Origin of the sequence: Pseudomonas sp. DE0157 (assembly GCF_007678615.1) — a bacterium.
In the GTDB taxonomy this organism is placed as follows: domain Bacteria; phylum Pseudomonadota; class Gammaproteobacteria; order Pseudomonadales; family Pseudomonadaceae; genus Aquipseudomonas; species Aquipseudomonas parafulva_B.
This window is the reverse complement of sequence record NZ_VEJN01000007.1, coordinates 197443-238600: the sequence shown is the minus strand read 5'-3', so window position 1 is coordinate 238600 and position 41158 is coordinate 197443. Positions and strand designations below refer to the sequence as shown.

General features: G+C 63.3%; 36 protein-coding genes and 1 riboswitch (1 of these 37 cut by a window edge). Of the genes, 22 read left to right on the top strand and 14 right to left on the bottom strand.

The window, feature by feature from the left end:
• Nucleotides 1-594 precede the first annotated feature (594 nt).
• Entirely contained in the window at nt 595-906 is a 312-nt protein-coding gene (locus FS777_RS11840; protein ID WP_058605639.1) for a DUF485 domain-containing protein, read from the top strand.
• On the top strand, nt 903-2567 hold the full coding sequence (locus tag FS777_RS11835; RefSeq protein ID WP_058637553.1) for a cation acetate symporter: 1665 nt from the start codon (nt 903-905) through the stop codon (nt 2565-2567). The genes FS777_RS11840 and FS777_RS11835 overlap by 4 nt, the downstream gene beginning before the upstream one ends.
• Before the next feature lie 48 nt (nt 2568-2615).
• Here the strand turns inward: FS777_RS11835 and FS777_RS11830 are convergent, their stop codons facing one another.
• The gene (locus FS777_RS11830) at nt 2616-2768 is read right to left on the bottom strand and encodes a DUF3309 family protein (RefSeq protein ID WP_012271016.1); all 153 of its coding nucleotides are present in this window, start codon (nt 2766-2768) and stop codon (nt 2616-2618) included.
• A 224-nt stretch (nt 2769-2992) separates the two neighbouring features.
• On the opposite strand from FS777_RS11830, the gene FS777_RS11825 reads away from it, so the two are divergent.
• On the top strand, nt 2993-3802 hold the full coding sequence (locus FS777_RS11825) for an SDR family oxidoreductase (RefSeq protein ID WP_145255630.1): 810 nt from the start codon (nt 2993-2995) through the stop codon (nt 3800-3802).
• A 129-nt stretch (nt 3803-3931) separates the two neighbouring features.
• Nucleotides 3932-4132 (top strand): carbon storage regulator CsrA, encoded by a 201-nt coding sequence (gene csrA, locus FS777_RS11820; protein ID WP_058637555.1) that lies wholly within the window; start codon nt 3932-3934, stop codon nt 4130-4132.
• Nucleotides 4133-4161: 29 nt separating this feature from the next.
• On the opposite strand, the gene FS777_RS11815 is transcribed toward csrA, so the two are convergent.
• From FS777_RS11815 to FS777_RS11795, 5 genes are all read right to left on the bottom strand, one after another.
• On the bottom strand, nt 4162-4389 hold the full coding sequence (locus FS777_RS11815) for a YheU family protein (RefSeq protein WP_023533767.1): 228 nt from the start codon (nt 4387-4389) through the stop codon (nt 4162-4164).
• 85 nt (nt 4390-4474) lie between these two features.
• Entirely contained in the window at nt 4475-5659 is a 1185-nt protein-coding gene (locus tag FS777_RS11810; RefSeq protein WP_145255627.1) for an osmoprotectant NAGGN system M42 family peptidase, read from the bottom strand.
• Between the two features lie 111 nt (nt 5660-5770).
• A complete protein-coding gene (gene ngg, locus FS777_RS11805; RefSeq protein ID WP_058637556.1) occupies nt 5771-7516 on the bottom strand; it encodes an N-acetylglutaminylglutamine synthetase in 1746 nt (581 codons plus the stop codon).
• 4 nt (nt 7517-7520) lie between these two features.
• The gene (locus tag FS777_RS11800; RefSeq protein WP_145255624.1) at nt 7521-9308 is read right to left on the bottom strand and encodes an N-acetylglutaminylglutamine amidotransferase; all 1788 of its coding nucleotides are present in this window, start codon (nt 9306-9308) and stop codon (nt 7521-7523) included.
• A gap of 36 nt (nt 9309-9344) precedes the next feature.
• Complete coding sequence (locus tag FS777_RS11795) at nt 9345-9908, bottom strand: tyrosine-type recombinase/integrase (RefSeq protein WP_058637558.1); 564 nt, start codon at nt 9906-9908, stop codon at nt 9345-9347.
• A gap of 86 nt (nt 9909-9994) precedes the next feature.
• Nucleotides 9995-10203, top strand: a riboswitch (cobalamin riboswitch).
• A gap of 108 nt (nt 10204-10311) precedes the next feature.
• Between FS777_RS11795 and FS777_RS11790 the strand changes: the two genes are divergently transcribed.
• Genes FS777_RS11790 through FS777_RS11775 form a run of 4 tightly spaced genes read left to right on the top strand, consistent with a single transcriptional unit; the run spans nt 10312 to nt 15262 of the window.
• Nucleotides 10312-12450, top strand: a complete 2139-nt coding sequence (locus FS777_RS11790) for a TonB-dependent siderophore receptor (protein WP_058637559.1) — start codon at nt 10312-10314, stop codon at nt 12448-12450.
• Nucleotides 12451-12495: 45 nt separating this feature from the next.
• Nucleotides 12496-13281 carry an ABC transporter ATP-binding protein gene (locus FS777_RS11785; protein ID WP_058637560.1) on the top strand — a complete coding sequence of 262 codons (786 nt, stop codon included), beginning with the start codon at nt 12496-12498 and terminating at the stop codon, nt 13279-13281.
• Nucleotides 13278-14246 (top strand): ABC transporter substrate-binding protein, encoded by a 969-nt coding sequence (locus tag FS777_RS11780; RefSeq protein ID WP_081321275.1) that lies wholly within the window; start codon nt 13278-13280, stop codon nt 14244-14246. The genes FS777_RS11785 and FS777_RS11780 overlap by 4 nt, the downstream gene beginning before the upstream one ends.
• Nucleotides 14243-15262, top strand: coding sequence for an iron ABC transporter permease (locus FS777_RS11775; RefSeq protein ID WP_058637562.1), 1020 nt, complete (start codon nt 14243-14245; stop codon nt 15260-15262). Before FS777_RS11780 ends, FS777_RS11775 begins: the two co-directional genes overlap by 4 nt.
• Nucleotides 15263-15303: 41 nt before the next feature.
• Here FS777_RS11775 and FS777_RS11770 read toward each other — a convergent pair whose 3' ends face one another.
• From FS777_RS11770 to mnmC, 3 genes are all read right to left on the bottom strand, one after another.
• The gene (locus tag FS777_RS11770) at nt 15304-17355 is read right to left on the bottom strand and encodes a TonB-dependent receptor (protein ID WP_145255618.1); all 2052 of its coding nucleotides are present in this window, start codon (nt 17353-17355) and stop codon (nt 15304-15306) included.
• A gap of 76 nt (nt 17356-17431) precedes the next feature.
• Nucleotides 17432-17839: a DUF2946 family protein gene (locus FS777_RS11765; RefSeq protein WP_058637564.1), complete on the bottom strand. Its 408-nt coding sequence runs from the start codon at nt 17837-17839 to the stop codon at nt 17432-17434.
• Between the two features lie 108 nt (nt 17840-17947).
• A complete protein-coding gene (gene mnmC / locus FS777_RS11760) occupies nt 17948-19918 on the bottom strand; it encodes a bifunctional tRNA (5-methylaminomethyl-2-thiouridine)(34)-methyltransferase MnmD/FAD-dependent 5-carboxymethylaminomethyl-2-thiouridine(34) oxidoreductase MnmC (RefSeq protein WP_145255615.1) in 1971 nt (656 codons plus the stop codon).
• Between the two features lie 130 nt (nt 19919-20048).
• Between mnmC and pap the strand changes: the two genes are divergently transcribed.
• Both pap and FS777_RS11750 read left to right on the top strand, forming a co-directional pair.
• Entirely contained in the window at nt 20049-21542 is a 1494-nt protein-coding gene (gene pap, locus FS777_RS11755) for a polyphosphate:AMP phosphotransferase (RefSeq protein WP_145255612.1), read from the top strand.
• A gap of 182 nt (nt 21543-21724) precedes the next feature.
• A complete protein-coding gene (locus tag FS777_RS11750; protein WP_145255609.1) occupies nt 21725-22687 on the top strand; it encodes a DMT family transporter in 963 nt (320 codons plus the stop codon).
• Nucleotides 22688-22810: 123 nt separating this feature from the next.
• On the opposite strand, the gene FS777_RS11745 is transcribed toward FS777_RS11750, so the two are convergent.
• A complete protein-coding gene (locus tag FS777_RS11745; protein WP_058605623.1) occupies nt 22811-24205 on the bottom strand; it encodes a class II fumarate hydratase in 1395 nt (464 codons plus the stop codon).
• 154 nt (nt 24206-24359) lie between these two features.
• On the opposite strand from FS777_RS11745, the gene FS777_RS11740 reads away from it, so the two are divergent.
• The 5 genes from FS777_RS11740 (at nt 24360) to FS777_RS11720 (ending at nt 28800) form a co-directional block, all read left to right on the top strand.
• Complete coding sequence (locus FS777_RS11740; protein WP_145255606.1) at nt 24360-24884, top strand: DUF2059 domain-containing protein; 525 nt, start codon at nt 24360-24362, stop codon at nt 24882-24884.
• Nucleotides 24885-24892: 8 nt separating this feature from the next.
• Nucleotides 24893-25189, top strand: a complete 297-nt coding sequence (locus FS777_RS11735; protein WP_058637568.1) for a BolA family transcriptional regulator — start codon at nt 24893-24895, stop codon at nt 25187-25189.
• A gap of 217 nt (nt 25190-25406) precedes the next feature.
• On the top strand, nt 25407-26339 hold the full coding sequence (locus FS777_RS11730; protein ID WP_058637569.1) for a rhodanese-related sulfurtransferase: 933 nt from the start codon (nt 25407-25409) through the stop codon (nt 26337-26339).
• A 3-nt stretch (nt 26340-26342) separates the two neighbouring features.
• Nucleotides 26343-26975 carry a DsbA family protein gene (locus FS777_RS11725; protein ID WP_058637570.1) on the top strand — a complete coding sequence of 211 codons (633 nt, stop codon included), beginning with the start codon at nt 26343-26345 and terminating at the stop codon, nt 26973-26975.
• Nucleotides 26968-28800: an ABC transporter ATP-binding protein gene (locus tag FS777_RS11720; protein ID WP_058605618.1), complete on the top strand. Its 1833-nt coding sequence runs from the start codon at nt 26968-26970 to the stop codon at nt 28798-28800. Before FS777_RS11725 ends, FS777_RS11720 begins: the two co-directional genes overlap by 8 nt.
• Nucleotides 28801-29120: 320 nt before the next feature.
• Here the strand turns inward: FS777_RS11720 and FS777_RS11715 are convergent, their stop codons facing one another.
• On the bottom strand, nt 29121-29993 hold the full coding sequence (locus FS777_RS11715; RefSeq protein ID WP_058637571.1) for a LysR family transcriptional regulator: 873 nt from the start codon (nt 29991-29993) through the stop codon (nt 29121-29123).
• Nucleotides 29994-30122: 129 nt separating this feature from the next.
• On the opposite strand from FS777_RS11715, the gene FS777_RS11710 reads away from it, so the two are divergent.
• The 5 genes from FS777_RS11710 to FS777_RS11690 all read left to right on the top strand — a co-directional run bounded on the left by FS777_RS11710 (nt 30123) and on the right by FS777_RS11690 (nt 36680).
• Nucleotides 30123-31415 carry a CitMHS family transporter gene (locus tag FS777_RS11710; RefSeq protein ID WP_058637572.1) on the top strand — a complete coding sequence of 431 codons (1293 nt, stop codon included), beginning with the start codon at nt 30123-30125 and terminating at the stop codon, nt 31413-31415.
• Nucleotides 31416-32780, top strand: coding sequence for an acyclic terpene utilization AtuA family protein (locus FS777_RS11705; protein ID WP_058637573.1), 1365 nt, complete (start codon nt 31416-31418; stop codon nt 32778-32780).
• Nucleotides 32777-33097, top strand: coding sequence for a hypothetical protein (locus FS777_RS11700; RefSeq protein WP_058637574.1), 321 nt, complete (start codon nt 32777-32779; stop codon nt 33095-33097). Before FS777_RS11705 ends, FS777_RS11700 begins: the two co-directional genes overlap by 4 nt.
• 306 nt (nt 33098-33403) lie before the next feature.
• Nucleotides 33404-35860 carry an EAL domain-containing protein gene (locus tag FS777_RS11695; protein ID WP_058637575.1) on the top strand — a complete coding sequence of 819 codons (2457 nt, stop codon included), beginning with the start codon at nt 33404-33406 and terminating at the stop codon, nt 35858-35860.
• Between the two features lie 34 nt (nt 35861-35894).
• Entirely contained in the window at nt 35895-36680 is a 786-nt protein-coding gene (locus FS777_RS11690; protein WP_058637576.1) for a TenA family transcriptional regulator, read from the top strand.
• Between the two features lie 103 nt (nt 36681-36783).
• Here FS777_RS11690 and FS777_RS11685 read toward each other — a convergent pair whose 3' ends face one another.
• Genes FS777_RS11685 through ubiG form a run of 3 tightly spaced genes read right to left on the bottom strand, consistent with a single transcriptional unit; the run spans nt 36784 to nt 38923 of the window.
• A complete protein-coding gene (locus tag FS777_RS11685; protein WP_078478915.1) occupies nt 36784-37524 on the bottom strand; it encodes a YciK family oxidoreductase in 741 nt (246 codons plus the stop codon).
• A gap of 26 nt (nt 37525-37550) precedes the next feature.
• On the bottom strand, nt 37551-38222 hold the full coding sequence (mupP, locus tag FS777_RS11680; RefSeq protein ID WP_058637578.1) for an N-acetylmuramic acid 6-phosphate phosphatase MupP: 672 nt from the start codon (nt 38220-38222) through the stop codon (nt 37551-37553).
• A 2-nt stretch (nt 38223-38224) separates the two neighbouring features.
• Nucleotides 38225-38923 (bottom strand): bifunctional 2-polyprenyl-6-hydroxyphenol methylase/3-demethylubiquinol 3-O-methyltransferase UbiG, encoded by a 699-nt coding sequence (gene ubiG, locus FS777_RS11675; RefSeq protein WP_058605610.1) that lies wholly within the window; start codon nt 38921-38923, stop codon nt 38225-38227.
• A 357-nt stretch (nt 38924-39280) separates the two neighbouring features.
• Between ubiG and mtnA the strand changes: the two genes are divergently transcribed.
• Together mtnA and gyrA are read left to right on the top strand one after the other, a co-directional pair.
• Nucleotides 39281-40357 carry an S-methyl-5-thioribose-1-phosphate isomerase gene (mtnA, locus tag FS777_RS11670; RefSeq protein ID WP_145255603.1) on the top strand — a complete coding sequence of 359 codons (1077 nt, stop codon included), beginning with the start codon at nt 39281-39283 and terminating at the stop codon, nt 40355-40357.
• 389 nt (nt 40358-40746) lie between these two features.
• Nucleotides 40747-41158 carry the start of a DNA gyrase subunit A gene (gene gyrA, locus FS777_RS11665; RefSeq protein ID WP_023533831.1) on the top strand. 2354 nt of this gene lie beyond the right edge of the window, so 412 of the gene's 2766 nt are visible here — the first part of the coding sequence; its start codon is at nt 40747-40749; its stop codon lies beyond the right edge, outside the window.

The following is a 41158-nucleotide window of genomic DNA, read 5'->3' as shown; positions in this document are numbered from 1 at the left end:
AGCGCTTGACAGGCATCCATGCCTGTCACCTCCCTCCGCAAGCCCTGCGTTCGGCCTTCTGAAGTCGCGAAGATCAAGATCAAGATCAAGATCAAGATCAAGATCAACAGCAGGGGCATAGAGTGCCTTAACAAGATCTTCTGAGTTGCTAGATTGCTTATTTGCAGTTATGGAAAATTCAAGGTGGTTCGATTCAAACGATGGGCACACTATAAGCCACGTAGCAGATTACTAATAACCCACCGACCACCACACCCTCGCCGCCTACAACCTTGGAGCAGATGTAGTGCGAAGTCCGATTTATCGACATCTCTGTACGCTCTGTGCTGGGCAATGATCCGGGGGCTCTCTATACACGAGGTCAGGCACAGATCCTGCCTGCGGGGAGTTGGGACCCAACGCTTTAGTGACGCCCTACAAGCACCATGGCGCCCACTGGCAGACCCTGCCAAACCCACGTTGGTCGCCCGCGTTGTTACGCAATCGGTAAAACACCGTTGCATCTAAGACTAAGGTCGTCTGGTTGCCGTCCAACAGCCGCATAAAGTAAGGGTGTGGGTTACATTCCCTCTCTGTGCTGCTAGGACAAAAACAATGAACGACAGCATTTACCTCTCGATACAAAACAGCCCCCGTTTCAAGGAGCTGGTCAGCAAGCGCGAACGGTTCGCCTGGATACTCTCGGCGATCATGCTCGGGCTCTATTGCGCTTTCATCCTTCTGATCGCCTACGGCCCCCAGATACTGGGCGCCAAGATCAGCCCTGATTCATCGATCACCTGGGGCATTCCCCTGGGCGTCGGGCTGATCATCTCGGCATTTGTCCTGACCGCCATCTATGTGCGCCGTGCCAACGGCGAATTCGATGAGTTGAACAAGGCCATCCTGAAGGAGGCGCAACAATGATTCGTCCTGCCAAGACACTGGCCGTTCTGGCCTGCGGCGTCTTTGCACCCGCCGTGTGGGCTGCCGATGCCCTGACCGGCGAGGTGCAGAAACAACCGCTGAACGTTTCTGCCATCGCCATGTTCGTGGCCTTCGTGGCCTTCACCCTGGGCATCACCTACTGGGCTTCCAAGCGCAACAAGTCCGCCTCGGACTACTACGCTGCCGGTGGTCGCATCACCGGGTTCCAGAACGGCCTGGCCATTGCCGGCGACTACATGTCGGCAGCCTCGTTCCTGGGTATTTCCGCCTTGGTGTTCACCTCCGGCTACGATGGCTTGATCTACTCCATTGGCTTCCTGGTAGGTTGGCCGATCATCCTTTTCCTGATCGCCGAGCGCCTGCGTAACCTGGGCAAATACACCTTCGCCGACGTCGCCTCCTATCGCCTGGGGCAAAAGCAGATCCGCACCCTGTCCGCCTCAGGGTCGCTGGTGGTGGTGGCCTTCTACCTGATCGCACAGATGGTAGGTGCAGGCAAGTTGATCGAACTGCTGTTCGGCCTGGACTACCACGTGGCCGTGATTCTGGTCGGTATCCTGATGTGCCTGTACGTGCTGTTCGGCGGCATGCTGGCCACTACCTGGGTACAGATCATCAAGGCGGTGCTGTTGCTGTCGGGTGCAAGCTTCATGGCGCTGATGGTGATGAAGCACGTAGGCTTTGACTTCAACACCCTGTTCTCCGAAGCCATCAAGGTGCATGCCAAGGGCGAGGCCATCATGAGCCCCGGCGGTCTGGTCAAGGACCCCATCTCGGCCTTCTCGCTGGGCCTGGCCCTGATGTTCGGTACGGCTGGTCTGCCACACATCCTGATGCGCTTCTTCACCGTCAGCGATGCCAAGGAAGCCCGCAAGAGCGTGCTCTACGCCACCGGTTTCATCGGTTACTTCTACATCCTGACCTTCATCATCGGCTTCGGCGCGATCCTGTTGGTCAGCACCAACCCGGACTTCAAGGACGCAGCCGGCGCCTTGCTGGGCGGTAACAACATGGCCGCCGTGCACTTGGCCAATGCCGTGGGCGGAAGTGTGTTCCTGGGCTTCATCTCGGCCGTGGCCTTCGCCACCATCCTGGCGGTCGTGGCAGGCCTGACCCTGGCGGGCGCCTCGGCGGTGTCCCATGACCTGTACGCCAGCGTGTGGCGCAAGGGCAAGGCCAACGACAAGGACGAAATCCGCGTCTCGAAGATCACCACCGTTGCGCTGGGCGTCCTGGCCATCGGACTGGGCATCCTGTTCGAGAAGCAGAACATCGCCTTCATGGTGGGCCTGGCCTTCTCCATTGCGGCCAGCTGCAACTTCCCCGTACTGCTGCTCTCGATGTACTGGAAGAAACTGACCACCCGTGGCGCCATGATTGGCGGCTGGCTAGGCCTGATCAGTGCAGTGACGCTGATGGTGCTCGGCCCGACCATCTGGGTGCAGATCCTTGGCCACGAGAAAGCCATTTACCCTTACGAGTACCCAGCCTTGTTCTCGATGCTGATCGCCTTCGTGGGCATCTGGTTCTTCTCGATCACCGACAAGTCCACGGCTGCCGAAAACGAGCGGGCGCTGTTCTTCCCGCAGTTCGTGCGCTCGCAGACTGGCCTGGGCGCTTCAGGGGCGGTATCGCACTGATTCGCAGGCATGAAAAAACCGCGCCTCGGCGCGGTTTTTTTTGCTTCACTAGATCATGCCGAGCAACAACAACACCAGCAAGATCACCAGCACCACACCGACGATGCCGGACGGGCCATAACCCCAGCTGCGCGAGTGCGGGAACACCGGCAAGCCGCCAATCAACAGGAGGATCAGGATGATGATGAGAATCGTGGTCATGGAGGAGTCCTTGCGTGGTTGAGGGTCAAGGGCCCAGGTTGCCGGCCTCTTGTAATTAATGACCGACGCCGCTTGTGAAAGATTCCATCGGCGTGTTGGCCATCGCCCCGTCTTTGTGCGCAGCGGGCGGTTCATGGCCGCTCATTCACTTGCCTGATAAGCACCCGCCCTGGGCATCGGCTTGATTAGACTGGGGCCACACCCTCTGAAAAAAGGCAGTCGCCATGCATAAGCGCATCATGATCACTGGCGCAGGCTCCGGGCTGGGCCGCGAAATTGCCCTGCGTTGGGCGCGCGAAGGCTGGCGCCTGGCGTTGGCCGACATCAGCGAGGCTGGCCTACGCCAGACGCTTGAAATGGTGCGTGCCGCGGGCGGGGACGGGTTCGTGCAACGGTGCGATGTACGCGACTACAGCCAGCTCACCGCGCTGGCACAGGCGTGCGAGGAGCACTTCGACGGCATCGATGTGATCGTCAATAACGCCGGGGTGGCATCAGGCGGGTTCTTCGCCGAGTTGTCGCTCGAAGACTGGGACTGGCAGATCTCGGTAAACCTCATGGGCGTGGTCAAGGGCTGCAAGGCTTTTCTGCCGCTGCTTGAGCGCAGCAAAGGGCGCATCGTCAACATCGCCTCCATGGCAGCGCTCATGCAGGGCCCAGGCATGAGCAATTACAACGTCGCCAAGGCGGGAGTGCTGGCGCTCTCGGAAAGCCTGCTGGTGGAGCTGCGCCAACTTGGGGTGGGTGTGCACGTGGTCTGCCCGTCATTTTTCCAGACCAACCTGCTGGATTCGTTCCGTGGGCCGGACCCGGCCATGAAAGCGCAGGTTGGCAAGTTGCTGGAAGGCTCGCCCATCAGTGCCAGCGATATCGCCGAGTGCATCTACCAACAGGTGGCTGACGGGCAGTTTCTGATCCTGCCCCACGAAGCGGGGCGCCAGGCCTGGGCGTTGAAATGCCAGGCACCTGAACGGCTGTACGATGAAATGGCCGACATGGCAGTGAAGATGCGTGCGAAGGCCCGAACCCGTTAAGCAGTAGGGCGGCTCTGTAAGAAAGGTTTCCTAGCCGTGTCGGGTCTTTCTGAATGAGGGTGGAAGTATTGAGTAGCCAAATGGCGAAGCTGCACGCTCCGGTTTTCCCTTTCGCTGGAGAACCGGAACATGTTGGTAATAGGACGCGAAGTGGGTGAGGTCATCATGATCGGCGATGACATCCGAATCATGGTGGTAGAGACCCGGGACGGGGTGGTGCGCTTCGGTGTCGATGCACCCCGGGAGGTGCCGGTGCACCGCGCCGAAGTCTACAGGCGCATCAAGGAAACGCAATGTACCAGGGCGCGCCGGGCGCACAAGGCTTCATAAGGCCGCCTGGAAGTCGTCCCGCATGTGCCTTACTCCAGCAGTTCGCGAGGCACGTCGTGCTTGGCCAGCAGCTGGCACTGCTGGCTTTCAGGGTCGAACAGGATGAACGCCTGCCCCTTGGCCAGCGCCTGGCGGACCCTCAGTACACGGGTTTCCAACGGCGTGTCATCACCATTGTCGGTGCCGTCGCGGGTCACGAAGTCCTCGATCAGGCGGGTGAGGGTGTCGGCTTGCAGGTGTTCGTAGGGAATCAGCATGGGTAACGTGTCTGAATGAGTTGTAGGCATCCTACGCGATTTCGATGGCGCAGGGACCGCCCGCCAGGCGGTCCCGCACTTGCTGTCAGGTCTTCTGACCGACCAGGCTGTCCACCGCCGGCACGCGCGTGTCGCTCTCCATCTGCGCATCGTGTTCGAGCTGATGACTGAAGCGCTCAAGTGACGCATTGGCTGGCTGCGAGTCGCTGGCAAATACGGGCGGGCTCAACAGGTAGGCCGACAACAATTGGCTCAACGCGGCCAGGCTGTCGATGTGCGTGCGCTCATAGCCGTGGGTGGCATCGCAGCCGAAGGCGACCAGCGCCGTGCGGATGTCATGGCCCGCGGTCACCGCCGAATGGGCATCACTGAAGTAGTAGCGGAACAGGTCGCGGCGTACCGGCAATTCCTGTTCGCCTGCGAGCTTGAGCAGGTGTCGAGACAAGTGGTAGTCGTACGGCCCGGACGAATCCTGCATGGCCACGCTGACGGCGTGCTCACTGGAGGCCTGGCCGGGCGCGACCGGGGCGATGTCGATCCCGACGAACTCGCTGACATCCCAGGGCAGAGCGCCGGCGGCTCCCGAGCCGGTTTCTTCGGTGATGGTGAACAGCGGGTGGCAATCGATCAGCGGCTGGCGGCCACTTTCCACCACGGCTTTCAAGGCGGCCAACAAGGCAGCGACCCCGGCCTTGTCGTCCAGGTGGCGGGCGCTGATATGCCCGCTGTCGGTGAACTCGGGCAGCGGGTCGAAGGCCACGAAGTCGCCGATCCCTATGCCCAGCGCCTCGCAATCGGCACGGGTGGCACAGTAGGCATCCAGGCGCACTTCCACATGATCCCAACTGATGGGCATCTGGTCGATGGCGGTATTGAAGGCATGCCCGCTGGCCATCAGTGGCAGTACGCTGCCACGAAATACGCCTGCATCGGTGAACACGCTGACGCGGCTGCCTTCGGCGAAGCGGCTGGACCAGCAGCCCACCGGCGCCAGGGCCAGGCGACCGTTGTCCTGCACCTGGCGCACGCTGGCGCCGATGGTGTCCAGGTGCGCGGAGACGGCGCGGTCCGGGGAGCTTTGACGCCCTTTGACGGTGGCGCGAATGGTGCCGCGTCGGGTCAGTTCGTAGGGAATGCCCAGCTCGTCCAGGCGCTCGGCCACGTAGCGCACGATGGTGTCGGTGAAGCCTGTAGGGCTGGGGATGGCGAGCATTTCCAGCAAGACGCGCTTGAGGTACTCGAGATCGGGTTCGGGATGTCGTTCAGACATGTCCAGGCCTCCGGTCGGTTGAAAAAGCGTTGGGTGATGCGGTCGTCACGGTCGAGCGGGAGCGGTGCCGGCGCCGGCGCCGGGCTCCCGTCCGAGCGAAGCATGGGTGTATCAGGCCAGCGGCCTGCTATGGGGGAACAGCAGGTCGATGAAGCGTTCTGCCGTCGGTTGCGGCTCGTGGTTGGCCAGGCCTGCACGCTCGTTGGCCTCGATGATGACGTAGTCGGGTTCGCTGGCATCCTTGACCATGAAATCGAGGCCCACCACGGGTATCTCCAGTGCCCGCGCTGCACGGATGGCCGCATCGGCGAGGGTAGGGTGAAGGCGTGCCGTGACATCTTCGAGCGTGCCGCCGGTGTGCAGATTAGCGGTGCGCCGCACGGCCAGCTGGCGGCCCGCGGGCAACACATCCTCATACCCAAAGCCGGCCGCGGCCAACGTGCGCTCGGTCTCACCGTCTACTGGGATCTTGCTTTCGCCGCCAGTGGCCGCCTGGCGCCGCCGGCTTTGTGCATCGATCAGCGCGCGGATGCTGTGCGTACCATCGCCCATCACCTGCGCCGGATGGCGAATCGCGGCCGCGACCACTTCATAGCCGATGACCACGATGCGCAAGTCGTGCCCGGCATGGAAGCTTTCCAACAGCACGCGGCTGTCGAACTGTCGAGCGTGTTCGACCGCACGCGTGACGTCTTCGATGGTCGTGAGGTTGACCGCAACGCCTTGGCCCTGTTCGCCATCCACGGGTTTGACCACGACCGCGCCGTGGTCCTCGAGGAACGCCAGGTTGTCATCGGCGTTACCGGCCAGTTGCTGCGCCGGCACCAGCAGACCTGCATTGTGCAGGGCGTGTTGGGTCAGGCGCTTGTCCTGGCACAAGGTCATGGTCACGGCGCTGGTCAGGTCGCTGAGCGACTCCCGGCAGCGTACGCGGCGACCGCCCAGGCTCAGGGTAAACAGACCGGCAGCGGCGTCGCACACCTGCACCTCGATACCCCGGCGCAGGGCCTCATCGACGATGATGCGCGCATAGGGGTTGAGGTCAGCCTGTGGGCCAGGGCCCAGGAACAGGCGCTCGTTGATGACGTTCTTGCGCTTGACGGCGAACGTGGGCAGGTTGCGAAAGCCCAGTTTTTCGTACAAGCGCTTGGCCTGGCGGTTGTCGTGCAACACCGACAGGTCCAGGTAGGCCAGGCCGCGGCTCATGAAGTGCTCGATCAGGTGGCGCACCAGCACTTCACCCACCCCAGGACGGGTGCAGTGCGGGTCTACGGCCAGGCACCACAGGCTGCTGCCGTGTTCCGGGTCATCGAAGGCCTTGGCATGGTTCAAGCCCATGACACTGCCGATGATCGCGCCACTGTCTTCGTCTTCGGCCAGCCAGTACACCGGTCCGCCCAGGTGCCGCGGGGTGAGCAGCTCAGGGTCCACGGGCAGCATGCCGCGTGCCTGGTAGAGCGTGTTGATGGCTTGCCAGTCACTGGGGTTTTGCGCCCGACGCACGCGAAAGCCGCGAAATACCCGTTGTGCCGGGCGATAGTCGGTAAACCACAGGCGCAGGGTGTCCGAGGGGTCCAGGAACAGTTGCTGCGGCGCGTGGGCCAGCACCTGCTGGGGCGCCGCCACGTACAGGGCAATGTCGCGTTCGCCGCGGCATTCGCCCAACAGGTCTTCGGCCAGTTTGGCCGGGTCGGCATAGGTATGCCCGATCAGTAGCCGTCCCCAGCCACAGTGCAGGGCACGTGGCTGGTCGTGGGGCTCGCTGCCATCGCCCGCAAGGCGTGCCTGCAGGCGCTCGTAAGAGGGCGCCTGGCCGCGCAGCAGGCGCTGGCCATAGGCCGTTTCGTGGGCTTTCATGGGTTCAGAGTCCTTGTTCGGTCAGCCACAGGTTCAGCGCCGCCAACTGCCACAGTTTGGAACCGCGCAGGGGGGTAAGCTGGCCGTGCGGGTTGCTCAGCAGACGGTCGATCATGGCCGGATTGAACAGGCCGCGGTCCTGGCTCGGGTCGGTCAGCAGGTCGCGTACCCAACCCAGGGTGGCGCCTTCGAGGTGCTTGAGGCCAGGCACCGGGAAGTAACCCTTCTTGCGGTCGATGACTTCATGCGGAATCACCCGGCGCGCCGCCTCCTTGAGCACCTGCTTGCCGCCGTCGGGCAGCTTGAAGCGTGCCGGAATGCGAGCCGACAGTTCTGCCAGGCGGTAGTCCAGAAACGGCGTACGGGCCTCCAGGCCCCAGGCCATGGTCATGTTGTCCACACGCTTGACCGGGTCGTCCACCAGCATCACCGTGCTGTCCAGACGCAGAGCCTTGTCTACGGCCGCGTCAGCGCCAGGGCGGGCGAAGTGTTCACGGACGAAGTCGCCAGCAGCATCGTTCTCCAGCTGCCAGACCGGCTGCACGGTGTCACGGTATTCGGCATGGCTGCGGTCGAAGAACGCTTCGCGGTACGCCGCGAATGCATCGTTGGCGCCATCGACCTGCGGGTACCAGTGGTAGCCGGCAAACAGCTCGTCGGCGCCCTGGCCGCTCTGCACGCCCTTGCAGTGCTTGGCCACTTCGCGCGACAGCAGGTAGAAGGCGATGCAGTCATGGCTGACCATCGGCTCGCTCATGGCGCGAAACGCCGCAGGCAACTGATCGATGATCTCGTGCTCGGCAATGCGCAGTTGATGGTGGCGGGTACCGTAGTGCTTGGCGATCAGGTCCGAATACTGGAATTCATCGCCGCGCTCGCCGCCTGCGTCCTCGAAACCGATGGAGAAGGTCGACAGGTCATCCACGCCCACTTCGCGCAGCAGGCCGACCAGCAGGCTGGAATCGACACCGCCGGAGAGCAGCACGCCCACGTCGACCGCAGCGCGCTGGCGAATGGCAACCGCATCGCGGGTGGCGTCAAGGACCCGTGTGGTCCAATCCTCCAGGGTCAGGTCACGCTCATCCGGGTTAGGGCCGTACTGGAGTTGCCACCAAGTGCTGCGCTCGACTTCGCCGTGGCGGTCGATGCGCATCCAGGTGCCGGGTTCGAGCTTTTGCACGTTGGCCAGCAGCGTGCGCGGCGCCGGGACCACGGCATGGAAATTCAGGTAGTGGTTCAGCGCCACCGGGTCGAGCATCGGGTCGATGTCGCCCCCTTTGAGCAGCGCCGGCAAGGTCGATGCAAAGCGCAGGCGCTCGCCGTTGCGCGAGAGGTACAGGGGCTTTACGCCCAGGCGGTCACGGGCCAGGAACAGGCGCTGGCTGTCGCGCTCCCAGATAGCCAGGGCGAACATGCCGTTGAGCTTGGGCAGCAGGGCCTCGCCCCAGGCGTGGTACCCCTTGAGCAGCACCTCCGTGTCGCCGTCGGACCAGAAGCTATAGCCCAGGTCCAGCAGCTCCTGGCGCAATTCGGGGAAGTTGTAGATGGCGCCGTTGAAGGCCAGTGACAGGCCCAGGGTGCTGTCCTGCATGGGTTGGGCCGAGCCGTCGGACAGGTCCATGATTTTCAGGCGACGGTGGCCGAGGGCGATTGGCCCCTGGCTGTAAAAGCCCCACGCATCCGGGCCACGTGGCGCCAGGTGATGAGTGATTCGCTCAACGGCAGCCAGGTCGGCTGGGCGAGGGGCTTGACCGAGGGGGGTGAAAAGCAATTCTCCAGCTAGTCCGCACATGTAACGTAAACCCTTTGAGTTTCGGCACTCATGGCGTCACTGGCTTTTCGCGCGTACCGCATTTGTACTGCTTCCCGCATGCTTAGGCTGATCAAACTGCGCCCAGTCGTTGGGGCGTTGATCCACCTGGCGCATGGAGAGCAGCACCTGCACGCTGTGCCCGAGTTGCGCGGCGATGAATGCCGGGTTCATGCCGGCCACCAGGCACATGGTTGCGTACGTGTGGCGCGTGTCGTGCATCCTGCGGGGCCTGATACCAAGCATCCGCGAAGCTGCCAGCCAGTAACGTTTTTGACTCGCTTCGGGGCGTCTGAACAGCGCCGAGCGGTCGTCTGTCCCACTGGGCGCGAACACATCATCTGAACGCGCCTCGGTGAGCGGTCTGGGTTTTTCGAGGGCGTACAAGGCCCGATCGTTCAATAAAACTTTGCGTGTGCGCTTGGTTTTGGTGCGATTTTCGAGGATTTCCAGTAGCCCAAGCCCCCCGGCATCGGCCCTGTTCAGGGCACCGATCAATCGCTCTCCAACCCAGCGCTGCGCCCGCCTGAACACGCTTTCGCAGGCTCGGTTGAAGCCCGCCAAGCAGGCGGTATGAATCATCGAAATGCCGTTCGTCGATGCCTGGCGGCGGTTAATCACTGACGACCATTGGCACGAGATGTTGACCCGGAACGATTTTGATGGTCATCTGCGCGCCTGTTTCAGGTGCCCCCTGCCGCCGTGCATGGGGTGAAACGGGAAGCCGGTTCGTCACCCCAGGGTGATCAGTCCGGCGCTGCCCCCGCAACGGTATGCGAGCGATGCTTTCGACAGACCACTGTGCCACCGGCATGGGAAGGTGACGGCATCATGACCCTCGCGAGCCCGGAGACCGGCCTGAAGCCTTGTTTGGCAAACCCGCGGTGGGCGGGCGCAGGCCGGTTTCCGTGGGCGCGTGCGCCTGCGCGTTCCCCATGCGTTGTTCCCTCCGGGATTCTTTCATTCCTGCTGCAAGTGGAAAGATATGTCCCGCTATTGTGTTTTTCTTACCCCTCAAGGGGCGTTGCTAGGTGCGAGCCTGGTGCCCTGTGTGTGCATGGCCGTCCCGATTCAGGCAGCCGAAGATGTCCATGCGCTGGCATTGCCCGCCACAGCCATCACCGGCACTGCCGAGCAGAACCCTCCCGTGGACCTGCACACTCCTGGCACCAGCGGTTCGCGCCTGAACCTCACGCCCTTGGAAACGCCAGCCAGCGTCACCCGCATCGGCGCCGAGCAAATTCTCGGGCGCAACAACGCCACGGTGCAGGACGCGGTGACCCGCACCCTCGGCATCACTTTCGTCGGCACGCCTGGCAACGGCGGCACTGCGCTTTCGGCCCGTGGCTTCACCGGGCACAGTTCGACCATGCAGCTGTATGACGGCACCCGCCTGTACGTGGGCGCCGGCACTGTCACGTTTCCCGTGGACACCTGGTCAGTAGAACGCATCGACGTGCTGCGCGGCCCGGCTTCGGTGTTGTACGGGGAGGGCGCCACCGGTGCGGTGATCAACGTAGTGCCGAAAAAGCCCTTCGACGGCGAGGTTCGCAACCAGGTTCGCCTGGGCTACGGTTCCAATGATCGTCGGCAGTTGGCATTGGACAGCGGCGGTTCGCTGACCGATACCTTGAGTTATCGCCTGAACCTCAACAAGTTGCACAGCAATGGCTGGGTCGACCGTGGTGAGTCAGCCAGCGTTGCTGTCAGCGGTTCATTGCGCTGGCAGCCGAACGACGATTTCAGCGTCACCCTCAGCCATGACTACGGTGACCAGGACCCGCAACAGTATTTCGGTACGCCGCTGGTCAATGGGCATTACCGTGAATCGCTTCGTGACCACAACTACAACGTGGCCGACGCCGAGGTGCATTACAACGATCAGTCCACTCGATTGGTCACGGACTGGGTGATCACCGACAACCTCACCGCCAATAACCAGCTGTATTTCCTCAAGGCCCAGCGCCGGTGGCGAAATGCCGAAAGCTACACTTGGCTGCCGGGCGACCAGGTGCAGCGCAGCAATTTCATCAGCATCAAGCAGACCCAGGAACAGATTGGGGATCGCCAATCGTTCACCCTGCAGCACACCCTGTTCGGCCTGGACAGCCAGACCGTGGTTGGCGCGGACTACAACGCGATCCGCTTCGTGCGCAAGCATGATTTTGGCAACACCTACACAGATACCGTGCCGCTATGGGGCTCGGGCGGCGGCGATTACATCAGCACCGACCCCTACCGCTCGCGCGAAGCGAACCAGGCCCGGCAATTCTCCCTGTTCGCCGAAAACCGCACGCAACTGACCCAGCGCCTGTCGTTGATCACCGGTGTGCGGCATGATCAGGTGCACCTGAACCGTGACGATCTGGACACCGATACCCGCACCGATCGCAGTCTGAGTGGCGACAACTGGCGGGCGGGCCTGGTGTTCGCGCTGACCGAGGACCTCTCGCTCTATGGTCAGTACGCCACCAGCACCGAAGGCGTGAGCAACTTGCTGACGCTCAGTGCAGCGCAACAAAGCTGGGACCTGAGTACCGCCAAACAGACCGAAGTCGGTGTCAAGCAGATGCTGCCTGAAGGCCGTGGCGAGTGGACACTGGCAGCGTACCACATCGTCAAGAAGAAACTCCTGAGTACCGATCCACTCAACCCCACCGTCCAGCAACAGGTCGGCCAGCAATCTTCGGACGGCATCGAGGCCACCCTGGCGTTGCGCCTGCCCTACGGTGTGCAGCTTTCGGCCAACGCCGCCTGGGTCCGCGCCGAGTACGACGAATTTGCCAGTGGCAACAGCGACTACAGCGGCAACCGGCCGATCGATGTGCCACGGCGGTCGGCCAACCTGTGGTTGAGCAAAGACTTTGGTCGGTTGTTCAGTGCCGGGGCTGGAGCGCGGTATGTCGACAGCCGCTATGGGGACAATGCCAATACCGTGCAGGTACCGAGCTACACCGTGGTCGACGCCAACGTTGACTGGCACGTGAAGCCGGACCTGACCTTGGGCCTGCAGCTCAACAACCTGTTCGATCGTCAGTACGCCACCACCACCGAAAATAACGGCCGGCAGTGGTACCTGGGTGAACCACGGTCTTTCTTCGTCACGGCCGATTACCGTTTCTGATCCGTCCCACCGGCCTTCGGGCCGGTGCTTGCTGGAGTGAATCCGATGACTCGACTGAGTATCGAAGGCCTGCACTGGGCAGTGCCCGAGGCGGGGCGCAGGGTGCGCCAGATCCTGCAAGGCGTGGACCTGCATGTGGACGACGGTGAGTGCGTAGGGCTTGTCGGCCCCAACGGCAGTGGCAAGACCAGCCTGCTACGTTGCGCCTATCGCGCCACGCAACCCACTGCAGGCAGGGTCAGCGTGAGCGGTGTCGATATCTGGCAACGCAGCCCGCGCTGGTGTGCGCAGCGTATCGCGGTGGTGCTCCAGGAGTTTCCTGGCGAATTCGGATTGAGCGTTGCCGAGGTGGTGAGCATGGGGCGCACGCCGCACAAGGCCCTGTTTGATGGCGACACGCCCGAGGACCGGCAAAGGGTCGCTCATACGCTTGTGCTGGTTGGGCTGGCAGGTCATGCCGAGCGTACGTTCGCTTCGCTATCCGGAGGCGAGAAGCAGCGCGTGCTGTTGGCCCGGGCACTGGTGCAAGCCCCTGAGCTGCTGATTCTCGACGAGCCGACCAACCACCTCGACCCGCATTACCAACTTGGGCTTCTGCAGCACTTGCGCAGCCTGGGGCTGAGCACCCTGGCCAGCTTCCACGACCTCAACCTGGCTGCGGCATTCTGTGACCGGCTGTACGTCCTCGACGCTGGCCGAATCCTTGTCAGCGGCACGCCCCAGCAGGTGCTGACCCGCGAACTGATCCAGGAGGTGTTTGGTGTCCAGGCGCTGGTCGACCTTCATCCGCTGCACCCTTACCCACGCATTACCTGGATAACCCGACCATGAACGCTCGCTTTCTGATCGCCCTGATAACGCTGCTGCTGGCGCTGCCTGCCACGGCCAGCGAGTACCCGCTGAACGTGCGCAGTTGCGAGCGCCTGGTGACGTTCAGCAAGGCCCCCAAACGGGTGGTGGTGCACGATGTGAACATGACCGCCATGCTGCTGCACCTGGGGCTGCGAGACAGCATCATTGGCTACACAGGGTTCACCCGCAGTAAACACCGTGACCCATGGATCGACGCTGCGCTGGAGGGCGTGCCACAACTGGCAAGCCGTTATCCTTCCATTGAAACGCTGCTGGCGGTCGATGCCGACCTGTTCTTCGCCGGCTGGAACTATGGCATGCACGTGGGAGGGGCGGTGACCCCCGCGACGCTTGCGCCCTTTGGAGTGCCGGTCTACGAGTTGAGCGAGTCCTGCGCTTGGGTCATGTCCGGCCAACGTGCGAGCTTCGATGATGTCTATCGCGACCTGGATAACCTGGGGCGCATGTTCGATCACCAGCGCCAGGCCCAAGCGCTGATCGGGCAGATGCGCCAGCGGATCGCCGGGGTGCAAGCGCGGGCAGGGCAGGCGCAACACCGACCACGGGTCTTCTTGTACGACAGCGGCGAAGATCGCCCGCTGACATCGGGGCGCCTGGGCATGCCGCAGGCACTGATCGACGCAGCCGGTGGCGTGAACGTGATGGACGACGTGGCCGCCAGCTGGACCCAGGTGAATTGGGAAAGCGTGGTAGAGCGCGACCCTGACGTGATCCTGATCGTCGACTACGGACCCAGGACCTGGCAGCAGAAACGTGATTTTCTGTTGCACCAGCCCGCGTTGAAAGACGTACGGGCCATCCGCGAGCAGCGCTTCGTGCCACTGACCTACCTGCAGGTCACCCCCTCGGTTGAGAACGTCGAAGCCGTGGAGAAAATCGCCCGCGCCTTGCATCCCGAGCTGTTCGCAGCGGGGGCACCATGACCTTGGCGCGCAGCCCAGCGTGTTATGGCTGGCTGACCGTGGTGCTGGTCATCCTGTTGGTGGCGTCTTTGGTCGCGTCGCTGGCATTTGGCCCGGCATCGGTGCCCTTGACCCACGTCATCGGGATCGTCGCGCAACAGATGGGCATCGACTGGGGGCCTGCGCTCAGCAAGAGCCAGACGCACATCATCTGGCTCATCCGTGCCCCGCGTGTACTGTTGGGCGCATTGGTCGGGGCAGGGCTTGCCCTGGTGGGTACGGCCCTGCAGTCCGTGACCCGAAACCCACTGGCAGACCCACATTTGCTGGGTGTCAGCGCCGGCGCTGCGCTGGGCGCAGTGCTGGTGATGCTTTACGTCGGGGACTTCGTCGGTGTGCTCAGCCTGCCGCTGGCTGCGTTCGTGGGGGCGACAGGGAGCATGCTGCTGGTGATCGGCGTGGCGCGCCGCGGCGGACGCCTGGAAAGCGATCGCTTGCTGTTGGCGGGGGTGGCGGTGTCCTTCGTGCTGATGGCCGTGGTCAACCTGCTGCTCTATACCGGTGACCAGCACGCGGCGGCTTCGGTGGTGTTCTGGATGCTGGGTGGGCTGGGGGCTGCCCGCTGGGAGGTCATCTGGTTGCCGGCACTGTGCGTGCTGTTTGGACTGTGCGCGCTCCAAGTGATGGGGCGCGGCCTGAATGCATTGATGAGTGGCGAGCAGACCGCGATCAGCTTGGGCTTCTGCGGCCGGCGCCTGCGGCTTGAGGTGTTCATCTGCACGTCATTGTTGACCGGGGTGCTGGTCTCGCTGTCGGGTGCCATCGGTTTCGTGGGCCTTATGGTGCCCCACGTAGCGCGCTTGCTGGTGGGGGCGGACAATCGGCGGTTGATGCCGGTCAGTGCGCTGCTGGGTGGGGTGTTTCTAGTCTGGGTGGATGTGGCCGCCCGCACCCTGATCGCACCGCAAGACCTGCCGATCGGCATTGCTACCGCAGCGCTGGGCGGGGTGTTCTTCATGCTGTTGCTCAAGCGGTAACGACACGGCAAGCCACCGTGGGGTGCTTGCCGTGCCCTGCATCAGAAGTCCAGGGTGAGCCCTGCATACAGCGCACGGCCATCGCCGGGTGAGTGCAGTGATGCATCTGCCCCATCGGGGTCGTACCAGACATACTCGTAGTAGCGGTTGGTCAGGTTCTTCAACTGCAGGTCCACGCTCATGGTTTCGCTGAGTTTGTACGTCGCCCCGAGGTTCATCAGCACGTAGCCGCCATAGGTACCTTGGGTGTTCTCCCGCTCAAGGTAGTAGTTGGTCTGCCCGTTCGCCCAGGCAGTGAGCTGCAGCTTTGGAGTAGCCTGGTAGCTGATGCCGGTATTCCACAGGTGATGTGGCACGTGATCGATTTCCTGGCCCTTGCTACCTGGTAATGCGCTGCTGGGCTCGAGGATCTTGGAGTACTGCCAGGAGTACGACATCCATACCTCGGTGCGTTCATCCGGGTGCAGGTTGACCTGCAGGTCGTAGCCCCAGCGCCGTGTCTCACCGACATTGTCCGACTCCCCACTCGGGTCGTTCAGGCGCCGGCTCACTTCGCCAGAGGCGTCCTGGCGCCAATAGGCCACACGGCCATCGACCCAGCTGGCTGGGGTGAACTTGACGCCGGTTTCCCAGCCTTCATTGATCGAAGGGGACAAGTCCTCGTTGCGCGGCGGCACCTTGTAGGCTGCGGCGCCGGTACCGACCTGGAAGGTGCGACCCCAGTTGGCGTAAACGCTGGCAAACTTCCATGGCGAATAGACAATGCTGAGCTTGGGCTGCTTGATCAGCCCGTAGTCGTTGATGTCGTAGCCCTGTCCGGTCATCTTGTTGGTGAAGTCACCACTGATCTTGTCCACCCGGTAGGCCGGCACGATCTTGAGCGACTCCAACGGCTCGATCTCTGCCTGTACGTAGGCACCGACTGTGTTGAAGTCGAAGTCCTGGTCGCGTGTCTGCGCCTGGCGTACACGCGCTTGGGTACGGTAGCGCTCGCTGCGGTTCTGTTGCTCCTGCACATCGCTTCCACCTTCCAGCGCAAAGGCGTGCAGCCAGTCCACCTGTGGTCGCCAGGTCAGCGAGGTGATGGCGCCGTACTGGTCCTCGTAGGTGTCGCGCTCCTGCTGTGAACTGGTGCGCCAGTACTGGGTCCAGCGACGGTCGTCATAGGTGTTGAGGTAGGTCTTGGCCGACCAGGACAGGGTGTCGGCCAAGTCGGTGTCGAAGTGCACGCTGACCTGGTTCATGCGCCGCGTGCCTTTGTCCGTGGCGTTGTAGTCATTGGTCATGCGCGGATGATGGCGGGCGTCGTCCTCGGTCAGGTAGCCCGCTTCCTGGGCTTCGGACTCGTAGTGGCGCGCGATCAGACCAAGGCGGTAGCTGCCATCGTCAGGGGTATAGAACCACTTGCCGCCGAAGCTGTAGCGTTCGGTGTCGGCGTGGTCGCGATAACCGTCGACCTGTTGGCGGGCGAAGAAGTAGTTCTGCGTCCAGTTGCTGGTCTCGATGCCCTTGGCCAGTTGCACCTCTCGGGTATTAAAGCTGCCGTAGCGCAGGCGCGCCTTGTTGTAGTTACCGCCGGTGCGGGTGTTGATATTGACGTTGCCGGCGATGTTGTTCAGGCCATAGCGCGGGTCGCTGGTGCCGCGCACCACTTCGATGCTGTCGATGTCCATGGGGAACACCGAGTCGATGAAGGGCATGTTGCCGTCGTTGGTGTTACTGGGGATGCCATCGATCAGCAACTTGACCGCGTTCACTTCGCCTTCGCCATTGAAGCCGCGAAACGACAATTTGCCCGAGGTGGTGCCTTGGTTGAACTCGGTGAGCATCACCCCCGGTGCCCTGCGCAACAGCTCCCAGCTGTAGGCGACTGGCATTTTTTCGAGGATGTCACCGCCTAGAATATCCACCGAACTGAGCACGCTGCTGGTGGCCAGCGGGCCGCTTTCGGTGCTGGTCACGCTGACCGCACCGAGGGTTAGCGTCGAGTTCTCGGCAGCGCGTGTTTCGGCAATGGCCGATGACAAAGGGCTGAGGCTATAAACAGCGAGCACGGGCAGGACGGCGCGTGCGGTATGACGAAACGCAGACATGAAGTGTTTCCTGAAGACAGTCGAGCAGCGCTGCGCGCCGCATGTCGCGGGGCAGCAATGGGTAAGCGACGACGGGTCAGGCCAGGGGAGAGGCGCGGGGGTTGAGCTTGGGCCACTGTTCACGCGGCAACGGCAGCTTGTGGCTGTCACCGATCAGCAGTGCGTCGGGCCAGTAGCGGGGGAACAGGTGGCGATAGTAGTCGCTGGCCAGCAAGGCATGCGCGGCATGGCCACAGCAGCAGTCACCCGCCTGATGCTTGATTGGCGGCTGATCGTCCAGTTGCGGCAGGTCGGCCTTGAGCTGGGCCAGCAGTGACTTGGGCAAGCTCTGCGCACCGTGCAGGCTGCAAAAGCTTCCCAGCATCAGCGATTGGCTGTCGATGCTGGGGGATTGCAAGGCACGATCGAGCGGCATCGCCAGCAGGTTGAACAGCACGGCGATGCCTGTTAGCAAACACACAAGTGAGCGTGCACGTACGGTCATCTGACCCCCAGGCGATCAAGGCCCGTATTAAGCCTCATTCGCGATCAGGTATGAAATGTCGCTACTGCGGCCTATTGCCGCAGGGCGCCCGCCTGGGCGAGGCACCTGTTATTTGCCCCGAATCAGGCGCCGCAGTGCAAAGCGGTTGGGGTGGCAGGCTTCGGCGACCGTTCGCGGTACCGGCAGCGGTTCGCCGCAGACCCAGGCCGCCACCAGTTCTGCGCTGAGCGGGGCCGTGATCAGGCCCCGCGAGCCGTGGCCGCTGTTGACGTACAGGCCCTCAAGCCAAGGGCACGCCACCTGCGGCACTTGTCGCGCGTCCCGGGCAAGCGCTGCATAGGCCTGGGCAAAAGCGTGGTCGTCGGCCAAAGGCCCGACAATAGGCAGGTAGTCCGGGCTGGTGCAGCGGAAAGCGGCGCGGCCTTCGAGCGCCTGCGCATCGAACCCCGCCGCGCCAAGCCGGTGGGACAGGTCAGGGGAAATTTCGTCCAGCAGCGCCAGGTTGCCCTCGTGTTCGGCCGCCGTGGGGGTCAGGTCAGTGCTGTGGAAATCGAAGCTGGCGCCCAGGGTGTGCTCGCCGCATCGCGCGGGCGCCACATAGCCTTGCGCGCAGACCACGGTGCCCAGCGCCCGGCTTTGGGGGGTTGCGGGCAGTCGGGTGACCTGGCCACGAATACGCTTGAGCGGCAAGCCGGCGCACGGTTCGAACCGTTTGACCTCGGCAGCACTGGCCAGGATCATCACCGGCGCGTCGGCCAGCAACTGGTCCCCGGCCCAGGCCTGCCACCGCCCCGCGACCTTGTGCAGCGACAGCACCTCCTGGTGCGTGACCAGGCGGATGTTGGGGTGCTCAAGCTGCTGGCGGCATAGCGCGGGCGGATGCACCCAACCGCCTTCGGGGTAGAACAGCCCGCCTGTCGATAGGGTGATGCCAGCGGTGGCCTGGGCCTGCTCCTGGGTCAATGCGTGCACAAGACCGGGCCCGAAGGCCTGCACCAGCTTGCCCTGGCGCGCCGCTTCCTTGTCGTCGAAGGCCAGTTGCAGGACGCCGCAGGCGTCCCAGTCCTCGCCGCGCTGAAGGTGCTCAAGCTGACGGCGGGTGTAACCGAAACCGGCGAGAATCATCCGGGACAAGGCCGTGCCGTGCGCCGATAGCTTGAGGTACAGCACCCCCTGCGGGTTGCCGGACGCTTCCTGCGCCGCTGACCCATGCCGCTCCAGTACCGTGACCTGCCAGCCGCGTCGGGCCAAGCTTGCCGCCGTGCAACTGCCGGCCAGCCCGGCACCCACCACCACGGCCTGACGCGGCCCATCACCTGCCGGCGGGCGGGCATACCAGGGCGCTGTAGGGGCAGGGGGCGGGCCTACATACGCCCCGCTCATCACTTCCCACTTCTTGCCGATGCCAGGCACCTTCTTCATGGCAAAACCCGCCTCCACGAGGCTGCGGCGTACCCAGCCGGTGGTGGTGAACGTACCCAGCACGGTACCGGGGTGGGACAGCCGCGCCAGTTGCGCGAACAGTGCCGGGGTCCACATGTCGGGGTTCTTGGCAGGGGCAAAGCCATCGAGGAACCAGACGTCGACCTGGGCGTCGAGCTCCGGCAATTGCTCGAGCACATCACCGATCAGCAAGGTGAGGGTGACGCGTCCACCTTCGAAGGTGAATTGCTGATACCCCGGATGCACCGCCACGTATTGGGCCAGCAAAGGCTGGCTGTAGGCGGCCAGCTCCGGCCACAGACTGATGGCACGGGCCAGGTCATCGCGGGCCAGGGGGAATTTCTCGACGCTGACGAAGTGAAGCCGGGCATCTGCGTGGGCGTGTTGCGCGAACAGTTGCCAGGCGCAGTAGAAATTCATGCCGGTGCCAAAGCCCGTCTCGCCGATGACCATGCAGGCCTCAGGCGCCATTGCAGTGAAACGTTCAGCCAGGCGGGTTTGTCCGAGAAACACATGGCGGGTTTCATCGATGCCTTCATTGACGGCGAAGTACACGTCATCGTAATGCCGCGAATGAGGGCGGCCCTGTTCGTCCCAGTCGATCTGGGCGTGCTGGAGCGGGGGAGTTACGGTCATGGCAGGTGCACAGCGACAAGCGACTGAAGAAGTGGCGATAGTCGCATGACTGGGGCTTTCTTGCAGCCCGAGCTCCCAACCCAGGTGGGCTTTTGCGCTAGTCTTGTCTATCCATTGAAGGAGCCCGTGCATGTTCGAATCTGCCGAAATTGGTCACAGCATCGACAAGCAAACCTACGACGCCGAGGTACCCGCCTTGCGTCAGGCACTGCTCGAGGCCCAGTATGAGCTCAAGCAGCAAGCGCGTTTTCCGGTCATTGTGCTGATCAACGGCGTGGAGGGGGCCGGCAAGGGCGAGACGGTCAAGCTGCTCAACGAGTGGATGGACCCGCGCATGATCGATGTGCTTACCTTCGATCAGCAGACCGACGAGGAACTGGCGCGGCCACCGGCCTGGCGTTACTGGCGCGCCTTGCCGCCCAAGGGGCGCATGGGGGTGTTTTTCGGCAACTGGTACAGCCAGATGCTGCAGGGGCGCGTGCATGGGGTGTTGAAGGACGCGGTCCTGGACCAGGCCATCAACGGTGCCGAACGCCTGGAGCAGATGCTGTGCGATGAAGGCGCGTTGATCATCAAGTTCTGGTTTCACCTTTCCAAGAAGCAGATGAAGGCGCGGCTCAAATCCCTCAAGGACGACCCCTTGCACAGCTGGAAGATCCGCCCGCTGGATTGGCAGCAGTCACACACCTACGACCGCTTCGTGCGTTTTGGGGAACGTGTGTTGCGCCGCACCAGCCGCGATTACGCACCTTGGCACATCGTCGAGGGAGTTGACCCCAATTACCGCAGCCTGGCCGTCGGGCGCATCCTGCTCGACAGCTTGCAGGCGGCCCTGGCCAATAACCCCAAGGGCAAGCACGTGGGCAATGTCGCGCCGCTTGGACGCAGCATCGACCAACGTAGCCTGCTGGGTGCCCTGGACCTGAGCTTGCGTCTGGACAAGGCGGACTATCAGGAGCAACTGGTCACCGAGCAGGCGCGCCTGGCCGGTTTGCTGCGTCACAAGCACATGCGCCGTCATGCCTTGGTAGCGGCCTTCGAGGGCAATGATGCGGCGGGCAAGGGCGGTGCGATCCGGCGCGTGGCCGCTGCCCTGGATCCGCGTCAGTACCGGATCGTGCCCGTTGCCGCACCTACCGAAGAAGAACGCGCGCAGCCTTACCTGTGGCGTTTCTGGCGGCACATTCCCGCGCGTGGCAAGTTCACCATCTTCGACCGTTCCTGGTATGGGCGGGTGCTGGTGGAGCGGGTCGAGGGGTTCTGCAGCCCTGCCGACTGGATGCGTGCCTATGGCGAAATCAACGACTTCGAAGAACAACTGGTGAATGCGGGCGTGGTGGTGGTCAAGTTCTGGCTGGCCATCGATCAGCAGACCCAGCTCGAGCGCTTCGAGGAGCGTGAGCAAACCCCGTTCAAGCGCTACAAGATCACCGAGGACGACTGGCGCAACCGCGACAAATGGGACGACTACAGCCAGGCCGTGGGCGATATGGTCGACCGCACCAGTAGCGAGATCGCGCCCTGGACGCTGGTTGAAGCCAACGACAAGCGCTGGGCACGGGTCAAGGTTCTGCGCACCATCAACGAAGCACTGGAAGCGGCGTTCGCCAAGCACAAGAAGTAGGCCGGGCTCGTACACCTGACATGAAAGTGGGCTTGGGCAGCACAGCCGCGATCCGGCGTGTTGCCCGTATCATGCCCCCACAGAATGACGTGATGAATTCTTTTCCCGGCTGGGCTGCTCAGCTTGCCTGCGCAGCCCCGTAGAATTCAGCCACCCCCACCACGGATCTGATCGAGGACACCATGCACACCACCTCCGGCCGTTGGGTTCACGGCCTGCTGCTTGCCCTGCTGACGGCACTGCTGTGGGGCATCCTGCCGATCAAGCTCAAGCAGGTGTTGCAGGTGATGGACCCGTTGACGGTGACCTGGTATCGCCTGCTGGTGTCCGGTGGACTGCTGTGCGCCTGGCTGACGGCCAACCGCCGCCTGCCGTCGTTCGGCCGGCTCACGCCCAAGGGCAGGGGCCTGGTTGGGGTGGCGGTGCTGGGCTTGATGGGCAATTACGTGCTGTATCTGATCGGCTTGAAGTTGCTCAGCCCTGGTACCGCGCAGCTGGTGGTGCAACTGGGGCCGGTGCTGCTGCTGGTGGCCAGTGTGTTCGTGTTTCGCGAGCGCTTCAGCGTGGGGCAGGGGGTGGGGCTGTTGATCCTGCTGGCAGGTTTCGGGCTGTTCTTCAACCAGCGCCTGGAGGAGCTGTTGACCTCCCTTGGCGCCTACACCACCGGTGTGCTCACCATTGTGCTGGCCACCAGTATCTGGGTGTTCTACGCCTTGAGCCAGAAGCAGTTGCTGACGATGTGGAATTCGCAGCAGGTGATGATGGTGATCTACCTGTGCTGCGCAGCGCTGCTGACGCCCTGGGTGCAGCCGCTGGAGGTCTTGTTACTGAGCCCCGTACAGGGCTGGCTGCTGTTGGCGTGCTGCCTGAATACGCTGGTGGCCTATGGCGCCTTTGCCGAAGCCCTGGCGCATTGGGAGGCTTCTAGGGTCAGTGCGACGCTGGCATTGACGCCATTGGTGACGTTCGTGGCGGTGGCACTGGCTGCGCTGGCGTGGCCTGATTATGTGCAGGCCGAGCAGATCAACCTGTTGGGGTATGTAGGGGCCGTGGTCGTGGTGGCAGGCTCTGCGCTGGTAGCGCTCGGGCCTTCGCTGGTGGCGGGATGGCGGGCACGTCGTGCCCGGCTTGCGCAAGTGTCCTAGGTGTTGGGGGCGGGTAACACTTAACTGGCCCAGATGCGGTGCAAGGCAGTTGCTTGCACATCAAATGCGCAAGCCTTCTTGGCGTTGCCAAAAAAGGGGCTACGCAGGCAGCCCCCCAACACCTCAACCCTTGCCACCCGGCGCCAGCATGTTTTCAGGCTTTACCCACTCATCGAACTGCTCGTTGGTCAGGTAGTCCAGCTCAAGCGCTGCCTCACGCAGGGTCTTGCCCTCACCATAGGCTTTCTTGGCAATCTCGGCAGCCTTGTCGTACCCGATATGCGGGTTCAGTGCCGTCACCAGCATCAGCCCTCGCTCCAGGTGTGCGGCCATTTGCTCGGCATCTGGCTCGATGCCCGCCACGCAATGCTCCTGAAAGTTGCGGCAACCGTCTGCCAACAATTCGATGGACTGCAGCAGGTTGTGGATGATCACCGGCTTGAACACGTTCAGCTGCAGATGCCCCTGGCTGGCGGCAAAGCCGATGGTGGTGTCGTTGCCCAGCACCTGGCAGGCCAGCATCGACAGCGCCTCGCACTGGGTCGGGTTGACCTTGCCGGGCATGATCGAGCTGCCGGGCTCGTTGGCGGGCAAGCGCACCTCGGCCAATCCCGCACGGGGGCCTGACCCGAGCAGGCGCAGGTCATTGGCGATCTTCATCAAGGCCACCGCCAGGGTTTTCAACCCCCCAGCCAGGCTGGTCAGCGGCTCGTGCCCGGCCAGCGCTGCAAACTTGTTGGGCGCGGTCACGAAGGGTAGCCCAGACAAGGCAGCCAGCTCGGCAGCGATGGCTTCGGCGAAGCCCTGGGGCGCATTGAGGCCCGTGCCCACCGCCGTGCCGCCCTGGGCCAGCTCATACACCGCCGGCAGGCTGGCGCGGATGGCGCGCTGGGCATAATCGAGCTGCGCCACGAATGCCGAGACTTCCTGGCCGAAGGTGATCGGCGTGGCATCCATCATGTGCGTGCGCCCGGTCTTGACCAGGCGATGATGACGGGCCGACAACTCGGCCAGGCCCGAGGACAGCTCGGCGATGGCCGGCAGCAGTTGCTCGTGCACGGCCTGGGCGGCTGCGATGTGCATGGCGGTGGGGAAGCAGTCGTTGGAGCTCTGGGAGCGGTTGACGTGATCGTTGGGGTGCACCGGCGACTTGCCGCCGCGCACCTGGCCGGCCAGTTCGTTGGCGCGACCTGCGATCACCTCGTTGACGTTCATGTTGCTCTGCGTGCCACTGCCGGTCTGCCAGACTACCAGTGGGAATTGATCGTCATGCTTGCCATCGAGGACCTCGTCGGCGGCCTGCTCGATCAGCCGGGCAATGTCGGCGGGCAGGGCGCCGTTGCGGTCGTTGACGCGGGCAGCGGCTTTCTTGATCAGGGCCAGGGCATGCAGCACGGCGAGCGGCATGCGTTGCTGGCCGATGGCGAAGTTGATCAACGAGCGCTGGGTCTGGGCGCCCCAGTAGGCGTGCTCAGGAACTTCGACCGGCCCAAGGCTGTCTGTTTCGATACGGCTCATGCTGCATTCACTCCCTTGTCAGTCAGAATCAGCAGTTTAGGCCCTCATGCGACCTGGCGGTTCAATCGCCTGTCGTGCTACTTGAGCAGCTCGCCCTGGCGGGCGCAGAATGCTCGCTCTGAGGTACCGCCTCCCCCCTCCTGAAGGAAATGCAATGACCCGTCTTCGTGTCCTCTGTGCTGCAGTCGCCCTGGCTTGCGGCAGTGGCCAGGTCCTGGCCGCCACCGCCAGCCACAACGCCGCTGCCGAGAAATTCCTGACCCTGGCCAATGCCGACAAACTGGGCACGCCGGTGTACATGCAAGTGCAGCAGATGTTTGCCCAGCGCTTCGCCCAGACCAAGGCGCCTGCCTCCAAGCAGCCCGTACTGGAAAGCTACCAGGCCAAGGCCAACGCCGCGCTGGACAACGCCATCGGCTGGAACAAGCTCAAGCCCAAGATGGTCGACCTGTACACCCAGACCTTTACCGAGCAAGAACTCAAGGACCTGGTCAAGTTCTACGAGTCGCCCCTTGGCCGCAAGGTGCTGCGCGAGATGCCCAAGGTCACCCAGCAATCGGCTCAGCTGACCCAGCAGACCCTCGAACCTGCGGTGCCGGTGGTCAACAAGCTGCTTGAAGACATGACCAAGCAGCTGGACCCCAACTATGGCAAGGCAGCCGCGCCAGCCAAGAAGTGAGCACGGCCATGAACATGCAACAGCGTATCGAACAGCAACTGGCAAGCCTGACGCCTCAGCACCTGCAGGTGCTCGATGAAAGCCACATGCACAGCCGTGGTCAGCAGACCCACTACAAGGCGGTGATCGTGAGCGATGTGTTCGCAGGCCTGAACAGCGTCAAGCGGCATCAGAAGGTGTACGCGACCATGGGTGAGCTGATGGGCCAGATTCATGCGCTGGCCATCCACACCTATACCGGCGATGAGTGGGCGCAGGTCGGCAGTGCGCCGGCATCGCCTGTATGCGCCGGCGGCGGGCACTGAAACCTTGCTGTTGTTCTGGTAGAATCCGCTTCATCCCAAAAAGGGGCTGCTGCACAGCCCATCGCAGGTCCCCCAGCTGCTTCAGGTAAACCCCCTGCGTTGACGCACCGGGCACCTGAAGCGGCAGGCGTGCCTGCGGTGGGCGTGCAGCGGCCCTTTGTTCATTGTGTAGCCCGGTCTGCCCCTTACGAGGGCAACCACCTGGAGAACCCGATTCATGTCCCACCCTATCGTCGTCGCGGCGCTGTACAAGTTCGTCACCTTGCAAGACTACGTCGAACTGCGCGAGCCGCTGCTCAAGGCCATGCTCGACAACCACGTCAAAGGCACCTTGCTATTGGCCCATGAAGGCATCAACGGCACCGTGTCAGCCACCCGCGAAGGCATCGACGGCCTGCTGGCCTGGCTGCGCAGCGACCCGCGCCTGGTGGACATCGACCACAAGGAGTCGTACTGCGACGAGCAGCCCTTCTACCGTACCAAGGTCAAGCTCAAGAAAGAGATCGTCACCCTGGGCGTGCCTGGGGTCGATCCCAACCAGGCGGTGGGCACCTACGTCGAGCCCAAGGACTGGAACGCGCTGATCAGCGACCCCGAGGTACTGGTGGTCGATACGCGCAACGACTACGAAGTGGCCATCGGCACGTTCAAGGGGGCCATCGACCCCAAGACCGAAACGTTCCGCGAATTTCCCGACTACATCAAGGCCAACTTCGACCCAGCCCGCCACAAGAAGGTCGCCATGTTCTGCACCGGGGGCATTCGTTGTGAAAAAGCGTCCAGCTATATGCTCGGTGAAGGTTTCGAGGAGGTCTATCATCTCAAGGGTGGCATCCTGAAGTACTTCGAGGAGGTGCCTGAGGAACAAAGCCTGTGGGAGGGCGACTGCTTCGTGTTCGATAACCGCGTCACGGTTCGCCATGACCTGAGCGAGGGTGAATACGACCAGTGCCACGCCTGCCGTCATCCGATCAATGCCCAGGAGCGTACCTCGGAGCACTATTCGCCAGGTGTAAGCTGCCCGCACTGCTGGGATTCGCTGAGCGAGAAGACCCGCCGCAGCGCCATCGACCGGCAGAAGCAGATCGAGCTGGCCAAGGCCCGCAACCTGCCGCACCCGATTGGCCACAACTACAAAGCCGAGGCTTGATCCATGTCTGCGCGCCTGATCTACGTGATGGACCCGATGTGTTCCTGGTGCTGGGGCTTCGCCCCGGTGGCCAGTGCGCTGATCGATCAGGCAAATCAGGCAGGCGTGCCGACCCATCTGGTAGTCGGCGGGCTGCGCAGTGGCAGTGCCGCGCTGGACGGCGCCACCCGCAAGTACATCCTCGAGCATTGGCAGGCCGTGGCCGAAACAACGGGGCAGCCTTTCACGTTCGAGGGCGCCATGCCCGACGGCTTTGTCTACGACACTGAACCGGCCTGCCGGGCACTGGTAGCGGCCCGCGAGCTGGACGGCGAGCGCCTCTGGCCCCTGCTGGCAGCCATACAGTCTGCGTTCTATGAAGGGGCTCATGACGTGACCACCGCCCCGCATCTGGTGGAGCTGGCCGAGCAGGCGGGTTTCGCGCGCGGGCTGTTTGCCGAGGCATTCACCCGCGCCGAAACCCGCGCTGCGACCGCGGCGGATTTCGCCTGGGCCCAGGGCTTGGGCATCGCAGGGTTCCCGACCTTGCTCGCTGAGCGCAACGGTCAGCTGGCCTTGCTGACCAACGGGTATCAGCCGCTCGAGCGTCTGCAACCGTTGCTTGGCCGCTGGCTGCAGCAGGCCGCCAGTGCTTGATGTGCCCGGGTCGCCCGACCCGGCGCCGTCCAAGCCGGTGGGCTCGGCCGACCGGTTGAGCTGGTCGGAAATCCGGCGCCTTGCCCTGCACCATAAAAAGCAGCTGTGGACGGCGAACCTGATTGCCGTGCTGGCAGCGTGTTGCAGTGTCCCGATTCCATTGTTGCTGCCGCTGCTGGTGGATGAAGTGCTGCTCGGGCATGGCGATGCCGCGCTCAAGTGGATGAACCAGCTGTTGCCGTCTGGCTGGCAGGTCGCAGCGGGCTATATCGGCCTGATGTTGTGCCTGACCTTGTGCCTGCGCCTGGCGGCACTGGCGTTCAACGTCATCCAGGCCAGGCTGTTCGCCGGCTTGGCCAAGGACATCGTTTACCGGCTACGCATTCGCCTGATCGAACGGCTCAAGCGTATTTCCCTGAAAGAGTACGAGAACCTGGGCAGCGGCACGGTCACCACGCATCTGGTCACCGACCTGGACACCCTGGACAAGTTCGTGGGTGAGACCCTCAGTCGCTTTCTGGTCGCCATGCTCACCCTCACCGGCACGGCCGCCATCCTGCTGTGGATGCACTGGCAACTGGCGCTGCTGATCCTGTTGTTCAACCCGCTGGTCATCTACTTCACGGTGCAGTTGGGCAAGCGGGTCAAGCACCTGAAGAAGCTCGAAAACGACAGCACGGCACGCTTCACCCAGGCGCTGGCCGAAACGCTCGATGCCATCCAGGAGGTCCGCGCCAGCAACCGTCAGGGGTATTTCCTCGGTCGATTGGGCGTCAAGGCCCGCGAGGTGCGCGACTACGCCGTGGAGTCGCAGTGGAAGAGCGACGCCAGCGGCCGTGCCAGCGGGCTGCTGTTCCAGTTCGGCATCGACATCTTCCGCGCAGCGGCCATGTTGACGGTGTTGTTCTCGGACCTGTCGATCGGCCAGATGCTTGCCGTCTTCAGCTACCTCTGGTTCATGATCGGCCCGGTCGAGCAGTTGCTGAACCTGCAATATGCCTACTATGCCGCGGGCGGTGCGCTCAATCGCCTCAATGAGCTGCTGGCACGCGCCGACGAGCCCCAGTACCCGGCGGCCAGTGACCCCTTCGCCGGGCACGCCACGGTGGGTATCGAGGTCCGGGACCTGTCCTTTGCCTACGCCGACGAACCCGTGCTGGACAACCTGAACCTGGCCATCGCACCCGGTGAGAAGGTGGCCATTGTCGGCGCCAGCGGGGGCGGCAAGAGCACGCTCGTGCAGCTGCTGCTCGGGCTGTACAGCGCAGATGCAGGCACCATTCGCTTCGGTGGTGCCACCCTGCAGGAAATCGGCCTGGAAACCCTGCGTGAGCAGGTGGCGGTGGTGTTGCAGCATCCGTCGCTGTTCAACGACAGCGTGCGGGCCAACCTGACCATGGGCCGGGACTGCACCGACGATGCCTGCTGGCAGGCATTACGGATCGCCCAGCTCGACGCCACCATCGCCGCGCTCCCTCACGGGCTGGACAGCGTGGTCGGGCGCTCGGGCGTACGCTTGTCCGGCGGCCAGCGTCAACGGCTGGCCATTGCACGCATGGTGCTGGCCGAGCCTAAGGTAGTCATCCTGGACGAAGCCACCTCGGCGCTGGACGCTGCCACCGAGTACAACCTGCACCAGGCGCTGGCGCGTTTTCTCAAAGGCCGCACCACACTGATCATTGCCCACCGCTTGTCGGCGGTGAAGCAGGCGGACCGGGTGCTGGTGTTCGACGGCGGTCATGTGGCAGAGGACGGTGACCATCAGCAGCTGATTGCCGAGGGTGGGTTGTACGCCAAACTGTATGGGCACCTGCAGCAGATCTAAGGGCTGTGAGAAGTGGCTTGGGACGACGGTCAGGCGGGGCTGCTTGTAACACAACCTCACCGAGTATCGTAATGCGGTTCACTTAAGATCGTTAGGGCCGCTGCGCGGCCCATCGCGGCCGGTCCGGCGCCCCGGCGAGGCCGCTCCTATAGGGGGCCGTGTCACTCGAGATCGTGTAGCCCTACCTGCGCAGCCACTGTCTTTGCACCGTACTTGAAAGCTACCGAATTGGGTGTAGGAGCGGCCCTTGTGCCGCGATGGGCCGCGTAGCGGCCCTAAACGAACAACATCACACCGAGTTCTCTAGCTTCACACTCAGACTAAGGCTTGAGCAATCGCAGGAATTCCACACCGGCCGGCGCCATCACCTGTTCGGCCCGCGTGATGACGCCGATCTCGCGTACCACGCCCGGATGATCCACCACCACCTTGCTCACTTCGTCACGGCCCTCGTCGGCCGACTCGGGCAACAATGCAACACCCTGGCCCTGGCGCACCAGGGCCAGCACCGTCGACATGTAATTGGCTTCAAGCCCTGCCGCCAGGGGCAGGCGCGCGTCGGCGAACAGCCGCTCGACCAGGTTGCGCACGCTGCTGTCCCGTCCGGTCAGCAGCATGGGGTATGCCGCCGCTTCGGCCAGGGTCACCGCTGTCCGCCTGGCCAAGGGGTGGTCGTGCGGCACGTACAGGCACAGGCGATCTTCGAGCAGGGCCTTGAACGCCAGCCCCTGGGTAGGCCGCGCCTGTACACCCAGGCCGAAATCCACTTCTTGCTCCAGCACCAGCGTATCGATGCGCTGGGCTACCACGTCGCGCAGCCGGACCTCGATGCCGGGGAAGCGTTCGCGAAAGCGCTGCACCACGCCTGGCAGCAGCCCCGAGCATAGTGAGGGCAGGGCCGCGATGGTCAGTACGCCCCGACGGGAGGTGGCATGGTCGCGGGCCGCTTCGACGATGTTGTCCAGGTCGAGCAGCAACTTTTCCATCGGCAGCAATGCATGCTGACCGGCAGCGGTCAGGCCGACGTGGCGCGGGCTGCGTTCGAGCAAAGTCACCCCGAGCCAGTCTTCGAGTTGGCGAATCTGCACGGTGAGCGCCGAAGGCGACAGGTTCAAGGCCACGGCCGCTTTGGAAAAGTTGCCGGTTTGCGCCACGGCCAGGAACGCGCGGATGAGCTGGATCGCATTTTTCATTTTGTTTTTCCGAACGTGGCCTGCCGAATATTTCAATTCACAGAGCCTAACGCCGTTGTTATTACTCTTGCAAAACAACAACAGGGCCTTCTCTCGCAATTGCGAACCAGAGGCCGAAGAGGAAACCCCATGCTCGCCACCCTCGGTGTCGCCACTATCCTGTGCATGCTCGTGAGCATCATGAGCAAGCGCATCTCTCCCTTGGTCGCCCTGATTGCCCTGCCCATCATCGCGGCGCTGCTCGGCGGCTTCGGCCTGCAGACCAGCGCCTTCATCATCACCGGCATCAAGAACGTCGCCCCGGTCGTGGGCATGTTCGTCTTTGCCATCTTGTTCTTCGGCATCATGACCGACGCCGGCATGCTTGACCCGATCATTGATCGCATCCTCAAGCGCGTCGGCACACGCCCGACGCGCATCGTCATGGGCACGGCCTTGCTGGCCTTGCTGGTGCATCTGGACGGTTCGGGCGCAGTGACCTTCCTGGTGACCATTCCGGCGATGCTGCCGCTGTACACGCGCCTTGGCATGGACAAGCGCATTCTGGCCTGCGTCACGGCCATGGCGGCCGGGGTCAACTTCCTGCCCTGGACCGGCCCGGTGCTGCGCTCATCGGCAGCGCTGCACGTGCCGGTGGCCGACCTGTTCCAGCCGCTGATTCCGGTGCAGATCGTCGGGCTGATCTTTGTCTTCGCCTGTGCCTACTGGCTTGGGCGCCGCGAAGAACGGCGCCTGGGCCTGGGCCGGGACCAACTCGACGTCACGCCGCATCAACGTACGCTCACTGACGCCGAGCGCGAGCTGCGCAAGCCCCGCCTGTTCTGGCCCAACCTGCTGCTGACCCTGGTGGTGATGGGGATCATGATCGCAGGGGTGGTGGACCCGGTGGTGATGTTCATGGTCGGCACCGTGCTTGCCTTGTGCCTGAACTACCCCAACGTGGACGCGCAGCGGGCGCGCATCGACGCCCATGCCAAGACCGCCCTGACCATGGCCAGCATTCTTCTGGCCGCTGGGGTCTTCACCGGCATCATGCAAGGCACCGGCATGCTCAAGGCCATGGCCGAGGTGGCGGTGGGGCAGATTCCCGCAGGGCACGGCCAACTGATTCCTGCGGTGGTCGGCTTTCTGTCCATGCCTTTGAGCCTGCTGTTCGACCCGGATTCGTTCTATTTCGGCATCATGCCGGTGGTCGCCGAGGTGGGCAGGGCCTTGGGCGTGGACCCGATGCAAGTGGCCCAGGCTTCGCTTCTGGGTGTGCACACCACGGGCTTTCCGGTCAGCCCACTGACCCCCGCGACCTTCCTGCTGGTCGGCCTGTGCAAGATCGAACTGGCCGATCACCAACGCTTTACCATCCCTTTCCTGTTCGCGGCCTCGGTCCTGATGACCTTGACCGCCCTGGTCATTGGAGTTTTCTAGATGAAAACCATACGCATCGGCGCTGGCGCCGGCTACTCGGGCGACCGCATCGAGCCGGCCATCGAGTTGGCGCAACAGGGCGAACTGGATTACCTGGTGTTCGAGTGCCTGGCCGAGCGCACCATCGCCCTGGCGCAGCAAGCGCGGCTGCTCGACCCGCACGGTGGTTTCGACCCCCTGCTGGGCGAGCGCATGCGCCGCGTGCTGCCCTATGTAGGCACAGGGGCCGACGGCACGCGGCGGCGCCTGCGCATCATCACCAACATGGGGGCGGCCAACCCACTGGGCGCGGCCAGTGAAATCCGCCGCATTGCGGCTGAACTCGGTATGCCTGGTATCAAGGTAGCGGCGCTGACCGGCGACGATGTGCTCGCCACCTTGCAGCAACGGCCCGAACAGACCCTCGACAACGGCGCCACCCTGGCTGAGCTCGGCGACCGGTTGATTTCAGCCAACGCTTATGTGGGCGCAGCAGGCATTGTGCAGGCCTTGCAGGCCGATGCCGACGTTGTGGTCACTGGCCGGGTGGCCGATCCGTCGCTGTTTCTCGCGCCGCAGCTGTTCGAGTTCGGCTGGCGCGAGGACGACTGGACGTTGCTCGGGCGCGGCACCCTGGTTGGGCACCTGCTCGAATGCGCAGGGCAGATCAGTGGCGGCTACTTCGCCGATCCCGGTGTGAAGGAGGTGCCCGACCTCGACCGCCTCGGTTTCCCACTGGCCGAAATCGATGCAACGGGCCATGCGGTGATCAGCAAGGTGGCCGGTTCCGGCGGGCGCATTGATACTTCTACCTGTACTGAGCAACTGCTGTACGAAGTCCATGACCCGGCCGCTTACCTTACGCCCGATGTGACCGCTGATTTCAGCCAGGTGGCGTTTCAGGCCCTGGCCCAGGATGAGGTCCGGGTGCAGGGCGCTGATGGGCGCGCGCGCCCGGAGGCGTTGAAGGTGTCGGTGGGTTTTCTCGACGGTTGGATCGGCGAAGGGCAGATGTCCTATGGCGGCCCTGGTGCAGTAGCCCGCGGGCGCCTGGCCGAAGCCATCGTACGCAAGCGACTGCAACTGACCGGTGTGGCCTGCGACGACATCCGCAGCGAGCTGATTGGCGTCAGTGCCCTGCACGGTGATGACTTGGGCCAGCGCGCCCAGGGCGAACCCTGGGAGGTGCGGCTGCGTGTGGCGGCGCGCTGCGCCTCCAAAAGCGATGCGGTGCGCATCGGCAACGAGGTGGAAACCCTTTATACCAACGGTCCCTATGGCGGCGGTGGGGCGAGCAAGTCGGTGCGTCAGGTAGTGGCGGTGGCTTCGCTGTTGCTGCCCAGGGACGCGGTGACCTTGCAGGTGCATCTGGAGGAGATGGCATGAGTACCCCGACAAAACTGCGGGACATAGCCCACAGCCGTACCGGCGACAAGGGCGACACGTCGAACATCTCGGTAATCGCCTTTGATTCTGCTGACTACCCGCGCCTGGCCCAGTGGCTCACGGTAGCGCGCGTCACGGCCCACTTTGCCGAACTTCTGGACCCGGCAGGGCCCCCCGTTCGCCGGTACGAGTTGGCGCAGCTCGGGGCGTTGAACTTCGTGCTGCCCGGGATCCTGCGCGGTGGTGTGACCCGATCGCTGGCGTTGGATGCCCATGGCAAGGCGCTGGGGGCGGCACTGCTGGACCTCGAACTCTGACAAGGGGTTGGCCTGCGGCGTGCGCGGTGATCAAGCTCGGCCCCCGCGTTGCGCACCTTGAGTTGATCAAAAGCTAGGCTGTCATGACTTAATTGACGTGGTCCATGCGGTGTCTGCGACAATATGTCCAGCACTGCGCCACGCTCAAACCGGCGAGCCAGACACCGCGCCCACAAGGCAGCAGGCGTGGCGGCCATCATTGACTGAAATCAGGCCCCTAAATTTCCATCGCGTTAATGGCAGATGGCCTACGCTGTGCTTTGTCTGGGTTGATTCGCGCCTTATCTGCTCTGTGACAGGGACTCCATGAAGGGACATCGCACTCAAGAAGCGCCCAAGCTACTCGGGCTCACCTGGCCATTCATCGCCGTGGTGGTTTTCCAAGTCGCCCTTGGTAGTCTCAGCCTCTACACGCTTTCTGCCGTGCGTGCCTACGTGGCGGGCGAAAGCTTGTGGTCCAAAGCGCAAAAAGACGCCATCTACTACCTCAACCTGTACGCCACCACCCGCGACGAAGCCACCTATGGCCGCTATCAGCAGGCCATCGTGGTGCCCCAGGGCGATCAACGCGCGCGCAAGCTCATGGATCAGTCGAGTCTGGACCTGGAGGCGGCCCGTCAGGCCGTCCTGCAAGGTGGCAACCACCCCGACGACGTGGAACGCATCATCTGGTTCTACCGTCACTTTCGCACCGTCAGCTACCTGCAGACAGCCATCAATTACTGGGACATCGGCGACGATTACCTGGCCAAGCTGAACGTGCTGGCCGGGGAGATGCACCAGCGCTTCGCCAGCGGGCCGGTCGATGAGCAGGTGATCCGTGCCTGGAAAAGCCGCATTGCCACCATCAACGAGGGGGTGACGCCGGCTGCCAAGGCGTTCAGCGATGCCCTGGGCGAGGGGTCGCGTGTCTTGCTGCGGGTACTGCTGATCACCAACCTGCTGACCGCGATGATCCTGATCACCATCGCCTGGCGGCGCTCCAGCAAACTGCTGGCCCAGCGCCAGGCGTTTGCCAACGCGCTGCAGGAGGAAAAAGAGCGGGCACAGATCACCCTGCAGGCTATTGGTGATGCGGTGATCACCACGGATGTGGAGGGCTTGATCGGCTACATGAACCCGGCGGCCGAGCAACTGACCCACTGGCAGGCCGGCCAGGCGCTGGGCCTGCCGTTGTCTGCACTGTTTACCCTGGTGGACGAGCACGATGTGGACGAGGGCCGCAGCCTGGTGGAACAGGTGCTCAGTGGCAGTTTGAAAGGCGGCGCCGAACATGCGCGGCTGATTCAGCGCCTGGACGGCAGTACGGTGTCGATCAATCTGGTGGGCTCGTCCATCGTCAACGACGGGCAGGTCAATGGCATCGTGCTGGTGCTGCACGACATGACCCAGGAGCGCCAGTACATCGCCAACCTCTCCTGGCAGGCCACGCACGATGCACTGACCGGCCTGGCCAACCGTCGCGAGTTCGAATACCGACTGGAGCAGGCGCTCAATGCGCTGGCGCGCCAGCCTGGGCGGCATTCGCTGATGTTCCTGGACCTGGACCAGTTCAAGCTGGTCAACGATACCTGTGGGCATGCCGCCGGGGACGAGCTGCTTCGGCACATCTGCGCCGTGCTGCAATCGGGCCTGCGTGAAGGCGACACCCTGGCGCGGCTAGGGGGCGATGAGTTTGGCGTGCTGCTTGAGAACTGCCCGTCCGAGCAGGCCGAGCGGATTGCCGAGCAGCTACGCCAGACGGTCCAAAGCCTGCATTTCGTGTGGAAAGGGCGGCCGTTCGTGACCACCGTCAGCATCGGCCTGGTGCATATCGCCCAGGCCCCCGGCACCCTCGAGGCGTCGCTGCGGGCAGCAGACATGGCCTGCTACATGGCCAAGGAAAAGGGGCGCAACCGGGTGCAGGTGTACCACGCCGATGACAGCGAGCTGTCCATTCGTTTTGGCGAGATGGCCTGGATTCAGCGCTTGCACGTGGCCCTGGAAGAGAACAGGTTCTGTCTGTACGCCCAGGAAATCGCGCCGTTGAAGGCCTTCGAGGGGCCTGGCCACATCGAAATCCTGTTGCGCCTGCACGATGAAAGCGGGCGCACCATACTGCCCAATAGCTTCATCCCGGCCGCCGAGCGCTATGGGTTGATTACCGCGCTTGATCGCTGGGTGGTGCGCAACGTCTTCATCATCATCCGCCAATGCCTAGATGCCGGCCACCAGGGGCCGCTATCGACCTGCGCCATCAACTTGTCCGGTGCCAGCATCGGCGATGACAAGTTCCTCGAGTACCTGCAGCGCCTGTTCGCCGAATATGCTATTCCTCCGCGCATGATCTGCTTCGAGATCACCGAAACCAGCGCCATTGCCAACCTGGGCAGCGCCATCCGCTTCATCAATGAGCTAAAAGGCCTGGGTTGTCGTTTTTCACTGGATGATTTCTGTGCTGGCATGTCATCGTTCGCCTACCTCAAGCATCTGCCCGTCGACTTTCTCAAGATCGACGGCAGCTTCGTCAAGGACATGCTGGACGACCCGGTCAATCGGGCCATGGTCGAAGTCATCAACCATATCGGCCATGTCATGGGCAAGCGCACGATTGCAGAATTCGTGGAAACACCCATGATCGAGCAAGCGTTACAGGAAATTGGTGTCGATTATGCCCAGGGCTATCTGATCGAGCGGCCCCAGGTATTTACCTGTGACAGTCTGCATCGCCAACGGATTGCCGCCCGGCCTCTGTTGCAGCGGGCACCTGGCACGTTTCGTTAGTTAGCTGGAAATCACAAGGAACAAGGAGTAGACAGTGATTGATGCATTCGTTCGTATCGGGCCATTGATGGACCCGGCCAGTTACCCCAAGTGGGCCCAGCAACTGCTTGCCGATTGCCATGAGAGCAAGCAGCGGGTGGTTGACCATGAGGTGTATCGACGTCTGCGTGACGGCAAGTTGAAGCAAGCGACCATTCGCCAGTACCTGATCGGTGGCTGGCCGGTGGTGGAGCAGTTCTCGTTGTACATGGCCCATAACCTCACCAAAACCCGGTATGGCCGGCACCCAGGCGAGGACATGGCGCGGCGCTGGTTGATGCGCAATATCCGCGTGGAGCTCAACCATGCCGACTACTGGGTGAACTGGGCCCACGCCCACGGCATTCACCTGCACGACCTGCAGGCCCAGGATGTGCCGCCCGAGCTCAATGGCCTCAACGATTGGTGCTGGCGTGTGTGTGCCACGGAAAACCTGGCCATTGCCATGGCCGCCACCAACTACGCCATCGAAGGGGCCACCGGGGAGTGGTCGGCGGTGGTGTGTTCCACCGACACCTACGCGATGGGCTTTCCGGAAGAGCAGCGCAAGCGGGCCATGAAGTGGCTGAAGATGCACGCGCAGTATGACGACACCCACCCGTGGGAGGCGCTGGAGATCATCTGTACGCTGGTAGGCGAGAACCCGAGCATGGCCTTGCGCACTGAGTTGCGCCGAGCCATCTGCAAGAGCTATGACTGCATGTACCTGTTCCTGGAGCGGTGCATGCAGCTTGAAGTCACCCAGCACGAGCGGGCGAGCCCGGCGTTGGCGGCGGGGTGATTGCGCGGCTGTCGTGATGCAGGCCCCGCCCATCGCTGGCACCTCGGCGATGGGCGGGGAGACGAGTGCACATGCACAACGCTGTGTCAGGTAGGCCAGCCCATCACTGGGCGTTGAATGCCTGCCCGTTCACATCCTTGCTGTCAGGCCCCATCAAGTAGAGGTAGACCGGCATGATTTCCTCAGGCAGCGGGTTGTCCTGAGGGTTCTCGCTCGGGTAGGCCTGCGCGCGCATGGCCGTACGCGTCGCGCCCGGGTTGATGCTGTTGGAGCGCACCGGCGCCACCCCTTCGAGCTCGTCTGCCAGGGTCTGCATCATGCCTTCGGTGGCGAACTTGGAGATGCCGTAGGCGCCCCAATAAGCGCGGCCCTTGCGCCCGACACTGCTGCTGGTGAACACCACCGAAGCATCTTCGGACTGCTTGAGCAGCGGCAGCAGGGTGCTGGTGAGCATGAAGGTGGCATTGACGTTGATGTGCATGACGCGCATGAAGTTGTCGCCCGACAACTGCTCCATGGGCGTGCGTGGGCCGATGATCGAGGCGTTGTTGAGCAACCCGTCCAGGCGCCCGAACTGTTCCTCGATCATGACCGCCAGCTCGTCGTACTGATGGGCGAGGGCGGTTTCCAGGTTGAACGGGATCACCACAGGCTGGGGGTGCCCGGCCGCTTCGATCTCGTCATAAAGCGCATTCAGGTTCGCTTCGGTCTTGCCGAGCAGCAGCACCGTGGCGCCCAGGGCAGCGTAGGCCTTGGCCGCGGCGGCGCCGATGCCGCGCCCGGCACCGGTGACCAGGATGACCCGGCCTTTGAGCAGGTCGGGGCGGGCAGTGTATTCGAACATGTCAGATCCTTAGGCGTTAGCGGTGATCAGCAACCACAGAGGGCGCCGTCGATGACTTTACGCAGGTCCTGCGGGCTGTCCACCACCACATCGGCACCCCAGTTGTTGGGGTTGTCCTCGGGATGGATGTAGCCGAAGCGTACCGCTGCGGTGCGGGTGCCGGCATCGCGGCCGGATTCGATATCGCGCAGATCGTCACCGACGAACAGCACGCTGGCAGGGTCCAGCGCCAAGGTTTTGCAGGCCAGGATGAGCGGCTCGGGGTCGGGCTTGCTGTTCTTTACATGATCCGGGCAGATCAGCAAGGCCGAGCGTTCAGCCAGCCCCAGGCGCTGCATGATCGGCTCGGCGAAGCGCACAGGCTTGTTGGTGACCACGCCCCACAACAGCTTGCCTCGCTCGATGTCCTCCAGCAGCTCGGCCATGCCGTCGAACAGGCGGGTATGCACGGCGCAGTCGCGCTGGTAGCGCTCCAGGAACTCCAGGCGCAAGGCTTCGAAACCTTCGGCCTGCGGGTCCATGGCGAAGGTGGCGGCCACCATGGCGCGTGCACCCCCGGAGATCACGCCCCGAATCAGCGCGTCGTCGACGACCGGCAGGCCTCGATCGGTGAGCATGGCCTGGCAGATGGCGATGAAGTCGGGCGCCGTGTCCAGCAAGGTGCCGTCCATGTCGAAGAGTACCGCTCGCAGGCGCATGCTTATTCCTCGCGCAGGGTCTGGATCATGTAGTTGACGTCCACATCGCTGCTGAGCTTGTAGTGCTTGGTCAGCGGGTTGTAGGTCAGGCCGATGATGTCCTTGACCTCAAGGCCGGCGACGCGGCTCCAGGCACCCAGCTCGGAAGGGCGGATGAATTTCTTGAAGTCGTGGGTGCCGCGCGGGAGCATCTTGAGGATGTACTCGGCGCCGACGATGGCCAGCAGGTAGGCCTTGGGGTTGCGGTTGATGGTGGAGAAGAACACCTGGCCGCCTGGCTTGACCATGCGGTAGCAGGCGCGGATCACCGATGAGGGGTCAGGCACGTGCTCGAGCATCTCAAGGCAGGTGACCACGTCGAAGGCACCGGGCATTTCTTCGGCCAGGGCCTCGGCCGTGACCTGACGGTATTCGACCTCCACACCCGATTCCAGCTGATGCAGGCGGGCGACGGCCAGGGGCGCCTCGCCCATGTCGATGCCGGTCACCGAAGCGCCGCGCAGGGCCATGGCTTCGCTGAGGATGCCGCCGCCGCAACCCACGTCCAGCACGTTCTTGCCAGCAAGGTGGGCGCGCTCGTCGATCCAGTTGACGCGCAGCGGGTTGATATCGTGCAGCGGCTTGAACTCGCTCTCGCGGTCCCACCAGCGGTGGGCCAGCGCTTCGAATTTTGCGATTTCAGCGCGGTCGACGTTGCTCATTGAACAGTCCTCAGAAACGTGGGAATCAGCTTCACGTGGCAAGCTGCAAGGTGCATGACATACAGACGGTGGCGTTGGCCCAAGCGTTCGCACGGCGTCAGGCTTGTCTTGTCAGACGCCATGAGCCTTTTGCCCGCAGAGCTTGCGGCAGCTTTCTGTGCGTGGCCTGGCAGGCCCACGCCAGAGAGCGGGCGTTGGTGGTGCTTCGGCCAGCGGCTCTGTGCCCAACCTTGCTTGTGCTGCCGGGTGTCTGCGGCGCGCAGCTTGCGCTCGAAAAGGCCGAAGTATACCCGAGCGCTCAGGGCGCCGGGTCGCTATAATCGCCGGCTTTTGATACGCGAACGACGGGGAGAGGTGATGCGCGAGCAACTTTTGGCGGCCGAGAAGGTGACCGGAATCCGCTGGCAGGGCGGCGTTCTGCATCTGCTCGACCAGCGCCTGCTGCCATCCCAGGAGCACTGGCTGGCCTGCGACACGGTCGCGCAGGTGGCCACCGCCATTCGCGACATGGCCGTGCGTGGCGCATCGGCCATCGGTATCGTGGCGGCGTATGGGCTGGTCCTGGCCGCCGAGGAGCGCCTGGCCGAAGGGGGCGACTGGGAGATGGACCTTGAAGAGGATTTCATGCTCCTGGCCGAGGCGCGCCCTACCGCAGCCAACCTGTTCTGGGCCCTGAACCGCATGCGCGAGCGCCTGCAACGCCTGCGTCCCGGCGAAGATGTGCTGGGCGCACTGGAAGCCGAAGCGCTGGCCATTCACGAAAGCGATCGCGAGGCCAACCTGACCATGGCCCAGCACGGCACCGAGCTGATCCGTCGGCACCAGGGCAATGCCCAGACGCTGCTGACCTATGGCAATGCCGGGGCCTTGGCCAGCGGCGGTTTCGGAACGGCGCTGGGTGTGATTCGCGCAGGCTTTCTGGAAGGGATGGTGGAGCGGGTCTATGCCGGGGAAACTCGCCCGTGGCTGAAGGGTTCGCGGCTCACGGCCTGGGAGCTGGCCAACGAAGGCCTGCCGGTCACCCTGTGCGCCGATTCGGCCCTGGCGCACCTGATGAAGACCAAGGGCATCACTTGGGTCGTGGTCGGCGCTGATTGCATCGCTGCCAACGGGGATGTGGCCAGCAAGATCGGTACCTACCAACTGGCGGTCAGCGCCATGCACCATGGTGTGCGCTTCATGGTCGTGGCCCCGAGCAGCAGTATCGACCTGAACCTGGAAACGGGCGACGACATCCCGCTTGAAGAGCGCGAACCGGATGAACTGCTCGACTATGCCGGCACTCGGGTGGCGCCGCAGGTGGAGGTGTTCAATCCGGTCTTCGACGTGACCCCGGCGGACCTGATCGATGTGATCGTGACCGAGCGCGGCATCATCGAACGCCCGGATACGGCCAAGCTGGCGCAGATGATGTGCCGCAAGCGTTTGCACTGAAAGGCGACACAGCGGTTGCGTTGCGCTCGACTGCCGGGCGTGGCCCTCTGCAGGCGTTTTTCCATGCCTGGGCGCCCCTGCCGGGCACGCTGTCGAACGCGGGCCTGGTGGTGCTCGCGGCTACCTTGCACCACGGCGCGGGCCCCTTGGCCTGGGCATGAATTCGCGGCCCGGCTGGCCGCTTGCCGCATCTCCCACTACCCCTGCTGTTGTGGTAATATCCGGCAGTTTCCAAGACCCCGCTGTGCGGCGGTCTTCATTGCGCAGATCCATGGCACAACTCATTGATTTGTCGTAAGTCGTCGCGGGCGAGTGCACTGCGGCGGCGAGCTTCGTTCGGCCCTTGATGGCGCTGCGAAGTTTCACCAGAAAAAGGAATCAGGCTTCTCATGGGCGAACTGGCCAAAGAAATCCTCCCGGTCAATATCGAAGACGAACTGAGACAGTCTTACCTCGACTACGCGATGAGCGTGATTGTCGGGCGAGCGCTGCCCGATGCGCGTGACGGCTTGAAGCCCGTGCATCGCCGCGTTCTCTTTGCGATGAGCGAACTGGGCAACGACTGGAACAAGCCGTACAAGAAATCCGCCCGTGTGGTCGGTGACGTGATCGGTAAGTACCACCCGCACGGCGACACTGCGGTCTACGACACCATCGTGCGTATGGCTCAGCCCTTCTCGCTGCGCTACCTGCTGGTCGACGGCCAGGGCAACTTCGGTTCGGTGGACGGCGACAACGCCGCGGCCATGCGATACACCGAAGTGCGCATGGCCAAGCTGGCGCATGAGCTGCTGGCCGACC

What these genes read in the sequence shown, in the direction of transcription:
- FS777_RS11840 (WP_058605639.1), top strand. Translation starts at nt 595, where the DNA reads ATGAACGACAGCATTTACCTCTCGATACAAAACAGCCCCCGTTTCAAG.
- FS777_RS11835 (WP_058637553.1), top strand. Translation starts at nt 903, where the DNA reads ATGATTCGTCCTGCCAAGACACTGGCCGTTCTGGCCTGCGGCGTCTTT.
- FS777_RS11830 (WP_012271016.1), bottom strand. Translation starts at nt 2,768, where the DNA reads ATGACCACGATTCTCATCATCATCCTGATCCTCCTGTTGATTGGCGGC.
- FS777_RS11825 (WP_145255630.1), top strand. Translation starts at nt 2,993, where the DNA reads ATGCATAAGCGCATCATGATCACTGGCGCAGGCTCCGGGCTGGGCCGC.
- csrA (WP_058637555.1), top strand. Translation starts at nt 3,932, where the DNA reads ATGTTGGTAATAGGACGCGAAGTGGGTGAGGTCATCATGATCGGCGAT.
- FS777_RS11815 (WP_023533767.1), bottom strand. Translation starts at nt 4,389, where the DNA reads ATGCTGATTCCCTACGAACACCTGCAAGCCGACACCCTCACCCGCCTG.
- FS777_RS11810 (WP_145255627.1), bottom strand. Translation starts at nt 5,659, where the DNA reads ATGTCTGAACGACATCCCGAACCCGATCTCGAGTACCTCAAGCGCGTC.
- ngg (WP_058637556.1), bottom strand. Translation starts at nt 7,516, where the DNA reads ATGAAAGCCCACGAAACGGCCTATGGCCAGCGCCTGCTGCGCGGCCAG.
- FS777_RS11800 (WP_145255624.1), bottom strand. Translation starts at nt 9,308, where the DNA reads ATGTGCGGACTAGCTGGAGAATTGCTTTTCACCCCCCTCGGTCAAGCC.
- FS777_RS11795 (WP_058637558.1), bottom strand. Translation starts at nt 9,908, where the DNA reads ATGATTCATACCGCCTGCTTGGCGGGCTTCAACCGAGCCTGCGAAAGC.
- FS777_RS11790 (WP_058637559.1), top strand. Translation starts at nt 10,312, where the DNA reads ATGTCCCGCTATTGTGTTTTTCTTACCCCTCAAGGGGCGTTGCTAGGT.
- FS777_RS11785 (WP_058637560.1), top strand. Translation starts at nt 12,496, where the DNA reads ATGACTCGACTGAGTATCGAAGGCCTGCACTGGGCAGTGCCCGAGGCG.
- FS777_RS11780 (WP_081321275.1), top strand. Translation starts at nt 13,278, where the DNA reads ATGAACGCTCGCTTTCTGATCGCCCTGATAACGCTGCTGCTGGCGCTG.
- FS777_RS11775 (WP_058637562.1), top strand. Translation starts at nt 14,243, where the DNA reads ATGACCTTGGCGCGCAGCCCAGCGTGTTATGGCTGGCTGACCGTGGTG.
- FS777_RS11770 (WP_145255618.1), bottom strand. Translation starts at nt 17,355, where the DNA reads ATGTCTGCGTTTCGTCATACCGCACGCGCCGTCCTGCCCGTGCTCGCT.
- FS777_RS11765 (WP_058637564.1), bottom strand. Translation starts at nt 17,839, where the DNA reads ATGACCGTACGTGCACGCTCACTTGTGTGTTTGCTAACAGGCATCGCC.
- mnmC (WP_145255615.1), bottom strand. Translation starts at nt 19,918, where the DNA reads ATGACCGTAACTCCCCCGCTCCAGCACGCCCAGATCGACTGGGACGAA.
- pap (WP_145255612.1), top strand. Translation starts at nt 20,049, where the DNA reads ATGTTCGAATCTGCCGAAATTGGTCACAGCATCGACAAGCAAACCTAC.
- FS777_RS11750 (WP_145255609.1), top strand. Translation starts at nt 21,725, where the DNA reads ATGCACACCACCTCCGGCCGTTGGGTTCACGGCCTGCTGCTTGCCCTG.
- FS777_RS11745 (WP_058605623.1), bottom strand. Translation starts at nt 24,205, where the DNA reads ATGAGCCGTATCGAAACAGACAGCCTTGGGCCGGTCGAAGTTCCTGAG.
- FS777_RS11740 (WP_145255606.1), top strand. Translation starts at nt 24,360, where the DNA reads ATGACCCGTCTTCGTGTCCTCTGTGCTGCAGTCGCCCTGGCTTGCGGC.
- FS777_RS11735 (WP_058637568.1), top strand. Translation starts at nt 24,893, where the DNA reads ATGAACATGCAACAGCGTATCGAACAGCAACTGGCAAGCCTGACGCCT.
- FS777_RS11730 (WP_058637569.1), top strand. Translation starts at nt 25,407, where the DNA reads ATGTCCCACCCTATCGTCGTCGCGGCGCTGTACAAGTTCGTCACCTTG.
- FS777_RS11725 (WP_058637570.1), top strand. Translation starts at nt 26,343, where the DNA reads ATGTCTGCGCGCCTGATCTACGTGATGGACCCGATGTGTTCCTGGTGC.
- FS777_RS11715 (WP_058637571.1), bottom strand. Translation starts at nt 29,993, where the DNA reads ATGAAAAATGCGATCCAGCTCATCCGCGCGTTCCTGGCCGTGGCGCAA.
- FS777_RS11710 (WP_058637572.1), top strand. Translation starts at nt 30,123, where the DNA reads ATGCTCGCCACCCTCGGTGTCGCCACTATCCTGTGCATGCTCGTGAGC.
- FS777_RS11705 (WP_058637573.1), top strand. Translation starts at nt 31,416, where the DNA reads ATGAAAACCATACGCATCGGCGCTGGCGCCGGCTACTCGGGCGACCGC.
- FS777_RS11700 (WP_058637574.1), top strand. Translation starts at nt 32,777, where the DNA reads ATGAGTACCCCGACAAAACTGCGGGACATAGCCCACAGCCGTACCGGC.
- FS777_RS11695 (WP_058637575.1), top strand. Translation starts at nt 33,404, where the DNA reads ATGAAGGGACATCGCACTCAAGAAGCGCCCAAGCTACTCGGGCTCACC.
- FS777_RS11685 (WP_078478915.1), bottom strand. Translation starts at nt 37,524, where the DNA reads ATGTTCGAATACACTGCCCGCCCCGACCTGCTCAAAGGCCGGGTCATC.
- mupP (WP_058637578.1), bottom strand. Translation starts at nt 38,222, where the DNA reads ATGCGCCTGCGAGCGGTACTCTTCGACATGGACGGCACCTTGCTGGAC.
- ubiG (WP_058605610.1), bottom strand. Translation starts at nt 38,923, where the DNA reads ATGAGCAACGTCGACCGCGCTGAAATCGCAAAATTCGAAGCGCTGGCC.
- mtnA (WP_145255603.1), top strand. Translation starts at nt 39,281, where the DNA reads ATGCGCGAGCAACTTTTGGCGGCCGAGAAGGTGACCGGAATCCGCTGG.